Here is a 55414-nt window from a genome sequence, read left to right on the forward strand (position 1 = left end):
CGTCCAGGTCGCGGCCGTGCCCGGCGACGTGGGCGGCGAGGAAGTCGGCCTCCTCGCCGCTGTGCGTCCGCGCCCGGAAGTCGACGTCGTGGGTGTCGAGGGCGACGCGGGCGAACTTGGCGTAGGCGTAGGCGTCCTCCACCGTCAGCCGGCCGCCGGTCAGCACCCCGGCCCGGCCGCGCGCGGCCGCCAGTCCCCGGGCCGCGGTCTCCAGCGCCTCCGGCCAGCTCGCCGGCGTGAGGACGCCGTTCCCGTCCCGGACCAGCGGGGTGTCGAAGCGCTCCGGCCGCTGCGCGTAGCGGAAGGCGAAGCGGCCCTTGTCGCACACCCATTCCTCGTTGACCTCGGGGTCCTCCGCGGCCAGCCGGCGCATCACCTTGCCGCGCCGGTGGTCGGTGCGCATCGCGCAGCCGCCCGCGCAGTGCTCGCACACCGACGGGGAGGAGACCAGGTCGAAGGGGCGGGCGCGGAATCGGTACGCCGCCGAGGTGAGCGCGCCCACCGGGCAGATCTGGATGGTGTTGCCGGAGAAGTACGACTGGAAGGGGTCGCCCTCGCCGGTGCCGACCTGTTCCAGCGCGCCGCGCTCCAGCAGCTCGATCATCGGGTCGCCCGCGATCTCGTTGGAGAAGCGGGTGCAGCGCGCGCACAGCACACAGCGCTCGCGGTCCAGCAGGATCTGCGTGGAGATGGGCATCGGCTTCTCGTAGGTGCGCTTGCGCCCCTCGAAGCGGCTGTCCGCCTGGCCCGCCGACATGGCCTGGTTCTGGAGGGGGCACTCGCCGCCCTTGTCGCAGACGGGGCAGTCCAGCGGGTGGTTGATGAGCAGCAGCTCCATCACGCCGCGCTGTGCCTTCTCGGCGACGGGCGAGGTGAGCTGGGTCTTCACCACCATGCCGTCCGTGCAGGTGATGGTGCACGACGCCATGGGCTTGCGCTGGCCCTCGACCTCGACGATGCACTGTCTGCACGCGCCCACCGGATCCAGCAGCGGATGGTCGCAGAACCGCGGGATCTCGATGCCCAGCAGCTCGGCCGCCCGGATGACGAGGGTGCCCTTCGGCACGGAGAGCTGGATGCCGTCGATGGTGACGGACACCAGGTCCTCCGGCGGGACGGCCGCGTTCCCTCCTCCGGAGGGGGCGGACGTGGTCACTGTCATGCGTTCACCCCCAGGTGAGCGTGCTGGTTGGTGGCGGGGCCGTCGGCCCACACGGTCGACTTCGCCGGGTCGAAGGGGCATCCCTTGCCCTTGATGTGCTGCTCGTACTCCTCGCGGAAGTACTGGAGCGAGGAGAAGATCGGGCTGGCGGCGCCGTCGCCCAGCGCGCAGAAGGACTTGCCGTTGATGTTGTCGGCGATGTCGGCGAGCTTGTCGAGGTCGGCCATCCGCCCCTTGCCCGCCTCGATGTCGCGGAGCAACTGGACGAGCCAGTAGGTGCCTTCGCGGCAGGGCGTGCACTTGCCGCAGGACTCGTGGGCGTAGAACTCGGTCCAGCGGGTGACGGCCCGGACGACGCAGGTCGTCTCGTCGAAGCACTGGAGGGCCTTGGTGCCGAGCATCGACCCGGCCGCGCCCACGCCCTCGTAGTCCAGGGGGACATCGAGGTGGGCGTCGGTCAGCAGCGGGGTCGAGGAGCCGCCCGGCGTCCAGAACTTCAGCCGGTGGCCGGGGCGCATCCCGCCGCTCATGCCGAGCAGTTGGCCGAGGGTGATGCCCAACGGGGCCTCGTACTGGCCGGGGTTGGCGACATGGCCGCTGAGGGAGTACAGCGTGAAGCCGGGCGACTTCTCGCTGCCCATCGAACGGAACCATTCCTTGCCCCGGAGGAAAATCGCGGGAACCGAGGCGATGGATTCGACGTTGTTCACGACAGTGGGGCAGGCGTAGAGGCCGGCGACCGCGGGGAAGGGGGGCCGGAGCCGGGGCTGGCCGCGGCGGCCCTCCAGCGAGTCGAGCAGGGCGGTCTCCTCGCCGCAGATATAGGCGCCCGCCCCCGCGTGCACGGTGACGTCGAGGTCGAGTCCGCTGCCCAGGACGTTCCGGCCGAGATAGCCCGCCGCGTACGCCTCGCGCACGGCCTCGTGCAGCCGGCGGAGCACGGGGACGGTCTCGCCGCGCAGATAGATGAAGGCGCGGTCGGAGCGGATCGCCCAGCAGGCGATGACCATGCCCTCGATGAGGGCGTGGGGGTTGGCGAGGAGGAGGGGGATGTCCTTGCAGGTGCCGGGCTCGGACTCGTCCGCGTTGACGACGAGGTAGTGGGGCTTGCCGTCGCCCTGGGGGATGAACTGCCACTTCATCCCGGTGGGGAAGCCGGCGCCGCCGCGGCCGCGCAGCCCGGAGTCCTTCACATACGCGATGACATCGTCGGGGGTCATCGCGAGGGCCTTGCGCGCGCCCTCGTAGCCCTCGTGCCGGAGATAGGTCTCCAGCGTCCAGGACCGTGGTTCGTCCCAGAAGGCGCTGAGGACGGGTGCGAGCAGTTTCTCGGGGCTGGTCTCGAAGATCTCGGGCGCCATGGTCATCCCTCCCCCTCCTTGGTGACCGGTCCGCTGGGATGCTCGGGGTCCGAGGCGGACGTCTGCTGCGGCGCGTCATGGGAGCCGGGGTGCTCCGGCGGGCGCTCGTCCTGCGGCGGCTCGCCGCGCGGCGGCCCCACCCGGTGCGCGCCCTCGCCCCTGGCCAGCCGGAGCCCGGCCAGCGAGGCGGGCCCGGCCCCGCCGCCCGCCTCGACGGCGCCCGGCCGCCGGTCGGGGAAGCCGGCCAGGATGCGGGCCGTCTCCTTGTACGTGCACAGGGGCGCCCCGCGCGTGGGCTCGACGGGACGGCCGGCACGGAGGTCGTCGACGAGCGCCCTGGCGCTCTCGGGCGTCCGGTTGTCGAAGAACTCCCAGTTGACCATCATCACGGGCGCGTAGTCGCAGGCCGCGTTGCACTCGATGTGCTCCAGGGTGACCTTGCCGTCGGCGGTGGTCCCGCCGTTGTCCACGCCGAGGTGCCGCTTGAGCTCGTCGAAGATGGCGTCGCCGCCCAGCACCGCGCACAGGGTGTTGGTGCACACCCCGACCTGGTAGTCGCCCCCGGGCGCGCGCCGGTACATGGTGTAGAAGGTCGAGACCGCCGTGACCTCGGCCGTGGTGAGCCCCAGCCGCTCGGCGCAGAACCGGATGCCGGTACGGGTGACGTGCCCGTCCTCGGCCTGCACCAGGTGCAGCAGCGGCAGCAGGGCGCTGCGGCTGTCGGGGTAGCGGGCGATCACCTCGTCGGCGTCCGCGTCCAGCCGGGCGCGGACGTCGGCGGGATAGTCGGGGGCGGGGAGCGCGGGCATCCCCAGGCTGACATCACTCACCGGTCAACGCCTCCCATCACGGGATCGATCGAGGCCACCGCCACGATGACGTCGGCGACCATGCCGCCCTCGCACATCGCCGCCATGGCCTGGAGGTTGGTGAAGGAGGGGTCCCGGAAGTGGACCCGGTAGGGGCGGGTGCCGCCGTCGCTGACGACGTGCACGCCCAGCTCCCCCTTGGGGGACTCCACGGCGACGTACGTCTGCCCCGGCGGCACCCGGAAGCCCTCCGTCACCAGCTTGAAGTGGTGGATCAGGGCCTCCATCGAGGTGCCCATGATCTTCTTGATGTGGTCGAGGGAGTTGCCCAGCCCGTCCGGCCCGAGGGCCAGCTGCGCGGGCCAGGCGATCTTCTTGTCGGCGACCATGACCGGGCCGGGCTGGAGCCGGTCCAGGCACTGCTCGACGATCCGCAGCGACTGCCGCATCTCCTCCAGCCGGATCAGGAAGCGGCCGTAGGCGTCGCAGGTGTCGGTAGTCGCCACGTCGAAGTCGTAGTTCTCGTAGCCGCAGTAGGGCTGGGCCTTGCGCAGGTCGTGCGGGAGCCCGGCGGAGCGCAGGATGGGCCCGGTGGCGCCCAGCGCCATGCAGCCGGTGAGGTCGAGGTGGCCGATGCCCTCCATCCGGCCCTTGAAGATGGGGTTGCCGGTGGCGAGCTTGTCGTACTCGGGCAGGTTCCGGCGCATCTTCTTGACGAACTCGCGGACCTGGTCGACCGCGCCGGGCGGCAGGTCCTGGGCGAGGCCGCCGGGGCGGACGTACGCGTGGTTCATCCGCAGGCCGGTGATCAGCTCGAAGACGTCGAGGACCATCTCGCGGTCGCGGAAGCCGTAGATCATGATCGTGGTGGCACCGAGCTCCATTCCGCCGGTGGCGATGGCCACCAGGTGGGAGGAGATTCGGTTCAGCTCCATGAGCATCACCCGGATGACGGAGGCCCGGTCGGGGACCTGCTCCTCGATGCCGAGCAGCCGCTCCACGCCCAGGCAGTACGCCGTCTCGTTGAAGAACGGCGTGAGGTAGTCCATGCGCGTCACAAAGGTGGTGCCCTGGGTCCAGTTGCGGAACTCCAGGTTCTTCTCGATGCCGGTGTGGAGATAGCCGATGCCGCAGCGGGCCTCGGTGACCGTCTCGCCGTCGATCTCCAGGATCAGCCGGAGCACCCCATGGGTGGAGGGGTGCTGGGGACCCATGTTGACGACGATGCGCTCGTCGTCGGCCCGCTTGGCGGCCGCGGCGATCTCGTTCCAGTCGCCGCCGGTGACCGTGTAGACGGTCCCCTCGGTGGTCTCGCGCGCGCCGGCGGGGGCCTCGTGGGCGGCGCCGTTTTCAGGGGCCTCGTGGGCGGTGCCATTGGGGGTGGACATCACGAGTACGACCTCCGCTGATCGGGAGCGGGAATCCGGGCGCCCTTGTACTCGACGGGGATGCCGCCGAGGGGGTAGTCCTTGCGCTGCGGAAAGCCCTGCCAGTCGTCCGGCATCATGATCCGCGTGAGCGCCGGGTGGCCGTCGAAGACCAGGCCGAAGAAGTCGTACGTCTCGCGCTCGTGCCAGTCGTTGGTCGGATAGACGTCGACGATCGACGGGATGTGCGGATCGGCGTCGGGGACGCTCACCTCCAGCCGGATCAGCCGGTTGTGGGTGATCGAACGCAGGTGGTAGACGGCGTGCAGCTCACGCCCCTTGTCCCCGGGGAGGTGCACCCCGCTGACCCCGGTGCACAGCTCGAAGCGGAGCGCCGGGTCGTCGCGCAGCGTCCGGGCGACGCGCGGCAGGTGCTCACGGGCGATGTGGAAGGTGAGCTCGTCCCGGTCGACCACGGTCTTCTCGATCGCGTTCTCCGGCACCAGCCCCTGCTCCTCCAGGGCCCCTTCCAGCTCGTCCGCCACCTCGTCGAACCAGCCCCCGTACGGACGGGTGGCCTCGCCCGGCAGCCGTACGGTCCGGACGAGCCGGCCGTAGCCGGTGGTGTCACCGCCGTTGTTCGCGCCGAACATGCCGTGCCGGACGCCGATGACCTCGCCGTGGTCCAGGCGCTGGCCGGGCAGGTTCTGGGCGCCGAGGTCCTTGTCGGGATTGACGCCGTTGGGGGCCTTGGGGCCGGGAGCCCCGTCCTTCTTGTTATCGGCGTTCGGCTCGCTCATCGCAGCAGCCCCTTCATGTCGATAAGGGGCAGGGCCTTCAGGGCCGTCTTCTCCGCCTCGGCCTCCGCGTCCGCGCGCTGCGCGCCGAGCTTCTCGGCCTGGATCTTCTTGTGCAGCTTGAGGATCGAGTCCATGAGCATCTCGGGCCGGGGCGGGCAGCCGGGCAGATAGATGTCGACCGGCACGATGTGGTCGACGCCCTGCACGATCGCGTAGTTGTTGAACATGCCGCCGCTGGACGCGCAGACCCCCATGGAGATCACCCACTTGGGGTTGGGCATCTGGTCGTAGACCTGCCGCAGCACGGGCGCCATCTTCTGGCTCACCCGGCCCGCCACGATCATCAGATCGGCCTGTCGGGGCGAGCCCCGGAAGACCTCCATCCCGAAGCGGGCGAGGTCATAGCGCCCCGCTCCGGTCGTCATCATCTCGATGGCACAGCAGGCGAGGCCGAAGGTGGCCGGGAAGACGGACGCCTTGCGCACCCATCCCGCGGCCTGTTCGACGGATGTCAGCAGAAAGCCGCTCGGCAGCTTCTCCTCGAGTCCCATGCGACGAGCCCCCTAGTCCCATTCCAGGCCGCCGCGCCGCCATACATAGGCGTAGGCGACGAAGACGGTGAGCACGAAGAGGAGCATCTCCACGAGCCCGAACAGCCCCAGGGAGTCGAAGGTGACCGCCCAGGGGTAGAGGAAGACGACCTCGATGTCGAAGACGATGAAGAGCATCGCCGTCAGGTAGTACTTGATCGGGAAGCGGCCGCCGCCGGCCGGGTGCGGGGTCGGCTCGATGCCGCATTCGTACGCTTCGAGCTTGGCGCGGTTGTAGCGCTTGGGCCCCACGAGCGAGCCCACGACCACGGAGAAGATCGCGAAGCCCGCACCGAGGGCTCCCAGTACGAGGATGGGCGCATAGGCGTTCACCGCTCCTCGCTCCTTCCAGTCTGTCGACGCTGACTGCTGGCTTTGACCGGACCCGGCGGTGGAGTTCCGCGAAGATCGCCACCATGTGAGGCAGTTCACAAGCCCGGGTCGCCTGCATCCTATGCCCGCCGGTCTGTGATCTGCGACACGGCGTACACGACCGCGTTTGTGATCTCCACCACCTGACGAACGATCATTAAGTCGGATGAGCGGTGATCTTCATACGCGAAGCGGTTGAGTGATCACCAGAGGTGACATTCGGGGACTCCGGCGCTGGTCGGAGCGGGTGAGCCATTATCAAGCCATGGCGTGATCGGGCAAATTGGCATGAGGGCCGGTCAACTGATAAAGGCATGCATGCCGCCCACTGAGGGGGCGACGGCCGGCACCGCTCCTCGGCGGGCGACGCACCCGGGCACCCCCGGACGGTCGACGGACCGTCACCGAACCGGCGCCCGGACCGCCCTCGGGACCGCCGATTCGGCCCTCGATACGCGCACCCCTTCACGAGCCGCCCCGAGAGGCCGGACGGACGCGCGATACGTGAGTTGCACCACGCACCGGGGGGTTCGGCGGCCGGATTTTATGGGTAGCCTCGACGCCCGCTCCGTAAAGGTGATAAGACGCCCGGCGGTCGTCGCCAATGGCCAAATGCCATGCTGAGGCGCTTGATCACCCGTTCGGGGACCCATTGCGCCGTGACCTCTCTGTGATCAAAAGGCCCTATTTCTAGGCGCGTACACGCCAACTGTGGCGCAGGTCACTTATCTTGAACTCAACCTGTGCGGACTGATAGTCCGTTGTCCCATGTCCCCGAACGCGCATATAACCAGCCACCGAAAGCACCGTCGCCCGGCGACCCAGTCCTGGGTCGTCCGCACGGGTGTGGCAGGTGGCGTCCTCAGCACCCTGGCCGTGGCCGGCACCGCTTCCGCCGCCACCGCCGCCGCCGAGAAGCCGGCCGAGGCGACCCAGGAGATCCCCGCGTTCAACGCGGCCCTCTCCACCTCCATCGCGCAGAGCGCGGTCGCCACGCAGCAGGCGGCCATGGACACCCAGATCCGCGCCCAGGTGGACGAGGCCGTCGACGTCGCCAAGGCGCAGGCCAAGAAGGTCAAGGACGAGGCGGAGCGCAAGGCCGAGGCCGAGCGCAAGGCCGCCGAGGCCGAGGCCAAGCGCGCCGAGCAGGACCGTGCCTCCCGCGACAGCGACCGCTCGGACCTGGGCACGAAGTCGACCTCCGGCTCCAGCACCGGCTCCAGCTCCCACGCCAGCGGCAACTCCTCCTCCCTGGTCAGCTTCCTGGAGGCCCAGGTCGGCAAGGCGTACATCATGGGCGCCACCGGCTCCTCCGCGTACGACTGCTCCGGCCTGGTCATGGCCGCGTACAACCAGATCGGCATCGACCTGCCCCGCGTCTCGCAGGACCAGTCGACCGCCGGTACCCAGGTGGGTCTCGACAACCTCCAGGTCGGCGACATCCTCTACTGGGGCCCCGCGGGCAGCGCGTACCACGTCGCCGTCTACATCGGCGGTGGCAAGTTCATCGGCGCGCAGAACCCGAGCACGGGTGTCGTCGAGCGCAGCCTGAGCTACTCCCCGCCCACGGGCGCCGTCCGCGTCATGTGATTTCCGCGGATCCGCACGCACGGAAGGGCCGCCGCTCCCCCCGCTCGGGACGGCGGCCCTTCGGCGTATCCGGGAACCCGGTGCCCACCCCCGTTACCCTCGGGCACCCGGCCCCCGCGCCGATGCCTGGAGTCTGGGACGGTTGCGCCCTGCTCGGCAAACCCCTTCGGCGGGGGTCGAAACCGGACCGCCTCGCGGCTGGGCTCGGGGTGGGGAGTTCGCAGGTGGCGGCGCCTGCGGCGGTCAGGGGAGGGCTTCGAGATCGAGGAGGGCGCCGGCGGGGATGAGGTGGGCTTTGCTCCCCCCGTCGGTGAGCCGCTTGGCAACCAAGCCGATCAGCTCACCGGTGCCGACGTGGAACGCCGGAGCCCCCGTCAGGCCGACGGGCAACTCACCCTCGACACGGACCCAAGGACCCGAGCGGCCTTTGACCTCGAGCAGGCCGGAGTGCCGATACCTCCTGCCGGTTTCATCTCTTGCATGCGCATTGACCAACAACTGGCTCCCCGGCATCGTCGACTGCCCCAGAGCGATGGACGGCACCACGTTCGCCAGTGGCTCGGCCAACCGCATGACGGTCAGCACGAATGGCTCCGGCCCGTACTCGATGATCTCGGCTGTGGTCCCCTTCCCGTCGGAGGACGTGATCCGCCAGTCCACCTCGATCGTTCGAGACAACAGCTGGGGCACGACCACCGTCGTCGGGCCGACGAGGAGACCATTTACCCTCGTCCTCCGCTCCCTATTGCGGTACTGATACGCGACCTCGACGGTCACCGAGCCGACCGTCTCCTCGTCGATCCTCCAGGACGACGACGTGTTGACGAAGACGTCGCCGTGGATGATGGTCCCGGCGCTCATCGGACCGGGGATGTCAGCCGGACCCGGGCCGACGGCAACGAGATCGTCCGGCTCGGCGCCGCGCTGCCGTGTCTCCGCCTCTGCCAATTGCCGTTCGAGCCGCTCGCACCGCTCCTCCGCCTGGCGATGCGCCTCGCGTGTCTCCTCCAGCTCATCCTTCAACTGCTGTATCTCGGCGATCAGTCGTGTTCGATCGGCGTCCGGGTCGGGTCCGGTCCGAAACCCACCGATCTGCAACTGAAGCTCGCGGACGCGGTGTTCGCGATCGCGGAGGGTGTCCTCCAGCCACCGTTCCCGCTGGGCGGCCCGACGAGCGTCCTCGTCCGCCACGGCAAGCTGCTGCTGCAACAACTGCACCTTGTGCGTAGGGCTCTTACCCGACCTGAGCGCGGCGTGGTGCAGAGCGCGCAGCATCTCCGTCGTCTCCGCCGTCGGCACTGTGCCACGCATTTCCGCGATGTCGTTCAGCAGGTTGAGTGCGAATTCCCATGGCGGAAGGCGCTGTCCGCTGAGGTAGCGGGAGACCGTGGACGAGTCGTAACTGCGACGCGCCGCGTAGCGCCGCTCGGAGATCTCCAGCCCCGCGAACAGATCACGCAACGCCTGCGCCAGCGCGCGCATCTCCGGCGAGATCCCCTCCCCGAACGCCTGTAGTTCGCTCACTGCCACCTGCCTGTCAGCACCGCTGCGCCTGCCGCAGCACATCCGTCCCCATCGACCCTGAGTCGTACCACCACCGACCACGGGAAGGGGCCTCAATGGCCAACAACGGCAAGCGGATTCATGACCTCATCGCCTTCCTCGCCGTGCTGGCATCGGGAATCGTGCTGGTGCTGCTGGGCGTCTCACCCGGCGCACTGGCGACCGTCACCGCGTCCCTGTCCGGGCTCTACACGACCTGGCGCGGCGGCGGTCGCCACACGCCGTGATCACCGTTCCCGCAGCTCGAACCACACGCGCTTGCCGACGACGTGCAGCCCGTCCCAGACGAGGTTCACGCCGAAGGCGTGCGAAAGCTTGTTCATGAGGATGAGGCCCCGGCCGCGCTCGTCACCCGCCTTCGCGGTGAGCCGGCCGTACGGGCGCCTGACCGGGTCGCCGTCCCGCACGGCGACGACCACCCGGTAGGGCCTGACGGTGACTTCGACGGAGAGGGCGGCCACGCGGGCGTGCTGGACGACGTTCGCGACGGCGTCCGAGACGCAGACGCACGCGTCGTCGATGAGGGATGGGTGCCCGGTGGCTTGCAACGTTCCGCATACGAACTGGCGGGCGAGGCGGGCGGTTGTTGCTGTTGCCGGTGCGGCCAGCTCGTAGAACGTGCTGGGGTTGAAGTAGGGCTCGGTACGTGGGTCGTTGAGCACGGTGGAACTCATGGGCGCCTCCCTGTTCACGGTTGCCGATGTTCTTCACTTCCGCGCGCCGCCGTTGTCCGTGGCCTGGCCACCAGCTTTGGCCTCAACTTGCTTGCTGGTAGCTGCACTTCGGTCCTTCCTGCGACGGATGCGCGGTGCGGTTAGGACGGTAGGGCACATGCATGTGACCGCTCAAGCGCAGGCCAAAGCCTGCACGCCAGCAGGTAGACCCGCGAGACTGGAGCGCGCACACTTGACACGCGAGAGGAGAGGAACGTCTATGCCACCCCGGAGCAGCCCGACTGCCAGGCAGGCGCGCCTAGGTGCCGAACTCCGCAAACTCCGAGAAGCCTCCGGCCTCCCCGCCCGCGCCGTCGGCGAATTCCTCGGCGGAAATCAAGCGACGGTCAGCCATATCGAAGCCGGCCGCTGGGGCGTCAGCGCGGACCGGGTCCGACGGCTCGCGTCGTTCTACTCCGCCAGTGACCCGCAACTGGTGGACGCGCTCTGCGCGATGACCGAGGCACGCGGCAAGGGGTGGTGGGAGGAATACCGTGGCATTCTGCCCGCCAGCTTCCTCGACATCGCCGAGCTCGAGAACCACGCGTCCTTTCTGCGGTCCATCCGGATGCTGCATGTACCTGGCATCCTTCAGACAGCGGACTACTCCCGCGAGCTGATCGGCAGCGGGGTGCTGAGCCTGCCCAGCCGCGAGATGGCCGCACGGGTTGAGCACAGAATCCGTCGACGCGAGATCTTCAATCGGACCGACCCGCCGAAGTTCGATGCGTTCATCCATGAGGCAGCCCTGCGGATGCGCTATTGCAGCAGCGATGTCATGCGTTCTCAGCTTGAGCTGCTGGAGGAAACCGCTGACTGGCCGAGCGTCCGCGTTCGCGTCATCCCATTCGATACGCGGATCACAGGCTCGGTCCACTCGGTGCTCTATGCGGGTGGCCCGATCCCGAAGCTCGACACCGTCCAGCTCGACAATGCCTTTGACGGACACTTCCTCGACGCCGAGGCTCAACTGGTTGAGTATCGATCCCTGTTCGACACGATCGATGAGATCGCGCTCGATACGAACGAGTCCCTGAAGTACATCCACCGCATCGTGCAGGATTTGTGAGCTGACCGACATGAAAAGAACCCTCTGGCAGAAGTCCTCCTTCTCCGGCCCGGACAACAACCCGGACTGCTTAGAGCTGGCAGCGACCTCGGGAGCAATACTCATGCGCGAGAGCGACGCTCCGTCCGTCGTAATCGCGACGGCTCACACCCGAGTGCGCGCGCTGCTCGCGAGCGTCAAGGAAGGTGCGTTGCAGTGAGCCCAGAGCCCGCGTGGCAGCGCTCATCCGCCTGCGGCGGAGGTGGCAACAACTGCCTGGAGGTACGCGCGATGACCGGACTGATACAGGTGAGGGAGAGCGAGGCCCCCGGCACCGTCATCGCCGCCGCCCCACCCACCCTGGGAGCCCTCCTGCGCAGGGTCAAAGCAACCAGTCCGTGCCAGGCGGGGCGCGATCGACGCGCTCAAGGGCTATGGGGCCCTCTCAGCCGGCTACCTTGAAGGCGGAGTTGACCACGCCCATGACGTAGGGCCGCTCGGACGCGGTGCCGGTGGGGTTGAGGGAGTAGGCCACGCGCCGCTTCAGGTCGCGGGTGGCGAAGACGCCGTTGGTCCACCCGGGCAGGGAACCGGTCTTGCCCCAGACGGTGACGCCGTTGTCGAGAGTGACCCGCATCAGGCCGCCGGCGCTGAAGCAAGCCGTCCCGTTGATGCAGTTCTTGTTGGTCGGCGCGTTGTCCACATTGGGCACGGTGAACGCCAGCTCCTGCTGGGCGGGCGGGAGGAGGCGGCCGCGGAACAGGGCGGTTATGAAGCGGTCCAGATCAGCGGCGGTGGAGATCATTCCGCCCTCGGCCCATGCCCAGGGGCTCTGCTCGGTCACCTCGTCCGTACCGACGTACACGCGAGCGTGCGGTGCGGGTATGGACATGTCGTCCGGCGAGGGAAGGCTGGTGTTCCGGAGTCCCAGCGGACGGATGATGCGGCGGGTGAGTTCGTCCTTGAAGGTTCGGCCGGTCACCTTTTCGACCAGTAGGCCGACGACGAACGTGTTGACGCCGTTGTACTGCTGAACGCTCTTGGGCGGGGTCGGCTTCGCCCCTCGGCTCTCGGCGGCTGCGAACGCATTGCGCACCACATCCTGCGGCGACACGCTCTTCCGCCACCAACCGGGCCCGTCGGCGGGCCCGGGAACGCCGGCCGGGGCCGGCAGGCCGCTGGTGTGGTCCAGGAGCTCGCGGACGGTGACCGTTCCGTATGCGGCCGGGATGAGGTCGGGCAGGTAGGGCCGGACGGGCGCGTCGATGTCGATGCGGCGCTCGGCAACCAGCTGGAGCATGACCGTGCTGGTGAAGGCCTTCGTCACGCTGCCGATGCGGAAGTGAGCGTCGCGGGACACCTCCCCCGCGGTTCCGGTCCACGGCATCACCGGGCCGTCCCCCGCCACCCTGACCAGCGCACCGGCGACGACGGGATCGGGGAGACGGGCGAGCAGATCCCGCACCGGCGCAGGATCGAACGAGGCAGCGGCCGCGGACCGCTGCGGCACCGCGGCAGACGCCGTCGCGGCGGGAATGCCCGCACCTGCTGTGATCGCGGCGAGGGCCATGCCGGTCACGGCCAAGCGGCGGACAACGGAAGGGCGGTGGTGCATCGGGCTGCTCCCAAGGATGGTGGCCACAGAGCCAGGAAACGGTGGACCATCGGTAACTCTGCCTGGCCTGACACCAGATGCCATCAGTGATCACCCTGAGCAGCCCCCGAGGCACCCCTGAGAGCCCCCCGGCTCCGGCGAAGTACAAACACAGCGAGGCCGTTTGGCCCGCCTCCAGGCGGAAAGTCAGGACATCAGACGAACTCGCCCGGACGAGGAGCCGCCATGTCCACCGCCTACGTCGTCGTCACCGTCTTCGCCGCCATCATGACCGGCTTCTCCGCCGGCACGTTCATCTTCCGCGCCCCGTGGATCGTGCGGTCGCTCACCGCGTACGGCGTGCCCGAATCGTGGCTGCCATGGCTCGGCACGGCCAAAGCCGCCGGGGCCGTGGGCCTGTTGGCCGGGCTGGCCGTGCCTGTCATCGGCGTGCTGGCCGGGATCGGGCTGGTGCTGTACTTCGCCGGGGCCGTCGTCACCGTGGTCCGGGCACGCTCGTACGCCCACGTGCCGATGCCCCTGCTGTACGCGGCGCCGGTGGTCGCGTCCCTGGTGCTGAGGGGGAAGGCCTGACGGCCGGGGGGATTGTCAGTGGTGTCACTTACCGTGGGGGCATGACCACACGGGGGACCGTTCGACGCGCGGCACCGTGGTGAAGGGGAGGAAACCATGGGGACGCGCCTGAGAGAAACCGCCAGTGGCGTGGCCGTCTTGCTGTGGCGCGAGCACGTCGTGTACCGCGAGCGGGGCGGGGGCGTGGTCATCCGGGGCGAGCACGTGCAGCGGTGGATAAGCATGGCCCCGAGCGGCGGCCGGGACGAGATCCTGCTGCGCGCGGGTCGAATACTCGACGGCGGTACGACCGCGCCCGCGCGTTCGGAGGCCGTCGCGAGCCTCGGCGCAGGGACGCAGGAACTCGCCGCGATATGCCGACGCCTCCTCGCCGAGGCCGCTACCGAGGCCGCCCCGCCCAAGCGCTCCGCGCGGTCCGCGCGGCTCTCGTCACCCCGGCGGGCCGGGAAGCGGAACCGCCGGATCCGGATCCGGCGCGGTCGGCACACGGGCTTCGGCTCGTGGGTGGTCATCGTGTGCGTGATCGGCCTCGTCGCCCTGTACGCGTACAACGCGGCCGTGGCGCACCGATGAGCGTCACGGCCACGAGGCACGCGTTCACCACTTGATGGCGTCCTGGAGGTCCGACTGCCAGTAGGTGACGGCGGCCGAGTCGTCGATGTACGTGCCCTGGGGGAGGGTGAGGTGGGCGGGGGTGCCCGTGGAGCCGTCGCCCGAGCGGTTGGAGAAGTGGACCTCCAGGTTGCGGGCCGTGCGGCCGTGGTCGCCGCTGCCGTCGGCGGAGGAGATGCGGATGCCCGCGTAGGCGGACTGGCCCGGCTCCAGCATGACGACGGACTGCGGCACGCTGTCCTGCACGACCTGGGTGGCGGACTGGTCCTCGTCGAAGCGGAGGGCGGGGGCGCTGTACACGGCGCAGCGCTTGGAGCCGGTGTTGGTGACGGTGAGGGCGAGGTGGTTGATGGGGCGGCTGATGGTGTTGACCGTCACCTTGGAGTTGGCGGCCGAGCAGGCGACGAGGCGGTCGGCGGCCTTGCTCTTGGTCGCGGCCGGCGTGGCGGCCGGAGTGGTGGCCGGGGCAGCCGGGCGGGCCGCGGTACCGGAACCAGGGGTCGCGTCCGGGGAGGCGAGCGCCTTGGCGGCGGCGGCGGAGGTTGAGGGCGCGGGGCTGACCTGGTTCGCCGCGACGCTCTGGCCCTGGCAGGCGGCGATGGTGACGACAGCGGCGGCCGCGAGGGCGGCACCGGTGATACGGCCGGCGATGGGCATGGGTGTCTCCCGTACGCATGGGTCTGGTGTGGGTGTGGGTGTGTCGGTGGCGTGGATCCGGCGGCCGGTCGAAGGCCGGTCCGCTCGTCGCCCCCACAGCCTGCGTCGCTCGGCGAGTCCACCGCAACGGTGTTCGAGCCATCCGGGAAAATGGAATGGTCGAACGCGTTCTGACCTGGGGAAATGCCATTCCCCTGGAACGCGGTCCTGGGATGGGGAGGGGCACGGCCGATGGCCGAGGGGACCGAGGAATTCGCCGAATTACTCCGTGAGCTGAAGGATCGCTCCGGGCAGAGCTACGCGGGACTGGCCAAGCGGCTGCACATGAGTACGTCGACGGTTCACCGTTACTGCCACGGGGACGCCGTACCGGCGGAGTACGCCCCCGTGGAACGTTTCGCCAGGGTGTGCGGGGCGAAGCCCGAGGAACTTGTCGCGCTGCACCGCCACTGGATTCTCGCCGATGAGGCGCGGCGGCGGAAGGCCGCGGCCAGCCGGGCGGCGGCCGCCACCGAAGTGGCGGCCGAGGAGGCCGATGCCGCCCCGGCTCCGGATGCGCAAGGCGCCACCGCCACGTCCGTTTCGTCGGCGGCTGCGGGCCCGTCGTCGGGTGGTGCCCACCCGTCCCGCCCTGCGGGACGATTGCCCACCACTAGGTCCGTCCGGCTCGCGCTCATCGGCGCCGCCGTCGTGGGCATCGTCGCGACCTCGGCCGCCGTGGTGGGCTACGCGGCCTCACGGGACGGCGGCTCCCACGACGACGCCCGCCCCGGACAGGCGCAGTCCCCCAGCACGCTCTTCACCGTCCCCAAGCCGAGGACCATTCCGAAGCCGCTCACCTCGTCGCCCCCGTCGGCCTTGCCGCTCCCCTCCTCCCCCTCCGGTGGCAGCGCCACCCCCGCCCCCGACGGCCGCTCGCACGGCTCCCAGGCAGCGCCGGACGCCCCGGGCGAGCCCCCCGGCCCCGGCGCCGGGCCCGAAAAGCCGGGCGGCGGCAGCGGAGGGGGCGATTCTGCATCCGGCATTCCGCTGACCGTGGCGGTCCGGCCGTACATCTCGGAAGACCCGTGCAGCCAGCTATATCTGACGGACCGCCAACCGCTGTTCATGCCCGCACCCCCGGAGGTGAGGGAGAACCGCGGCTGGGCGGAGAATCTGCGGGCCGTGGCGGGCGGGCAGGCGAAGGTCGAGCTCTCCGTGCAGGGCAAGGGCACCGAGGCTGTCGTGCTGCACGCCGTCCGGGTCCGGGTCGTGAACCGGTCGGCGCCGCTGTCCTGGACGGCGTACGTGATGGGGTCCGGCTGTGGCGGCGGCCTCACGCCCTCCTTCCACGACATCGACCTCGACGCCGACCAGCCGGTGGCCCGCGCGGCGTCCGGCAAGCAGGGCGACATCAAGGTCCCCGCCACGGACTTCCCGTACCGGGTGACCTCGACCGATCCCCAGGTGCTGGAGGTGGTGGGCCGTACCGAGAGCCATGACGTCAGCTGGTACCTGGAGCTGGAGTGGAGCAGCGGGGACCGGCACGGCACCATCCGCGTCGACGACAACGGGCGCCCGTTCCGTACGAGCGCCATCAAGGACCGTCCGCAGTACTCCTACTGGATGGGGAAGAACGTCTGGGTGCCGGTGGAGGACGAGTACCGGTCCAAGTGAGCCCCGCCCACAGGCCCACGCAGGCCCACACAGGCCCCACAGACCCGCCCGCCACACGGGGGCGGGTCCGGTGCGGCGGGCGGAGTCGGCAGACAGCGAAACCCTTCGTCTCAGGGGCAGTTCAGGGGCTGATTTCCGCTGTCCACGGCACACACGTCCGTACCGCCGCCACCGTCCACCTCGCCCTGGTTGACGTGGACGTGGAGGACGTCGTCCCCGTCGTCGCCGTGCACCCTGCCCGTGGGGGCCACGGTGCCGTTGATGTCGATGAAGTCGTTCCCGTCGAAGCCTTCCACGAGGCCCCGGATGGTGACGGCGCCGTCGGCGAGGATGACGTCCGCGCCCCGCGCGCCGCGGATGAGGCCGGCGTCGCCGGTCGTGGCGGTCTTGAAGAGGAGGATCAGGTCGTCGTCCTGGCCGCCGCGGACCGCGCCGAGGACCGCGCCCCTGAGGTCGATCTCGTCCCGTCCGGCCTGGCCGTCGATGACGCCCTTCTCGGTCAGCCGGGCGCCCTCCGCGAGGACGATGTGGTCCGCGCCGTCGCCGCCGAGAACGGTGCCGGACGCTTCCCCGTTCAGAGTGATCGTGTCGGCGCCGCCCTTGGCGTCGACGGTGGCGCCCGCGTCCAGGCCGGTGCAGACGATGACGTCGTCGCCGTCGGTGCCGGTGATCTCCGGGCCCGGCGCGGGCGTGCCGTTGACGGTGCAGGAGGTCGCGGCCCGGGCGGGCGTCGCGAGGAAGGCGGCGGGCAGGAGGAGGGCCGCCGCCGTGACGGCGGCGACCCGAACTGCCTGGACGGCTCGGACGACTCGGCGAAGGCGGTTCGTACGCGTCATGGCGAGCACATCCCCCTCACAACGGGATTCCGGCTCTCCCCCATTACCTTCCGTTAAGCCGACGCGCCGAAACGGCGCGAAAGCCCCACGAAAGGATGAACCACTGCGGTCGGTTATGACCTCGGCGCGACCTTGCTCAGGCCGTTGATGATGCGGTCCATCGCGTCGCCGCCCGTCGGGTCGGTCAGGTTCGCCAGCATCTTCAGCGTGAACTTCATCAGCAGCGGATGCGTCAGACCGCGCTCCGTCGCCATCTTCATGACCTTCGGGTTGCCGATGAGCTTCACGAAGGCGCGGCCGAGCGTGTAGTAGCCGCCGTAGGTGTCCTTGAGGACCTTCGGGTAGCGCTGGAGGGCCAGTTCCCGCTGCGCGTACGAGGAACGGGCGTGCGCCTGGACGATGACGTCGGCGACGATCTGGCCCGACTCCATGGCGTAGGCGATGCCCTCGCCGTTGAAGGGGTTGACCAGGCCGCCCGCGTCGCCGACGAGCAGCAGGCCGCGGGTGTAGTGGGGCTGGCGGTTGAAGGCCATGGGGAGGGCGGCGCCGCGGATGGGGCCGGTCATGTTCTCGGGGGTGTAGCCCCAGTCCTCGGGCATCGAGGCGCACCACGCCTTGAGCACCTCGCGCCAGTCCAGCTCTTTGAAGGAGTCGGAGGTGTTGAGGACGCCGAGGCCGACGTTGCTCGTGCCGTCGCCCATGCCGAAGATCCAGCCGTAGCCGGGCAGCAGCCGGTCCGGGCCGGGGCCGCGGCGGTCCCAGAGCTCCAGCCAGGACTCCAGATAGTCGTCGTCGTGGCGCGGGGAGGTGAAGTACGTGCGGACGGCGACGCCCATCGGGCGGTCCTCGCGGCGGTGGAGGCCCATGGCCAGCGAGAGGCGGGAGGAGTTGCCGTCGGCTGCGACGACCAGCGGGGCGTGGAAGGTGACCGGGGTCTTCTCCTCCCCCAGCTTCGCCTCGACGCCGGTGATGTGGCCCGTGCGGTCGTCGATGACGGGCGCGCCGACGTTGCAGCGCTCGTAGAGCCGGGCGCCGGCCTTGACGGCCTGCCGGGCGAGCTGCTCGTCGAAGTCGTCGCGCTTGCGGACCAGTCCGTAGTCCGGGAAGGACGCCAGCTCCGGCCAGTCGAGTTCGAGGCGGACGCCGCCGCCGATGATGCGGAGGCCCTTGTTGCGCAGCCAGCCCGCTTCCTCGGAGACGTCGATGCCCATCGCCACGAGCTGCTTGGTGGCGCGCGGGGTGAGGCCGTCGCCGCACACCTTCTCGCGCGGGAAGGCCGTCTTCTCCAGGAGGAGGACGTCGAGGCCGGCCTTGGCCAGGTAGTACGCGGTCGTGGAGCCGGCCGGGCCGGCCCCGACGACGATCACATCAGCGCTGTGTTCGGTAGGGGTCACGGTCACGGTGGCTCTCCCGTTCGGCAAAGGGGATTCGGCAAGGGCTGGGGCCATTGCCGGGTCGAGTCTATGAGCCGGGCGGGTGCGGGCGGTGGCGAGGTCCGCCGTTGCCCACCGTTGCCCGCCCGGCTCTACGGAATCGGTATGACAGATCAGCTCGCGTTGTACGGGCCGACCCACCAGAAGCGCAGCGCTGTGTCGAAGATCTGCCGCGCCTCGGGGTAGAAGCGCTCGCGCTCCGAGAACATGACGGCGTATTCGGTGCCGGACTCGTCCACGTACGCCTGGTTCATCGCCCGCATGACCTCGCCGCTCTTCTCCTTCCAGGTCCACTCCCAGAGGGCGCCGGGGCGGCCGAGGAAGGTGTTGCGGGTCATCGTGACCCGCGTGTAGCCGTCCTGCCGGGAGACGGTCTTCTCCAGCTCCTGGAAGTGGTCGTACGAGGACTTCCCCTCGCTCGGCACGACGCCGATCCGCAGCTGGGCCGCGCCGGTGGGGCCGTGGTAGTCGATCTGGTCGCCGCCCTGGGTGTAGCGGCGCCAGTACTCGGGGACGGCGAGGGAGAAGCCCTCGGGGGAGGTCATCCGGATGTAGCCCTTGGGGGGCTCGCCCGTGGGGGGCTTGGGCTTGGCGCCGGGGTCCGGTGTCGCGGAGGCGGAGGGCCCGGTCGCGGGGGCGGTGGGCTCGCCCGATGCGGACGCCACGGCCGATGGCTGGGCCTTGTTGTCGGCGTTGTCAGTCTTTCCGCTGCCGCTGTCGTTGCCCACCAGCATCACGCCCGCCGTCACGGCACCGCCGACCAGGAAGGCCGCCAGGCCGAGGGCCGCCCACACGAACGGGCTGCGCGCGGGGCCCGCGCGAGGGGGGACGGGGGCGGGTGCGGTGTACGCCAGGGGCACGGGAGCCGTCGGGGGCTCCGGGGGCACGGTGGGCTGCGCGACGGGCGCCGCAGTCGGAACGGGCGGGGCCGTAGGCGGCTGAGCCGGTACGGGCGGCCGGTCCGGCACGGGCGGCTGCGCGGGCACCGGGGGCCGGTCCGGCACGGGCGGCATGGACGGCACCACGGTCATACCCGACGCCGCAGCCACGCCCACCACATTTGTACCGCTCATACCCTGGCGCCCCAGCACGCCCGCCAGCAGCACCGCGCCCGCCGTCCACAGCAGGCCGAACAGCAGCAGCTCCCCGGCGTTCGTGCCGACCGAGGCCTCCATGCCCGGCAGGCGCCCCGAGAAGGGAGAAGAGGAACCGGAGGTCATCCGCATGTCGCCGCCGGAGACGAACGACAGCAGCCACACCGCCGCCAGGAAGAACACCCCGGACAGCACCTGCTCCACCCGGTCCGCCGAGCGCCGCGCCGCCAGGACGGCAAGGATCACCGCGCACACCACGCCCAGCGCCACGGCGCCGGCCTGGGCCCAGCCGCCCGCCAGTTCACCGATCTCGGAGAGGCCGAGGGTGCCGCCCACATGGCGGCTGTGCTCGGTGGACGAACCCTCGACGCCCGCGCCCCAGGAGACGCCGAGCGCCATCAGACCGAGGTTGACCAGCACCGGGAGCGAGCCGACGACGGTCCAGCCGCCCACCTCGTCCTGGTGCGCGGCGAGGACGACGAACACGACCAGCGCGCAGAGCGCGACCGACAGCCCGAGGGCGCGCAGGGCGGTGCCCCACGCTCGTATGACCACCTGTACGCCGGCGCCCAGGCGCTCGACGAACCGGTCGCGGCACAGCATCGCGCCGCTCACCGCACCCGCCAGCGCGCACGAGAACAGCGCGGCGAGACCGGGCGAGGTGGAGACCGACAGCTGCTCGACGCCCGGCTGCCCGCACAGGGCGAGCACCAGCACCGCGGCCCCGCACAGCAGCGCGACGCGCACGGCGGCCTCGGCGCCACCGGCCGTCCCGCCGGGACCGGTCGTACGCCCGGTCGTACGCCGCAGCCGGGCCGTGCCCAGAGCCACCGCTCCGGCCCACAGAATCGTGACCGTCAGCGGCCATACGGAGAGATAACCGCTGCCGCGCAGGAACATCGACAGCAGGCTGTCGCCACCCCGCAGCTCCACGTCCAGGGTGCCGCCGAGGCCCTGGATCAGCAGGGCGAGGACGACCTGGAAGCGGTCGGACCAGTCGCCGAGGCTCATGCGGTCGAAGTCGTCCGAGGACGGCAGCGAGATCGCGACCGCGAGGACGAGGAGCAGGGCGGAGGGCCACAGCGCCGCCCTCGCCGCCCCCGCCCAGTCCCCGGCGACCGTACGGCGCAGGAACAGCGCACCGCGCGAGGGCGGGGCGCTCAGGGGTGGCGGGGGGTACGACGGCGGGGGTGGCGCGGTCGGCACGGTGCCTCCGGGACTCGGCGACGATCAGACGATCGAGCGATCGGACGATCATGGGCAGGGGCCAAGATCGTATCGATCCTGAGCGCCCTGCCCATGACAATCGCCGGGAGGCGGCACACGCGGAGAACGCGCGTCAGTCCAGCGGCTTGAACCCGCGGTGCAGCGCGACGACGCCGCCCGTCAGATCGCGCCACGCCACCTTCGACCAGCCGGCCTTCTGGAGCCGCGCGGCGAGCGCGGGCTGGTCGGGCCACTCGCGGATCGACTCGGCGAGGTAGACGTACGCGTCGGGGTTGCTGCACACCGTCCGGGCGATCGGCGGCAGGGCGCGCATCAGGTACTCGCTGTAGACCGTGCGGAACGGCGCCCAGGTGGGCTGGCTGAACTCGCAGATCACCACGCGCCCGCCCGGCTTGGTCACACGCAGCAGCTCGCGCATCGCGGTGTCGGTCTCCTGGACGTTGCGCAGCCCGAAGGAGATGGTCACGGCGTCGAAGACGTTGTCCGCGAAGGGCAGCTTCGTGGCGTCGCCCGCGGTCAGCGGCAGCCAGGGGTTGCGCTTCTTGCCCTCGCGCAGCATGCCGAGCGAGAAGTCGCACGGGACGACGTAGGCGCCGTCCATGGCGAACGGAAGCGATGACGTACCCGTACCGGCGGCGAGGTCGAGGACCTTCTGCCCCGGGCGGGCGTCGACGGCACGCGCCACGGCCTTGCGCCAGATCCGGGCCTGACCGAGCGAGATGACGTCGTTGGTCAGGTCGTACTTCGCCGCCACGTCGTCGAACATCGCGGCGACTTCGTGCGGCTGCTTGTCCAGGGATGCTCGGGTCACGGACCCATTCTTCACCACGGCCCCGGAGGACCTTGGACGGGGACGGCCGCCCCGGGAAGGACCGGCCGTCTCGCGGTGCCGATTGCGCTCGCTCCTGTGGGCCCGCCCCGAGAACCACCGGTCCCCCCACCCGCGGCCCCCTCGGCAACGGGTTTCCTACCGGTCATGCGCGTTCTCGCGGCCTGTCCGACGACCGGGCCCGCCACACCTTCGCACCGCGGGACGACCGAAGCGGCCGTCCCCGCGATCACCATCCTGCCGGGTGAAAGCGGTACGAACGGCTCCTCTTGATGCCGCCCTGACGTGCGGGGACGTGCTCCTTACGGATCACTGACGGGGGCGGCGCGCCGCGCTCGGAACCGCCCTCAGCGGCGCCGGTGCACCAAACGTCCCGCGAGCACCGTGGCGACGCACGTGCCCGCGCCGCGTTCGAGCAGCGCCGCCTCGTCCGGTACGTCGAAGACGGCGAGGTCGGCGCGACCGCCGACGGTCAGCGGGGACGCGACGGCGTCCGCCAGGGCCGCGACCCCGCGCAGCGGGTCGAGGTCCGGTTCGCCCGGCGTGGCGACGGGCAGCACCCGCAGGCCCGAGCGGGCGACCGCCGTGGAGAGCAACAGGCTGTCGAACGCCCCCGCCACCGCCGTCGTGCCGTGGCGCAGCATCTGCTGGAGACCGCGGCGGACGCTGCCGGACCACCGTGTGTCGTCCATTTCGAGCGCGGCCAGCCGGTCGCCGGTCAGGGGGCGCTCGCCCAGTTCGGCGTGCTCGCGCGGGTCCGGGTGGTAGGCGCGGGTCAGCAGGGCGGCCGCCCGCCGCTGCACGAGCCCCGGCGTGAGCACCCCCGGCCACCGCCGCACCCGCGCCCGCGGGTACGCCGCCGTGAGCTCCTCGTACGGGCCGAGCGCCGCGACCGTGTCGCCGTCGACGACCACCGCCCCGCCCGGCACGGGGGCCGTGCCGGGGACGGCGATCAGCAGGTCGGCCGCGTGGAGCGTCTGCAAGGCGTCAGCTCGCCTCGACGATCTTCAGCTCGGGGTGGGCCGTGCCGCCCTCGATCGCGGTCGAGGACAGGTGGGAGACGACGCGGTCGTCGACCGGGTCGTTCGCCGGGTCGTCGTGGACGAGCAGGTGCTCGTACGTCGTGGCGCGCTGCGCCGGGACGCGGCCCGCCTTGCGGATGAGATCGATGATCTCCATCCGGTTGGAGCGGTGCTTGGCGCCGGCCGAGGAGACCACGTTCTCCTCCAGCATGATCGAGCCGAGGTCGTCCGCGCCGTAGTGCAGCGACAGCTGGCCGACCTCCTTGCCCGTGGTCAGCCACGAGCCCTGGATGTGGGCGACGTTGTCGAGGAAGAGCCGCGCGATGGCGATCATGCGCAGGTACTCGAAGAGGGTCGCCTGCGTCCGGCCCTTCAGGTGGTTGTTCTCGGGCTGGTAGGTGTACGGGATGAAGGCGCGGAAGCCGCCCGTGCGGTCCTGGACGTCACGGATCATGCGCAGGTGCTCGATCCGCTCGGCGTTGGTCTCGCCGGTGCCCATCAGCATGGTGGAGGTCGACTCGACGCCCATGTTGTGGGCGATCTCCATGATCTCCAGCCAGCGCTCGCCCGACTCCTTCAGCGGCGCGATGGCCTTGCGCGGCCGCTCCGGCAGCAGCTCGGCGCCGGCACCCGCGAAGGAGTCCAGGCCGGCGGCGTGGATGCGGCGGATGGCCTCCTCGACGCTCACACCGGAGATCCGCGACATGTGATCCACCTCGGACGCGCCGAGGGAGTGGATGACGAGCTGCGGGAACTCCTTCTTGATCGCCGCGAAGTGCTCCTCGTAGTACTCCACGCCGTAGTCCGGGTGGTGGCCGCCCTGGAACATGATCTGGGTGCCGCCCAGCGCGACCGTCTCCGCGCACCGGCGCAGGATGTCGTCCATCGGGCGCGTCCAGACCTTCTCGCTCTTGGGCGGGGCGTAGAAGGCGCAGAACTTGCACGCGGTGACGCAGGCGTTGGTGTAGTTGATGTTGCGCTCGATGATGTACGTCGCGATGTGCTCGGTACCCGCGTAGCGCTTGCGGCGCACGGCGTCGGCTGCCGCGCCGAGGGCGTGCAGCGGAGCGGAGCGGTAGAGCTCGAGCGCCTCCTCCGGGGTGATCCGGCCGCCGGCTGCGGCGCGGTCGAGGACGGACTGAAGGTCGGCGTTCTCGGTCACCGGGCGTCCCTTCGGAGGGGGTATGCGAACTCGGGCCAGATTACGCGAGAGGGGCCGACGGGCCCCCGGCGGCCCGTCGTCAGCCGCCGCTGCGCTTCAACGTCGCCCTGACGTTGCCGCCCTTCGCGTCGTCGGAGGCGAAGGCGATGGTGCCGTCCGGGGCGAGGGTGTACGTCACGGCCGCGGTCTGGCCCGTGCAGCCGGGCCCGGGTGAGCCGTCGGTGCTCTCCTCCAGGGTGATCTTCCCGGTCGTGGCCGAGGTCAGTCGCGCCTTGCTGTGGCACTGGATGACGCCGAGGACGTCGTAGGTCGTACGGACCGCGTAGGCGGCCTTGGCGTTGTCGGTGATGACGCTGGTCATGGTGCCGTTGGGGGTGCCGTCGGACTGGACGACCTGGCCGGTCCATGTGCCGGCGAAGTCCGTGAGGACGGTGGCCGGTGCGGCGGGGCTTGCGCCGGCGGCGGGGGGCGCGGGCTTGCCCGCCGCGTCGCGGCCTCCCCCGCCCGTGCCGGGCAGCACGCCGAAGGCGAACAGGGCCGCGGTGGTGGCGACGGCCAGGGCGCCGACGACCGTCAGGGCGAGGGTGCAGCCTCTTCCCTTGCGGGTGCCGATGGATACGGCGGCGGACTTGGCGGTGACCGTGGGGGCGTGGGGGGAAGGAGCTCTTTCGGGGGCTCCGCCCCCGGGCCCCCGCTCCTCAAACGCCGGAGGGGCTGAGGCATCCAGGTCCAGCAGCTCCACCGCCTGCCTGCTCACCCGCTCCACCAGCGGGCCCGGTAGCCAGCCCGGGCGGATGAGGGCGGAGGCGCCGGGCGGGCCGGCGAGGTGGCGGGCGAGGTCGGCGGGGGTCGGGCGGGACGACGGGGGCTTGGCCAGGCAGGCCCGTACCAGCTCCCGTAGCTCGCCAGTCAGGGCCGGGCCCAGCACCGGTTCCTCGTGGACGACCTTGTAGAGGAGGGCGGCCGAGCTGTCGCCGGTGAAGGGTGGTTCGCCTGTGGCCGCGTAGGTGAGGACCGCGCCCAGGGAGAAGACGTCGGCGGCGCCCGTGACGTCCTTGCCCACGATCTGTTCGGGGGCCATATAGCCGGGCGAGCCGATGGAGACGCCGGTCGCGGTCAGGGACGCGGTGCCGTCCGTGGCGCGGGCGATGCCGAAGTCGATCAGGCGGGGGCCGTCGAGGGCGAGCAGCACGTTGGAGGGCTTGACGTCCCGGTGGACCAGGCCCAGCCCATGCACCGCCGCCAGCGCCTCCGCCAGGCCCGCACCGATCGCCCGGACCGCCGGCTCCGGCAGCGGGCCCACCTCGGCGACGGCCTCGGTCAGCGAGGGCCCGGCGACATAGCCGGTGGCCACCCATGGGACGGCGGCTTCCGGATCGGCGTCGAGCACGGGCGCCGTCCACGCGCCCCCGACTTTCCGGGCGGATTCCACTTCTCGCCGGAAACGCGCCCGGAATTGCGTGTCCTGGGCGAAATGCGGGTGCACGGCCTTGACGGCGACGGTACGGCCGCCGGCGCTCCGCCCCAGATACACCCGGCCCATACCGCCCGCCCCGAGGCGCCCCAGCAGCCGATATGCGCCTATGACCTGCGGGTCTTCCTCAGACAGCTGTTGCATCGGGACCTTTGCCTCCCCCTTGGGCGGGCCCTGCGGCCCCGATTTTCAGCCTATGACTCAATTCACGGGACGTCCGAGGAACCCCGGACCCTGGTTTGCCCATCAACTAGGACGGAACAAACCGTCATGTCCTTCGGGGCAGCAGCAGCATCCGGAGCGACGCGATGGCTCACTCACCCAACGGGGGCTACCGGCCCAACGGGGGATACCAACAGCAGGGCGGCGGCTACCCCCAGCAGGGTGGCGGCGGCTACGGCCAGCAGGGCGGCTACCCCCAGCAGGGTGGTGGCTACGGCCAGGACCGCGGCTACCAGCAGCAGGGTGGCGGCTACCGTCAGCAGGGCGGCCAGGGCAACTACCCGCCGGCCGACGGCTACGGCCCCTACAACGGCCAGGACGGCCGGGACGACCAGTACGGCGGTCAGTACGACGACCAGTACGACGGTTCGTACCAGTCGCAGGGCCGGCAGCGTGCCTCCCGCGCCAAGTTCTGGACGATCGTCGTGGCGTCCATAGCCATAGTCGGCCTGATCACCGGTGGCGTGCTGAAGTACATGGAGATCGGCCCGTTCTCCAAGAAGGGCGAGCCCGTCAGCTTCGGCGCGGGCGCCGACAAGAACGGCGGCCAGGCCGGCGGCGCCAGCGGTGATTCCGGTGACTCCAAGACGCTGATGCCGACGGGCCCGGAGGCGAAGTTCAAGAACGCGAACTCGCTGAGCGACGGCACCGAGATCGGCGTCGTGACCATCACGGGCAAGAAGTCCGGCTTCACGGGCAAGGTCTGGGTCTGGGCGCCCAAGCAGTACAAGGACCCCAAGTACGCCAAGAGCGGCTTCCCGGTCCTGATCGCGCTGCCCGGTGGCCCCGGCTACCCGAACAACTACTGGATGGGCACCGACCTCGGTCTGGAGTCCAACATCGCCAAGTGGGCGGACGAGGGCAAGAGCAAGCCGTTCCTGCTGGCCATGCCCGTCCTCAACCCGGACGAGAAGTACTACTACGACGGTAGTGACATCCCCGGCCAGGCCAAGATGGGCACCTGGCTCACCGAGGACGTCCCGGAGCTCATGAAGGAGAACTTCCGCACGCTGAAGTCGCGTGACGGCTGGGCGTTCATGGGCTCCTCCTCCGGTGGCTTCGCCGGCTTCAAGGCCGTCATGAAGCACCCGGACAAGTTCAAGGCCGTCATCGCCTCCGGCCCGGACATCGTCCCGGACTCCCCGCTGTGGAAGGGCCACGACGCCGAGAAGCGGGAGAACAACCCCGAGGTCCTCTCCCAGCGGCTGATCGACACCAAGTCCAAGAACGACGTCTACATCGCGTTCCAGTACGGAACGCTGGAGGCCGCCATCACACGGCAGGGCGTCGACAAATACATCGCCGCCTATGGCAACAAGGGCCCCATCCACACCCATCTCGAGGTCATCCAAGGCGGCAAGCACGACGCCAAGACCTACGTGAAGGGCATGGGCAACAGCAGCATCCAGTGGATCAGTGAACAGATGGAGGGGCCGACGCCCTCCTCCTGAGCCGCCCCTGCCGGGCCCCGGTGGTTCCACGGGGCCCGGTGAGCAGTGATGTGAAGCCCTGATTCCTCTCCGGAGGGGTCAGGGCTTCAGCAGTTCCACCAGGACGTCGGCCGGGAAGCCGGTCGTCGGGCCGGTGCGGCGGGCGAACTCCGACACACCCGCCAGCTGGTCCGGGCCGAAGCGGAAGTCCAGCGTGGTGAAGTAGCGCTCCAGCAGCTCGGCGTCGAAGGACTCCCAGCGGGCGGCCTGCTCGGCGACCTTGCCGACCTCCTCCAGCGAGACATCACGGGAGGCCAGGAAGGCCTGGTGCACCTGGGCGACGAGCTCCGGCTCCCGGGCCAGGTAGTCCTTGCGGGCGGCCCAGACGGCGAAGACGAACGGCAGGCCCGTCCACTCCTTCCACATCGTCCCCAGGTCGTGGACCTCCAGCCCCAGCTTCGGCGCGTCGTGCAGCGAGGCCCGCAGGGCGGCGTCGCCGATCAGGACGGCCGCGTCGGCCTCCTGCATCATCGCGCCGAGGTCCGGCGGGCAGGTGTAGTACTCCGGCGCCACGCCGTAGCGCTCGGCGAGCAGCAGCTGGGCGAGGCGGACCGAGGTGCGCGAGGTGGAGCCGAGGGCGACCCGGGCCCCGTCCAGCCGGTCCAGGGGCAGCTGGGAGACGATGACGCAGGACATGACGGGGCCGTCGCAGCCGACCGCGATGTCGGACAGCGCGACCAGGTCGTCGGCGTTTCTCAGGAACTCGACGAGCGTGACCGGAGCGATGTCCAGCTCCCCGGCGATCAGCTGCTGGCTGAGCTTGTCGGGGGTGTCCTTGGTCAGGTCCAGGTCCAGCAGCGTGCCGGTGCGGGCGAGCCCCCAGTAGAGGGGCAGACAGTTGAGGAACTGGATGTGGCCGACACGCGGACGGCTGCGCGGCCGCTCCGGCGCGTCGACGGCGGTCGCTACATCTGAGGCTGAATTGTCCACATCCGGAGGCTAGCCCCGCCTCCCCCGGGCCGCCGGGCCGGGGTGCCGCTACAGGTGCCCGACAGGCGATCTTTTCCGCCCGCAAGGGCCGGAAAACCCGCCGTAGGCGTGATCTTCAACTCCTTCCCCGAGAGAACGTCTGCGTGCTAGGCTCGCCGCAAGTTGCAGTTTGGTTTCCCTTGCAGTACAGAGCCTGCGGAGCATGTGACCCCGCAGGCTTTTGTAGTTTTCAGACTTCTCGCAGGTTCTGGAGCAGGGCAACCCTTTGGCCCAAGGAGGGCTTATGGCTACCGGAACCGTGAAGTGGTTCAACGCTGAAAAGGGCTTTGGCTTCATCGCCCAGGACGGCGGGGGCCCCGACGTCTTTGTCCACTACTCCGCGATCAACGCCGCTGGCTTCCGCTCCCTCGAGGAGAACCAGCAGGTCACCTTCGACGTCACGCAGGGCCCCAAGGGTCCGCAGGCGGAGAACGTCACCCCGGCGTGATTCTCCGATCCCCGGTTCTCCGGGGATCACCTAAGGAGCCCTGCCTTCCGCTTCGGCGGAGGGCGGGGCTCCTGCCTTTTCAGGCCAAGGGGTGGATCGATGGCCCGTTCACAAGGTTTTTATACGGGCACCTCGGAGGGGCGCATCGGAGCGGACTTCCGCCGCCAATACCTTCACTCACTCGCGTCACTTATTTCACTTTCGAACTTGCCTTCGTACTCACCTTCGTACAGCGCCTCGATTTCCCCGGCATAGCGCTCCGTGACCGCCGTCCGGCGGAGTTTCAAGGTCGGCGTCAGGGTGCCGCTCTCCACACCGAAGTCCCCGGCCAGGATCGTGAACGCCCGTATCCGGGCGGGACGCGACACCCGCTCGTTGGCCACCGCCACCGCCTCCTCGCACAGCCGCCGCACCGCCGGGTGCCGGGCAGGCCCTCCGGCATCGAAAACCACCCCCTCGCGAGCTGCCCAGGCCGTGATCTCCGCTGTGTCGAGGGTGAGCAGCGCCACCGGGTACGGCCGGCGGTCGCCGATCATCACCGCGCGGGAGATCCAGCGGGACTGCTGGGCGGCGAACTCCCACAGCGAGGGCGTCAGGTTCTTGCCACTGGACGTGATGATCAGGTCCTTCTTGCGGCCGGTGATCCGGAGGTAGCCCTCCGCGTCCAGGGTGCCGATGTCACCGGTGCGCAGCCAGCCGTCCGCGCCGACGGTCCCGGCGGTGGCGGCCGGGTTGCCGTGGTAGCCGGCGAAGACGCCCGGGCCCCGGGCCAGCACCTCCCCGTCCTCCGCGATCCGCACCTCGCAGCCGGCGATGGCCTGCCCGACCGTGCCGGGGCGCACGGCCCCCGGGTGGTTGACGGTGATCACGCCGGAGGCCTCGGTCATGCCGTAGCCCTCGTAGACGGCGATGCCGCAGGCGCGCAGGAAGTCCAGCGTCTGCGGAGCGATGGGCGCGGCCCCCGTGAGGGCCCAGCGCAGCCTGCCGCCGAAGACCGCCCGCGTGGGGGCGAAGACGCGTCTGTCGGCCGTCTCCCAGGCGGTGCGCAGCGCCTCCGTCGGTTCCTCGCCCCGCTCGCGGAGCCCAGCCATCTCCAGACCGACGCGGACGGCCGCCTCCAGGCGGGCCCGGCCCTCGGGGCCGTGCGCCTCGGCCTGGGAGACGGCAGCGGCGTGCACCTTCTCGAACAGCCGGGGCACGGAGGGCAGGTGGGTGGGCCGGACCTCGGCGAGTTCGGCGACGACGTTCTCGACCCGGCCGCCGAAGTAGCAGAGCGCGCCGCCCCGGCGGAGGGCGGTCAGCTGGATGAGCTGGCCGAGGATGTGGGCGAGCGGCAGATAGAGATAGGTGGTGTCGCCGGGGCCGGCGCCGGTGAGGTCGGCGGTGGCGTCCTGGTTGGTGACGAGATTGGTGTGGGTGAGGCGACAGCCCTTGGGGAGGCCGGTGGTGCCGGAGGTGTAGACGATGGTGCACAGGTCGTCGCCCTTGCGCGCGGCGGCGCGCGAGAGCAGCTCGGTCAGGGGCGTGTCGGCGGGCAGCGCGGCGAGGAGGTGGGTGCCGGCGGGGCGGCCGGTGGGGTCGCCGTCCATCAGCACCAGGTGGCGCAGCTCGGGCAGTTTGTCGCGGACGGCCGTCACGCGGGCCGCCTGGGCGGCGTTCTCACAGATGACGACGGAGGCGCCGGAGTCGCCCAGCACCCAGGCCAGTTCCTCCTGCCCGGCCGTGGGATAGACGGGCACGACGACCGCTCCCGCGGCCAGCGCGGCGAACTGGGCGTGGGTCCACTCCGGGCGGGTCTCCGCCAGGATCGCCACCCGGTCGTCGGGGCGCACCCCGAGCCCGATCAGGCCCCGGCCGAGGGTGCGTACGGTCTCGCGCAGCTCCTCGTGGCTCGTCTCCGCCCAGCCGTCGCCGCGGCGGAAGCGCAGTGCGGGCAGGCCTCCGTACCGCTCCGCCGTCCATTCGGTGAACTCGGCGAAAGTATCGGGACGTTGCTGCGGCATGGGGCCTCCCGGACCGGCGAACGAACAGAACGATCAGAACGAACAGATGGACGCATAGGGAACGTGCGAACAGAACCCTGCGTACCGATGTACCCAGTCGGCATGGTCCACCCCACCCGCCCCCGCCGGGATGACCGGAATCGTCGGCCCCACTGACCCTGGCGTTCAAGGGAGTTACCGTGCGGTGCATGAGCAGCCGGACGATCACCGTGCACCAGGTGCGGGCCGCGCTCGGCGGGGCGCGGCGGCTGGGTCTCGACAGCGTGCCGCTGCTCCAGCGGGCCGGGATTCCGCCGCTGACGCTGGGCGACGAGCGGGCGCGGGTGACCGCCGAACAGTTCGCGCTGCTGGTCCGCGCGGTGCAGCGGGCCACGGGGGACGAGTTCATGGGGCTGGGCACGGTGCCCAGCAGACCCGGGACCTTCGCCATGATGTGCTACGCCAGCATCGGCTGCCGGGACCTGGGCACGGCCCTGGAGCGGGCCGTGCGGTTCTACGGGCTCTTCCCCGGCGGCCCGCACCTCGCGCTCGAACGCTGCGGGGAGGAGGCGGAGTTCGCCGTTCTCAACGATCTGCGCGACCACGCCGAGGGGCGGTTCCTGGCCGAATGCGTGCTGGTCATCTGGCACCGGCTGGCGAGCTGGCTGATCGGGCGGCGGATCCCCTTGCGCCGGGTCCGCTTCGACTGCCCGCCGCCGCCCCACGCGGGCGAGTACGGGACGGTCTTCGGCTGCCCGGTGGGGTTCGGCCCGGGGCGGACGTTCCGGGCGGGCGCCCGGTTCGACGCCCGGTGGCTGGCGGCGGCGCCGGTGCGGGACGAGGCGGCGCTGGAGGAGCTGCTGCGCGGGGCGCCCGCCGCGCTCATCGGCCGCCACGAGTACGGCACGACGGTGGCCGAGCAGGTGCGGCGGACGTTCACGCGCGCCCTGCGCGAGGGCCGCCCGGCCCGGCTGCCGGAGCTCGACCGGCTGGCGGCCCGGCTGGCGGTGAGCCCGGCGACGCTGCGGCGCCGGCTGCGGGAGGAGGGCACCTCGTACCGGCGGCTGAAGGACCAGGTGCGGCGGGAGGCGGCGCTGGCCGGGCTGGCGGGGAGCCGGGAGTCGATCGTGGAGCTGGCGGCCCGGCTGGGGTTCTCGGAGGACGCCGCCTTCCACCGGGCGTTCCGCCGCTGGACGGGGACGACGCCGGGGGCGTACCGGCGCGGCCAGGAAAGCTGAGCGTTCCGGTCAGCGCCGCCCTACCGGCGGGTCACTACGGTCACCACCCGGCAGCTGTCTCACGACAGTCGCCTCACGACAGCTGATCACGACAGTGGGGAGAGCCGCATGCACCTGCGCAGAACGGCCCTCGCGGCGGTCGCCGCGCTGGCCGTCACATTCGGCCTGTCGGGCGGCGCCTCGGCGGCCGGCGGGACGGACACGGGGTCCCCCGGCGACATCGTCGGCGCCGCCCCGACCTCCTTCCATCCGCTCCCGGGCCAGCCCACGAACACCCGGGCGTGGCACGTCACTTACCGCTCCACCACGGCCAGAGGCACCCCGAACGTCGTCTCCGGCACCGTGATCGTCCCCCAGGACGGCCGCACCGGCCCCCGCCCGCTGATCACCTACGCCGTGGGCACCGTGGGGATCGCCGACCAGTGCGCCCCCTCGGCGGGCTTCCCGCGCGGCACCACGCTGGAGGCCAACCTCATCCAGCTGCTCACCGCCCGCGGCTGGGCCGTCGCCGTCACCGACTACGAGGGCCTGGGCACCCCCGGCGACCACACCTACACCGTCGGGCGCGCCGAGGGCCACGCCGTCCTCGACGCCGCGCGCGCCGCGCTGCGGCTGCCGCAGGCGGGGCTGGGCCCGGACACGCCCGTCGGCATCATGGGCTACTCCCAGGGCGGCCAGGCCGGCAGCTGGGCGGCGGAGCTCCACGACTCGTACGCGCCCGAACTCGACGTCCGCGGCACGGCGACGGGCGGCGTGCCCGCCGATCTGCTGAAGACGGCCGACTTCAACAACGGCGGCGTCGGGGCCGGCCTCGTCCTGATGGCCGCGGTCGGCCAGAACGCGGCGTTCCCGGAGCTGAGGCTCGACTCCTACCTCAACGACAAGGGGCGCGCGTACGTCGACTTCCTGAAGTCGCACTGCGTGGTGATCGACGTCGCGGCGGGGCTCTTCAAGCGGATCGGGGACGTGACGGTGCGGAATCCGCTGTACGAGGCGGACTGGCAACGGGTGCTGCGGGCGTCGGCGCTGGGCACGCACGCGCCCGATCACCCCGTGTACCTCTATCACGGGGTGATCGACGAGTTGATCCCGTACGAGGTGGGGCAGCGACTGCGGGCGGACTGGTGCGCCAAGGGCGCGACGGTGCAGTGGAAGTCGCTGCCGTTGGCTGAGCACGTCGCCGGGGTCATCGCGGAGTCGATACCCGCTGCGAACTGGTTGGCGGAGCGGTTCGCCGGACGGCCGGTGCGGGGCAACTGCTAGGGGGTTGTGCCCGGACGGGCTGACTTTGTCAGCCCGTCCGGCGCCGGGGCACCCTCACCGCTCGTACAGCGCCGCGATCTCCGCCGCGAAGTCCCGTGCGATCACTTCCCGCTTGAGTTTCAGCGACGGCGTCAGATACCCCGCCTCCACCGAGAACTCCACCGGCAGCACCGCGAACCGGCGGATCGACTCCGCCCGCGATACATACCCGTTCGCCTCCTCCACCGCCTCCCCCAGCTCCGCCCGGAGCGCCTCGTCGTGGACGAGCTCGTGCACCGGCACGTCGTCCAGTCCCCGCATCCGGGCCCAGTGGTCGAGGCCGTCGTGGTCGAGGGTGATCAGTGCCGTGACGTAGGGGCGGTTGTCGCCGATGACGATGCACTGGTCGACCAGGGGGTGGGCGCGGACGCGGTCCTCCAGGGGCGCCGGGGCGACGTTCTTGCCCCCGGACGTGACGATGAGTTCCTTCTTCCGGCCGGTGATCGTGAGGTAGCCCTCGGGGTCCAGCGCGCCGAGGTCGCCGGTGGCGAACCACTCGTCCGCTCCGGACGCCGGGACCGCCTCCGCCTTCTCCGCGTCCCAGTAGCCGGCGAAGACGTGGGCCCCGCGCAGCAGGATCTCGCCGTCGGCGGCGATGCGGACGCCGCCGCCGGGCAGGGGCCAGCCGACGGTGCCGGGGCGGGGGCGCAGGGGTGGGGTGAGGGTGGCGGCGGCGGTGGTCTCGGTGAGGCCGTAGCCCTCGAAGATCCCGATGCCGGCGCCGGAGTAGAAGGCGGTGAGCCGGGTGCCCAGGGGTGAGCCGCCGCTGATGACGTAGCGGACGCGGCCGCCGAGTGCGGCCCGGATCCGGCGGTAGACGAGCGGGTCGTAGAGGGCGTGGGCGGCGCGCAGGCGCGGCGTCGGGCCGGGGCCGGTGCGGGAGCGCGCGGCGGCGGTGGCCTCGGCGTGGTCGCGGGCCACGGCGGCCGCGCGGTCGAAGGTGTCGGCGCGGCCGAGCCGTTCCGCCGTCGCCCGGCCGGTGTTGTAGATCTTCTCCAGGACGTAGGGGATGGCGAGGAGGAACGTCGGCCGGAATCCGGCCAGGTCGGAGCGGAGTTCGTCGCCGCGGAAGGAGTCGGTGTGGCCCAGGCGCACCCGGGCGCGGAGGCAGCCGACGGCGACCATGCGGCCGAGGACGTGGGAGAGCGGCAGGAAGAGGAGCGTGGAGGGGGCCTCCTTAGTGACGGAGGCGAAGACGGGGTGGAGCAGCGCGATCGCGTTGTCGACCTCGGCGAAGAAGTTGGCGTGGGTGAGGACGCAGCCTTTGGGGCGGCCGGTGGTGCCGGAGGTGTAGATGAGGGTGGCGATGTCCTCGGGGGTGCGGGTGGCCCGGCGTTCGGTGACGACCTGGTCGGGCAGGGCCCGTCCGGCGGCGATGAAGCGGGCCACGGCTCCGGTGTCGAGCTGCCAGACGTGGGCGAGGGCGGGTAAGTCCGGGCGGGCGGCGGCGACCAGCTTCAGCTGTTCGGGGGTCTCGACGACGCACGCGGTGGCGCCGGAGTCCGCCAGGATCCAGCGGACCTGGTGGCCGGAGGAGGTGGGGTAGACGGGGACGGTGACCAGTCCGGCGGCCCAGGCGGCGAAGTCCAGGAGCGTCCACTCGTAGCGGGTGCGGGCCATGATGGCGAGCCGGTCGCCGGGCCGCAGCCCGTGGGCGACGAGGCCCTTGGCGACGCCGCGCACCTCGGCGGCGAAGCGGGCGGCGGTGATGTCGCGCCAGAGGGCGCGGCCGGGGCCGGGTTCCCTGCGGCTGACGGCGACGGCCTGGGGATCCTCGGCCGCGTTGTCGAAGGGCAGGTCGCCGAGCGTGCCGTGGTGGACGCGCGGGGCGAGGGCGGGGACGGCCGCCTCGCGGACGGTCCCGGCGACGGCGGTCGTACGGGGCGGGACGAGCGGCGGGGGCGCGGCGGCGCCGGGCGTTACGGGCACGTGCGGCTCCTGTTCGGGACGGCAGGCGAACGACAGGCGAAACCGGCAGGCGAGCAGGCGACATTACTCGGCAGTAGATGCCTGGCCGTAAAGGTACGCCTGCGGGCCCCCGCCGACCACCCCCTCTCCGGTCCTTACGGCCGGGTGGCGTGCGTCCAGCGCCGTCCGGCCCTGAGGTTCTCCAGCCCCACCCAGGCGACGTTCATCAGCGTCGCCGCGGTCTCCTTCGCCGAGGGGACGGCGCCCGTACGGGTGTTGGCCCACCCCGCGAGCGACTCGGCGGCGCCCACCAGCGCGTGCGCCAGCCCGGAGGCCTCGTGTCCGGCGAGGGCGGCGCGACCGTCCCCGTCCGCGCCCTCGGCGGCGGTGGCGGCGATGAGCCGGGTGACGAGGTCGACCATCTCCTGGCGCAGCTCTCCCACCACGGGCGCGAACGGCTCCCCGTTCGTCCGGGCCTGGCAGCTGAGCACCGACCAGCCGTCGGGGTGCTCGGCGGTGTGGGCGAAGAAGGCGCGCAGCCCGTTCCACAACCGGTCGTCGGCGGAGGCGCCGGGCTCGATCGCGGCCCGCACCGAGGCCATCAGGGCGGCGGCCTCACGGCGGACGCAGGCGCCGAAGAGGGATTCCTTCGAGTTCAGATACAGATAGACCAGCGGCTTGGAGGCCCCGGCCAGTTCGGCGATCTCGTCCATGGACGCGGCGCGGTAGCCGCGCCGGGCGAAGACCTCCACGGCGGCGTCGAGCATCTGCCGTTCGCGCACCTCCCGCGGCATCCGCCGGATCTTCCCGGTGCCGCGCTTGCGCCCGGGGGCCGGCTCCGGTGGCGGCGCCCCGCCCCCCGATCCGGCGGCGCCGTCCCGTGTGGTGCTCTCCGCGGTCCTTGCGACCTGTGCGTTACTCACGACCGTCACGACAAAAAATCCCTCCCCCCCGTCACACTACCGGCAGGTAATATCACGGGGAGGAGGGACGTCAAGGGCCGGGAACGAGCCTCCGGGGGCCGGATGGCCCTTTCTTACCGGTCCGTCAGGCCGCGACGGGCGCGGTGCGCACCTCGGCGACGGGCTCGTCCTCCAGGTGGGAGCCGTCGGCCGTGTCGTAGGCGGCGCGGTCCAGGATCTTCTCCCGGGAGGCGACGATGATCGGGATTACCGATTGGCCGGCGACGTTCGTCGCGGTGCGCATCATGTCCACGATCGGGTCGATGGCCAGCAGCAGGCCCACGCCCGCCATCGGCAGGCCCAGCGTCGAGAGCGTCAGCGTGAGCATCACGGTGGCGCCGGTGAGGCCGGCGGTCGCGGCCGAGCCGATGACGGAGACGAAGGCGATCAGGATGTAGTCCTTGACCTCCAGCGGCACGTCGAAGACCTGGGCGACGAAGATCGCGGCGATGGCCGGGTAGATCGAGGCGCAGCCGTCCATCTTGGTCGTCGAGCCGAAGGGCACCGCGAAGGACGCGTACTCCTTGGGCACGCCGAGACGTTCGGTGACCTTCTGGGTCAGCGGCATGGTGCCGACGGAGGAGCGGGAGACGAAGGCCAGCTGGATCGCGGGCCAGGCGCCCTTGAAGAAGCGCAGCGGGTTGACCTTGGCGACGCCCGCGAGGAGCAGCGGGTAGACGCCGAACAGCACGATGGCGCAGCCGACATAGATGTCGACGGTGAACGTCGCGTACTTGCTGAGCAGGCCCCAGCCGTACGTCGAGATGGCGGTGCCGACCAGGCCGACCGTGCCCAGCGGGGCGAGCTTGATGACCCACCACAGGGCCTTCTGGAGCAGTTCCAGCACGGAGTGGCTGAAGGTGAGGACGGGCTGGGCCTTCTCACCGGTCTTCAGGATCGCGATGCCGACGACCACGGCCATGAAGACGATCTGGAGGACCTTGAGCTGGGTGAAGGGCGTGACGATGTCGGTGGGGATGATGCCGGTGAGGAAGTCGAGCCAGGAGCCGTGCTTCTTGGGCTCGGCGCCGTCGGCGGCGGTGAGGCCGGTGCCGGCGCCCGGGTCCGTGAGCAGGCCGATCGCCAGGCCGATGACGACCGCGATCAGCGACGTGATCATGAACCACATCAGGGTGCGGGTGGCCAGCCGGGCGGCGTTGGAGACGTTTCGCAGATTGGTGATCGAGACCAGGATCGCGAAGAACACCAGCGGCGCGATGACCAGCATCAGCAGCTGGACGAAGATGTCGCCGACCTTGCCCAGCGTGGTGCCGAGCCAGCCGATGTCACCGCTCTTGGCGGCCCAGCCGAGCAGGGCGCCCAGCACGAGGCCGAGGAGGATCTGGGCCCAGAAGGGCACGTTGAGGATGCGGGATATGCGCCCGCGCGGGGCGGCCGCCGTGGGGGACGGTGACGTCGACATGCCGAGCACCCTAACACTCATGCTTTGAGCAACCCAAAGAACTTCTTTGAGGCGCGCATGGACACACATGGGCGCACGCAGCGCAAAACGCGCCTGCGCCCTGCGCTGGAGCGGGAGTTCCAGGGCAGGGCGCAGGCGCGCGTATGTCGTATATGTGAGGAGTGTTACTGAGCCGCGTCCTCCTGGCCCGCGTTCTCGGCCATCCTGGCCTTCGCGCGGTCCACACGGTCCACGATCTGCACGGACATGGCGTCCCGCTGCTTACGCAGCAGGACCCAGCTCAGCGGCGCGGAGAGAATCAGGGCGAGCAGGATCATCCAGACCAGGTTGGAGTCGCCGACCCCGAGCGGGATGACGTGCGCGTAGCACAGCCCCCAGACCACGGCGAAGCAGGCGACCAGCAGGCCGAGCCGCAGGGCGGTGTAGCGGAGCGACGCGAACTTCTGGCTACTCACGGACGGGACCTTCTTCTCGACGACAACCGAAGTGGCAGGTTCCAGTACAGCACGCCCAGAAGTGGATCTCAGAGCCGCATCGGCTGCGGCGACTCCCGCAGCGAGGCGTCCGGGCCCGGGTACTCGCGGATGGTCTCGTAACGGGTGTTGCGCTCCACCGGGCGGAAGCCGGCGTCGCGGATCAGCTCCAGCAGATCGTCACGGGTGAGCTTGTTCGGCGTGCCGTAGTTGTCGGCGTCGTGAGTGATCTTGTACTCGACGACCGAGCCGTCCATGTCGTCCGCGCCGTGCTGGAGCGCGAGCTGGGCGGTCTGCACACCGTGCATCACCCAGAAGACCTTGACGTGCGGGACGTTGTCGAACAGCAGCCGGGAGACGGCGAAGGTCTTCAGCGCCTCGGCGCCCGTCGCCATCGAGGTCCGCGCCTGGAGCCGGTTGCGGATCTTGCCGTCCTTCATGTCCACGAAGTCATGCTGGTAGCGCAGCGGGATGAAGACGTGGAAGCCACCGGTCTCGTCCTGGAGCTCACGCAGGCGCAGCACGTGGTCCACGCGGTGGCGCGGCTCCTCGATGTGCCCGTAGAGCATCGTCGCCGGGCCCTTGAGGCCCTTGGAGTGGGCGAGGCGGTGAATGCGCGACCAGTCCTCCCAGTGGGTGTCGTGGTCGACGATGTGCTGCCGCACCTCCCAGTCGAAGATCTCCGCGCCACCGCCGGTCAGCGACTCCAGACCGGCGTCGATCAGCTCGTCGAGGATCTCGTCGGCGGGCAGCCCGGAGATCTTCTCAAAGTGCTGGATCTCGGTGGCGGTGAAGGCCTTCAGGGAGACGTTCGGCAGCGCCTCCTTGAGCGCGCGCAGCGAGCGCGGGTAGTAGCGCCAGGGCAGCGTGGGGTGGAGGCCGTTGACGATGTGCAGCTCGGTGAGGTTCTCGCTCTCCATGGCCTTGGCCAGGCGGACGGCCTCCTCGATGCGCATCGTGTACGCGTCCTTCTCGCCCGGCTTGCGCTGGAACGAGCAGTACGCGCACGACGCCGTGCACACGTTGGTCATATTGAGGTGGCGGTTGACGTTGAAGTGGACGACGTCGCCGTTCTTCTGCGTCCGGACGTGGTGGGCGAGCCCGCCCAGCCAGGCCAGGTCGTCGGACTCGTAGAGGGCGATGCCGTCCTCGCGGGTGAGCCGCTCGCCCGCGTAGACCTTCTCCTCGAGCTCACGCTTGAGTCCGGTGTCCATGCGTACGCCCTCTCCGATACTTCCGATTTCGCAACCCCGTCGAGACTACTCCCCCGGCCTCACACGTCCTCGGGCAGCTCACCCACGCGGTTCTCCCACTTGGTGGAGAGCACGATCGTGGTGCGGGTGCGGCTGACGCCCTTGGTGCCGGAGAGCCGGCGGATGGTGCGCTCCAGCCCGTCCACGTCGCCGACCCGGACCTTGAGCATGTAGGAGTCGTCGCCGGCGATGAACCAGCAGTCCTCGATCTCCTCCAGGTCCCGCAGCCGGCGCGCCACGTCCTCGTGGTCGGCGGCGTCGGAGAGCTGGATGCCGATCAGGGCGGTGACGCCCAGGCCCAACGAGGCCGCGTTCACGGTCGCGCGGTAGCCCGTGATGACACCCGCCGCCTCCAGACGGTTGATCCGGTCCGTGACGCTCGGTCCGGACAGGCCGACGAGCCTGCCCAGCTCCGCGTACGAGGCACGGCCGTTCTCCCGCAACGCCTGGATGAGCTGCCTGTCCACCGCGTCCATAGCCTGGCACCTTTCAATAATCAGCGAACTCGCCGGTTTCAGTGTAGAATCTAAGGCGTACGGGGTTCCAGACCCCGACAATCTTTCACCAGATCAGCGAATCAACGACGATCCTTCGATCTTCAGGAGTGAAGAGCCCGTGTACTCGATCGAGATGGCCTACGCCCGCATGCGCGAGCTCCAGGACCTGGCCAACCGCTCGCGTGCCCACCAGTCCGCCCCGGCTCCGCGCCCCGCGGGGAAGATCCGCTTCCCGCGCGCCAAGAAGCGCTAGCCCTCCCCACGAGCGCTCGCTCCACCGAGCTCTCCTTCCCAGCGGCGGTACAGCCGGTGCGGCACTTCCGCCGCGTCCAGCACCCGCCCGGCGACGAAGTCCACCAGATCCTGGATGTGCGTCGCCCCCGCGTAGAACGCCGGCGAAGCGGGCAGCACCACGGCTCCCGCGTCGTCGAGCGCCACGAGTTGCCGGAGCGTCTGCCCGCTGAGCGGTGTCTCGCGCACCGCGACGATCAACGGCCGACGCTCCTTCAGCGTCACGCTCGCCACGCGCTGAAGCAGATCCTTCGAGAGCCCCAGCGCCACTCCCGCCACACAGGCGGTGCTCGCCGGGACGATCAGCATCCCCTTGACGGGATACGAGCCGGAGGACGGCCCGGCGGCGAGATCCCCGGCCGCCCAGTGACGGACATCGGCCAGGGCCGCCTCGTCGACGGCGAAGTGCTCCTTGCCGTCCGCGCCCAGCGCGAGCCAGCTCGCGAGGTCCCGCTCCCAGTGCCCGTCCCGGAAGCGAATCCCGGTCTCGTCCAGCAGCGTCAGCCGGGCGGCCCGGCTGACCACCAGGTCCACCGCCTCGCCCGCCGCCAGCAGACCGCGCACCACGGCTGCCGCGTAGGGCGTCCCGGACGCGCCGGAGACCCCGACCACCCAGGGCCGGCGTCGCTTCGTGTGTTCGTACGGCTCCACGGGATCGAGCCTATCCGGACACCGCGGGCACTCCCGCCGGTGTCCCGGACGGGGGTGGCCGGCCGCGCGTCTTGACGGCGTCTTGGCGGAATAGTCCTTTGACATGCCTATTCGTCCTGGACTTAAGTGACCTTCGTATAAATGGAACGTCCAAACGGTCCAAGGGGAACGTCATTCACACCACGCGCAAGGGTCTGGCCGCCGCCGGCTGCGTCGCTCTCGTCGCCGCCGCCTCCGTCGCCTGCGACCCCACCGAGAAGCTGAGCCCCGAGGCGAAGGTCGAGCGGGCCTTCGACAAGCTGAGCGGCCAGAAGGCCGTCTCCGCCGACTTCGGCTTCGACGCCGGCGCCGACAAGCTCTACGAGGCGCTGAAGGGCGAGGACGACTTCCAGCGCTCCGACGCCGAGACGCTGGCGGGCCTGAAGTTCTCCTTCGCGATCAGCAACGACAAGCCGCTCAAGGACGTCAAGACCGGCGACAAGACCGGTGCCGTGACGTTCAAGCTGGCCAAGAAGGACGGCGACAAGCCGCTCATCGAGTTCCGTGGCGTGTCGCAGAAGCTCTATCTGCGCGGCGACCTCAAGGCCCTCGCCGAGTTCGGCGAGAAGAGCGAGAAGCGCAAGGGGTCCAAGAGCAAGCAGACCCTGGACGAGTTCCTGAAGAAGGCCGATCAGCTCCCGCCGTCCCTGGACGCCGTCAAGGGCGCTGTGAAGGGCGACTGGGTGTCCCTGGACCCCAAGTCCTTCGAGGAGTTCGGCAAGTCCTTCGGCAAGGACAAGGGCACCTCGGGGAAGGGCTCGCTGAACGACTCGCTCGACCCGGCGACCCAGAAGCAGGCCCTGGAGTCCATACGCAAGGCCCTGATGGACAACGCCAAGTTCGCGGACGCGGGCTCCAAGGGCGGCGCCGACCACGTCAAGGTCACCGCCAACGCGAAGACCGTCGGCAAGCAGATCGTCGAGGGCCTCAAGCCGCTGAAGGACAAGCTCGGCAGCAAGCGCTTCGACAAGTTCTCCAAGTGGGAGGACGCCCCGGACAAGGACGTCACCGTCGACGTGGCCGTCAAGGACGGGATGCTCTCCGCCCTGTCCTTCGACGCCGCCAAGCTCGACAAGGACGCCAAGGGCGAGCTTCCGGTGACCATCGGCTTCAAGGGCGGCTCGGAGAAGATCGAGGCCCCCGCCGGCGCCAAGGAGCTCAAGCCGCAGGACCTGATGGGCGCGGCCATGTTCGCCTTCATGGGCGGCGGCGGCAAGGACGGCGGCGCGAAGAGCCCGTTCGGCAGCGACGCCAACAGCCCCTTCGGCGGCGGCCCCCTCGGCGGCGGCGCGCAGGACCCGTTCAGCAAGTCCGTCTGACGGCCCGTACACACGGCCCGTACACACGCGAAAGGGCGGCCCACCGATTCGGTGGGCCGCCCTTTCGGGGTCAGCAGGAACGCGGTCAGACCGTCAGGCCGCGCACCAGCAGGTCCAGCAGGGCGCACACGAAGAGCGCGATGCCGATGAAGCCGTTCACGGTGAAGAACGCCCGGTTCAGCCGGGACAGGTCGTGCGGCTTGACGATCGTGTGCTCGTACAGGAACGCACCGGCGACCACGACCAGGCCCGCCCAGAAGAACACGCCCGCGTGCGACGCCAGCGCGTACCAGACCAGCAGCGCCGTGGTGACGGCATGGCTGACCCGGGCGCCGTACAGGGCGGCCGGGATGCCGAAGCGGGCCGGGGTGGACTTCACGCCGTGGGCGCGGTCGGCGGCCACGTCCTGGCAGGCGAAGATCAGGTCGAAGCCGCCGATCCACACGCCGACCGCCAGCCCCAGGATCACCGCGTCCCAGGACCACTCCCCCGTGACCGCCAGCCACGCGCCCACCGGGCCCATGGCCTGGGCGAGCCCCAGGATCGCGTGCGGGAAGTCGGTGAAGCGCTTGCCGTACGGATAGACCACCATCGGGATCACGGCGATCGGCGCGAGCGCCAGGCACAGAGGATTCAGCAGCGCGGCGGCGCCGAGGAAGAAGACCACGGCCACCCCCGCCCCGGTCCACGCCGAGCGCACCGACACCGCGCCCGTGACCAGCTCCCGGCCGGCCGTGCGCGGATTACGGGCGTCGATCTCACGGTCGATGATGCGGTTGCAGGCCATCGCGAACGTGCGCAGCCCCACCATGGCGACGGTGATCAGCAGCAGCCGCACCCAGTGGATGTTCCGGTCGAGCTGGAACATCGCCGTCAGGGCGGCGATATAGGCGAAGGGCAGCGCGAAGACCGAGTGCTCGATCATGACGAGGCGCAGGAAGGCCCTCGTCCGGCCCGGCTGGGCGACTGCGGCCGTGGTCACAGCCCGTACTCCTTCCACCGGCGGTCGACTGTCGCCGCCGTCTCGGGGTCCGACTCGACCATGTTCGGCCAGCCCCCGTCGCGTGTGTAGCCCTCCTCGGGCCACTTCGCGGTCGCGTCGATGCCCGCCTTGCCGCCCCAGAACTGCTGGTAGGAGGCGTGGTCGAGATGGTCCACGGGGCCCTCGACGACGGTCAGGTCACGGGCGTAGTCCGTGTTGCCCAGCGCGCGCCAGGCCACCTCGTGGAGGTCGTGGACGTCGCAGTCGGAGTCCACCACGATGATCAGCTTGGTCAGCGACATCATGTGCGCGCCCCAGACGGCGTGCATCACCTTCTGGGCGTGCTTGGGGTACTTCTTGTCGATCGAGACGATCGCGCAGTTGTGGAAGCCGCCGGCCTCCGGCAGGTGGTAGTCCACGATGTCCGGGACGATCACCTTCAGCAGCGGCAGGAAGAACCGCTCCGTGGCGCGGCCCAGCGGGCCGTCCTCGGTCGGCGGGCGGCCGACGACGATCGACTGGAGCAGCGGGCGCCGCCGCATCGTGACGCAGTCGATGGTGAGCGCCGGGAAGTCCTCCTGCGGCGTGTAGAAGCCCGTGTGGTCGCCGAACGGGCCTTCCGGCAGCATCTTCCCCGGTTCCAGCCAGCCCTCGATGACGACTTCCGCGTGCGCGGGGACCTGGAGCGGGACGGTCTTGCAGTCGACCATCTCGATCCGCTTGCCCTGGATGAACCCCGCGAAGAGGTACTCGTCGATGTCGCCGGGCAGCGGCGCGGTGGACGCGTACGTCACGGCCGGCGGGCATCCGAAGGCGATGGCGACCGGCAGCCGCTCGCCGCGCTTGGCGGCCACCTGGTAGTGGTTGCGGCTGTCCTTGTGGATCTGCCAGTGCATGCCGATGGTGCGCTTGTCGTGGCGCTGGAGGCGGTAGAGGCCGAGGTTGCGGACGCCGGTCTCGGGGTGCTTGGTGTGGGTGAGACCCAGGTTGAAGAAGGAGCCGCCGTCCTCGGGCCAGGTGAAGAGCGCCGGGAGCTGGTCGAGGTCCACGTCGTCGCCGGTGAGGACGACCTCCTGGACGGGCGCCTCCTTGACCTTCCGCGGCGGCACGTGCGCCATCGCGCCGAGCTTGCCGAAGGCCTCGCGCATGCCGACGAAGCCCTGCGGGAGCTCCGGCTTGAGCAGCCCGCCGATCTTCTCGCTGATCTCGTCGTAGGACTTCAGGCCGAGCGCCTTGAGGAGCCGGCGGTCGGTGCCGAAGACGTTCATGGCGAGCGGCATGGCCGCGCCCTTGACGTTCTCGAAGAGCAACGCGGGCCCACCCGCTTTGTTCACTCTGTCGACGATCTCCCCGATCTCCAGGTACGGGTCGACTTCGGCCTTGATGCGCTTGAGATCGCCATCGCGCTCCAGAGCCCGGAGGAACGAGCGAAGATCGTCGTAAGCCATACGTTCCAGTATCGAGCACGCACTACCCTGGAGCCGTCACGGGGGCCGCGAAGCGGCCCGAAGCACCACACTCCGGGGGCCGCCGCCATGCTCAGGTATCTGCCGATCCTGCTGGTCCTGGCGTTGTGGATCTACGCCTTCATCGACTGCCTCAACACTCCCGAGAACGAGGTGCGGGGCCTGCCGAAGCTGGCGTGGGTGTTCGTCATCCTGCTCTTCGGCGAGGTCCTGGTGGGCCCGGTGGCCTGGCTGGTCGCGGGACGCCCCAAGGCGCGTACCCGCCCGGAGCGGCAGCGCTGGGTGGCCCCGGACGACAATCCGGAGTTCCTGCGCTCGCTGCGGCCCGACGAGGACGGGCCCAAGGGCTAACCCGGGCCTTCCCGGTAGCGGTCGCGCAGCTCGCGCCAGCGGTCCAGGGTCCACCCCGACCAGTCCGCGGGGGTGCCGCCGAGCGCCTGGAGCAGGTACTCGAAGTGGTGGTGCCATCCGGCCAGGCAGTCCAGCCGGCGGTCCTCCGGCCCGGTCATCTCATTGGTGAAGTGCAGCAGCGTCCCGCCGACGCCCAGCGGGCCGGGCTCCAGCTCGAAGCGGATGCGCCCGTGGACGTCCACGGTGTACTCGGCGAGCCTCTTGGGCTCCCAGGCCGTCACCCGCCCGGGCGCGACCGTGGCCCGGCCCTCGGGGTCGGTGTTCAGCCAGCGCAGCGTGATCGCGCCGCCCTCGCGCGGCTCGAAGGGCTCGGCGGCCGCCAGCCAGGTGGGCAGGCCCTCGGGTGTGGCGACGGCGGCCCAGACCTCGTCGACGGGGTAGGGGATGGAGAGCTCGTAGCGCAGGGTGTGGCTGTCGCCCGTGCTCTCGGACGCGCCGTAGGGGGAGGGGATCTCCATGTCTCCAGCTCTAGCACGACGGCCCGCCTCCCGCGCGCTGGAAGCGGCGGGGGGCGGGCCGTGGTGACGGGCGGGAGCGGCGGTCAGACGCCCGCGTACGAGTGCTTGCCGCTCAGCAGGATGTTCACGCCGTAGTAGTTGAAGAGGTAGCAGGCGAAGGCCAGCAGGGCCAGGTAGGCGGCCTTGCGGCCCTTCCAGCCGGCGGTGGCGCGGGCGTGGAGGTAGCAGGCGTAGGCGACCCAGGTGATGAAGGACCAGACCTCCTTGGGGTCCCAGCCCCAGTAGCGGCCCCAGGCGGCCTCGGCCCAGATCGCGCCCGCGATGATCGTGAACGTCCACAGCGGGAAGATCGTCGCGTTGATGCGGTAGGCGAACTTGTCGAGCGTGGCGGCCGAGGGCAGGCGGGAGAGGACGTTGCCCCAGGCGCCGCCCGCTTCCTGACCCGCCGCGAGCTTGGCCTCGTAGCTGTCGCGGAAGAGGTAGAAGAGCGTGGAGACCGCGGCGACGTACATCGCGGCGCCGCAGAAGATCGCGCAGGAGACGTGGATCCACAGCCAGTACGAGTGCAGCGCGGGCACCAGCTGGTCGCTGGCGGTGTAGAGCACCGAGACGGCGAGGCCCAGGTCGAGCAGGACCGTGGTGACCAGCGGCAGGCCCAGCCAGCCGATGTTCTTCTTCGCGACGAGCAGGCCCAGATAGACGCCGACGGCCACCATCGCGAAGGTCGTGGAGAACTCGTACATGTTGCCCCACGGCGCCCGCTGCACGGACAGCGCGCGGGTGAGCACGCAGCCCACGTGGAGGACCCACGCGAGGACGGTCAGCGAGACGGCGATCCGGCCGTACAGGTCGCCCTTCTCGCTGCCGCCGGCCGCGCCGGGGCCGTCGGGCACGTCACGGCTGCCGGGGGCGGCGCGCGTGACGACCTCGGGGCGCTCCAGGACGGCCGTGCCGCCGCCCTGCGCCTTCTTGACGGCGACGGTCACCGGGGCGCCGGCCGCCTGCGTGGTGATCGCGGCGGCGGTGCGGCCGACGGCGCTGCGGCTGCCGAAGACCCACTCGGTGATGTGCGCGAGGAAGGCCAGGGTGTAGACGGCCATGGCCGAATACACCAGCACATTGCTGATGTTGGCCAGGTTCTCGTTGGTTGCGGCGGCGAGATTCACGCGCGCGCTCCTTCGGACGATTCGGCGGGGTCGTGGGCGGCTTCGTCCGCTTCGGCGGCTTCGGCCGCGGCGGGCGGGGCGGCGGGCTGGAGGGCGGCGGCGAGGGAGGCGAGCTCCTCGGGCAGCCGGGCGGACTCGCTGCGGCCGAGTCCGGCCAGCTCCACGACCGTACGGCCGTCGGCGCCGGCCGTGGCCCGCACCCAGACCCGGCGGCGCTGGATGAACAGCGAGCCGGCCAGGCCCAGCAGCGCGGCGACGGCACCGGTCAGGGCGAGCTCGGTGCCGGGCTTCTGGGAGACCTGGAAGGTCGCCCACTCCTTGATGGTGTCGAAGTGCAGCGAGCCGCCGTCGGGGAGCGTCATCGTGTCGCCGACCTTGAGCAGCTTGGCGAAGGGCGAGCCGTCCTTCTCCTTGAACTGCTTCATCTTGGTCACGTCGAGCTGGTAGACGTTCTGCGGCATGCCAGAGTCGGTGCCCAGGCTGCCGGAGTAGGCGGTGAGCACCAGGGCGGGGTTGTCCAGCGCGGGGAACTGGGAGGCCATCATCCCGGTCTTCAGGTCCAGCGTCGGCACGAAGTTGCCCTTGAAGCCGATCTGGGTCTTGTTGCCGTCCTTGTCCCGGTAGTCGCCGACCTTGGCGACGCTGGTCTCGGTGACATTGCTGTCCAGCGGCAGCGAGGGCATGGGGCCCCGGAAGGCGATGTTCCCCCGGCCGTCCTTGACGGTCACCATCGGAGCGTAGCCGTGGCCGATGAGGTAGACCTTCGAGCCGCCCGTCTCCAGCGGCTCGTTCACCTTGATGGTGGCCTTGCGGGCCGGGCCGTCGGCGCCCTCGTAGTAGGTGATGTGGGCGGCGTAGTCGCGCGGGGTGCCCTTCTGGGGGCCGGTGCGCTCGTAGCTCCCGGAGAAGCTGTCCAGGTAGAAGCTGAACTTGTCGAGGTCGTCCGGGCGGAAGAGGGTGCCGGACTTGAAGTCGTCGTACTGGGTGAGGGTGTTCGAGAAGCCGTCGCCCTCGACGACGAGCTTGCCGCCCTCGGACTTCCACAGCTGACCGGAGGCGAAGGCCACCAGCATCACGATCAGGGAGATGTGGAAGAGGAGGTTGCCGGCCTCGCGCAGATAGCCCTTCTCGGCGCCGACGGAGCCCGCGCTCCGCTCGACGCGGAAGCGGCGCCGCTTGAGGAGCTTCTCGGCCGCCTCGACCACCTGCTCGGGCCGCGCGTCCGTGTGCCAGGTGGCGTGGGCGGGCATCCGGGTGAGGTTGCGGGGGGCGGCCGGCGGGCGGCCGCGCAGCTGGCCGACGAACTGCCAGGTGCGCGGGACGATGCAGCCGATCAGCGAGATGAACAGCAGGATGTAGATCGCGGAGAACCACACCGAGCTGTAGACGTGGAAGAGCCCGAGCTTGTCGTAGAGCGACGCCAGGGTCTGGTGGTCGTCCTTCCACTGCTGGGCCTTGAGCGCGTCGACGCTGGTCTGCGGGACGAGCGAGCCGGGGATCGTGGCCAGGGACAGCAGGAAGAGCAGGATCAGCGCGACCCGCATCGAGGTCAGCTGCCGCCAGACCCAGCGCACCCAGCCGGTGGTCTCACGGGCGCCCCAGGCGAGCGCGCCCAGGAAGCCGGGCTTGCGTACGCCGCCGAACGAGCCGGGGACGGCCTTGCCGTCGTCACCGGCGCCGTCCTCGGCGGGGGCCGTGGACAGGGCCGATACCGCCGCCTCGTCCAGCAGAGAGGTATCGGTATCGGAGGAGGTATCGGTGGAGTCGTTGGTCTTGGCCATTGATCAGATCCCGGGGGTGTAGCGCGACGACCACGTCTGAAGGTCCTGGACCATGCTGTCCCACAATCCTGTGACCAGGAGCAGGCCGACCACGACGAGCATGCCGCCGCCGAGGCGCATGACCCACGCGTAGTGCTTCTTGACCCAGCCGAAGGCGCCGAGCGCGCGCCGGAAGGCGATCGCGGCGAGGACGAAGGGCAGGCCCAGGCCGGCGCAGTAGGCGACGGTGAGCAGCGCGCCACGGCCGGCGCTGGCCTGGTTGGAGGACAGCGAGAGCACGGCGGCGAGCGTCGGGCCGATGCAGGGGGCCCAGCCCAGACCGAAGAGCATCCCGAGCAGGGGCGCGCCGGCCAGGCCCATCGCGGGCCGGGTGTGGAAGCGGAACTCGCGCTGCCCGAAGAGGTTGAACACCCCCATGAAGCCCAGGCCGAGCACGATCGTCAGCCCGCCGAGGACGAGGTTGATCGGCTCCTTGTAGCTCTGGAGCGTCGTGCCCGCGTAGCCGAACAGCGCGCCGCCGGAGACGAAGACGGCCGAGAAGCCCAGCACGAACAGCGAGGACCCGGCGACCATCCGGCCCCGCCGGGCCTCGGCGAGGTCCGCGCCGCCGACCCCCGTGACATAGGAGAGGTAGCCGGGCACGAGCGGCAGCACGCACGGCGAGAAGAAGGAGACGAGACCGCCGAGCAGCGCCACCGGCAGGGCCATCAGCAGCGCTCCGGAGAGCACCGTCTGGTTCACGTCGCCGGCGGCGGCGAGCGTGGTGAGCACAGGGGTCGCGGGGGTCACGGGGTCACTTCTCCGCGACCAGCGGGTCGAGCGTCCGGCGCAGGTCTTCCTCGCTCAGCGCCTTGAGCGCGCGGGCCGCGATCTTCCCGTCCCGGTCGATGAAGACCGTGGAGGGGATGGCCTGCGGGTTGAGGCTGCCCTTGGGGAAGCGGAGCAGGAGCTTTCCGGCGGAGTCGTAGAGGCTCGGGTAGGGAACCTCGAACTCCTTCTCGAAGGCGATCGCCGGGGCCGGGTCGGGGTCGCGGGTGTCGAGGCCGACGAACTCCACGCCCTTGTCCTTGTAGGCGTTGGCGACGGTCACCAGGTTCTTGGCCTCGGCCCGGCAGGGCGAGCACCACGATCCCCAGACGTTAAGGACGACGATCTTTCCCTTGTACGCCTTGGCGACGTCGAGTTCCTTGCCGTCGACGGTCTTGCCGGACAGCTCCGGCGCCGACTGCCGGCCGGCGCGGTCCTTGACGACGTCCACGCCGCCCTGGCCCTGGACGAACTGGGTCTGACCCCCGCCGCCCGAGCTGCCCCCCGAGCCACAGGCGCTGAGCGTCAGCGCCGCCGTGATGGCGACGACAGCGGCCGGCACGGTGGAACGACGGCGGGAAAGTGGGCGTCGAAAGGCGCGGCGGGCACTCATGTGAAAAGTTTCGCATGGGCAGTTTAGGGATCTTCCGCACCCCCCTCGGAGTCGTCGCGCCCTTTGTTGGCCGCGGGAGCCGTGGGCACGTCACCGCCCTTGGGCCCCACGGGCACCTCTCCGGCCTTCGGCCCGACGGGCGCCTCGCCGCGCGGCGCGGGGGTGTCGCCCCGGTTCCACGGCCGGTTGCCGCTCCCGCCGCCGCCCGCCCGGGGGTGCCACTTCTCGCCCACGTCGAGCTGGCGCAGCTGCGCGAGGACCGCCGGGCTCTGCACGTCGAGCCAGTCCACGAACTGCCGGAAGGACACGATCCGGACGTCCTTGCGCTTGTCGTCCGCCATGTACTTGAACGCCTCCTCCACGGCGTCCATATAGATCCCCCCGTTCCATTCCTCGAAGTGGTTGCCCACGAAGAAGGGCGCCCGATTCGTCTCGTACGCCCGGTCGAAGCCGGCGATGTACGACTCGACGGCCTGCCGGCGCCAGCCCGCGTAGTGGGCGGGCACGCCCCGCGTCGTGTTCTTCGACTGGTTGGCGAGGATGTTGTAGTCCATGGACAGGACCTCGAAGGAGTGCCCGGGAAAGGGCATCTGCTGGAGCGGAAGGTCCCACAGGCCCTGCTTCTTGCGGGGCCACACCTGCTCCCCGCCCGAGGAGCTCGCGTCGTAGCGCCAGCCCAGCCGCCGGGCGGTCGGCAGCAGGCCTTCCTGGTTCAGCAGACAGGGGGTGCGGCCGCCGATGAGCTCCTTGCGGTAGTCGAAGGGCAGCGGTTCCAGGTCGGTGAAGCCGGTGTGGGTGCGCCAGCGGGTGACGAAGGAGACGGCCTGGTCGATCTCCGACTCCCAGTCCTCGGGCGTCCAGTGCGCCACCGAGCCGTGCCCCGAGCAGAAGTGCCCGTTGAAGTGCGTGCCGACCTCATGGCCCTCCAGCCACGCCGCGCGCAGGTTCTTCAGCGTCGCCCGGATGTGCTCGTCGGAGAGATAGCCGATGTCGGAGGCGCCGGGAGAGTTGTTCGGCGGCTCGTACATCCGCTGCTTGGACTCCGGCAGGAGATAGATGCCGGAGAGGAAGAACGTCATACGGGCACCGTGGTCCCGGGCGAGCTTGCGGAAGCGGGGGAAGAGACCGTTGCCGACCTCCCCCGCCCCGTCCCACGAGAAGATCACGAACTGGGGCGGCCGCTCCCCCGGCTCCAGCGGCACCGGCTTCGGCGGCTGGTTGGGCTGCGGCCCGGTGTCGGCCGTGGAACCGTCGCCGATCAGCTTCATCCGGGCCTTCGCCTCCGCGCTCGCCCGCGCCTTGGGGCGGACGCCCGTGCCGGAGGTGCCGGACGGCCCGTCCGAACAGCCGGCCATCGCGCCCAGGGCGGTGGCCGTGCCCAGGCCCACGCCCATTCCGAGCAGGCTGCGTCGGCTCAACTCGCGCATGTCGGCTCCGTCCGTGCTCGCGGCCCCATACCATACGACGTCCATATAAATGGACATCAGGGGTGACGGCACGGTGGATTACGGCGCTTGCGCTGTTTTCCCCGTCTTAACGGGTGCATTCGGACAGACGACGGCGCGGATACGCCGGGGCTCACACCACCGGCGCACCCGCGCCGCCATCACACTCCGGGTCAGGTCCCTCAGGCCCCGAACGCCTTGGACCCGCCCTTGACCGGCTTCGCACCCGCCAGCAGATGCTTGGGCACCAGATCCCGCGCCGGCTCGCTGTACCCCACCGAAACGATCTTGTCGCCCCGGTAGGTGAACGTCGTCAGGCTCGCCAGCGTGCACTGCCGCTTCCGCGGGTCGTGCCACAGTCGGCGCTTCTCCACGAAGCTCCGCACGATCCAGATCGGCAGCTGATGGCTGACCAGCACGGCCTCATGACCGCGCGCCGCGTCCTTCGCCGCGTCCAGCGCGCCCATCATCCGCACCACCTGCTCGACGTACGGCTCGCCCCACGACGGACGGAAGGGGTTCGTCAGGTGCTTCCAGTTCGCCGGCTTGCGCAGCGCGCCGTCGCCCACGCCGAAGGTCTTGCCCTCGAAGACGTTCGCCGCCTCGATCAGCCGCTCGTCCGTCGCCAGGTCCAGACCGTGCGCCTTGGCGATCGGCGTCGCCGTCTCCTGCGCCCGCTCCAGCGGAGACGCGACCACATACGTCACGTCCCGGTCCGCCAGGTGCTCCGCCACCCGGTCCGCCATCCGGTGCCCCAGCTCCGACAGGTGGTACCCCCCACGGCGCCCGTAGAGCACGCCCTCCGGGTTGTGCACCTCGCCGTGGCGCATCAGATGGACGACCGTGATGTCACCCGTGCCGCTCACTTGCCCTCCTCCGTCGCCTCGGCCGCCGCGCGCGCAGCGGCCGGCAGCGCCGCCGCGACCCGCTCGATCGCCGCCGCGTCATGCGTCGTCGAGACGAACCACGACTCGAACGCCGACGGCGGCAGATACACGCCCTGCGCCAGCATCGAGTGGAAGAAGGCGTTGAAACGGAACGCCTCCTGAGCCTTCGCCTCGGCGTAGTTCGTCACCTCGTTCTCGGTGAAGAACACCGAGAACATATTGCTCGCCGTCTGGAGCCGGTGCGCCACCCCCGCCTTCGTCAGCGCCTCCGTCACCAGAGAGCCGATCTCCGCCGCGACCGCGTCCACCCGCTCGTACGCCGCGTCGTCCAGCAGCCGCAGCTGCGCCAGACCCGCGGCCGTGGCCACCGGGTTACCGGAGAGGGTGCCCGCCTGGTACACCGGGCCCGCCGGCGCCAGGTACGCCATCACATCGGCGCGACCGCCGAAGGCCGCGGCCGGGAAGCCGCCGCCCATCACCTTGCCGAAGGTCATCAGGTCCGGCTCGACGCCGTCGACCCCGAACCAGCCGGCCCGGCTCGTCCGGAAGCCCGTCATGACCTCGTCGGAGATGAACAGCGCGCCGTTCTCGGCACAGGCCGCCTTCAGGCCCGCGTTGAAGCCCGGCAGCGGCGGGACGACGCCCATGTTGCCCGGCGACGCCTCCGTGATCACACAGGCGATCTCGCCCGGGTGCGCCCGGAAGGCCTCGCGCACGGCCTCCAGGTCGTTGTACGGCAGCACGATCGTCTCGCCGGCCTGCGCGCCGGTCACGCCCGGGGTGTCCGGCAGCCCGAAGGTCGCCACACCCGAGCCCGCCGCCGCCAGCAGCGCGTCCACGTGACCGTGGTAGCAGCCGGCGAACTTGATCACCTTGGCGCGGCCCGTGAAACCGCGCGCCAGCCGGATGGCCGACATCGTGGCCTCGGTGCCCGAGGACACCAGGCGCACCTGCTCGACCGGCGCGATCCGCGCGACGATCTCCTCCGCCAGCGCGACCTCGCCCTCACCGGGCGTGCCGAAGGACGTTCCCCGCGCCACGGCCTCCTGGACCTTGGCGATCACCTCGGGGTGGGAGTGGCCGAGAATCATAGGCCCCCACGAACACACGAGGTCCACATATTCCCGGCCATCCGCGTCGGTCAGATACGGACCGGTGCCGGACACCATGAACCGGGGCGTACCGCCCACGGCGCGGAACGCGCGCACCGGAGAGTTCACGCCACCGGGCGTCACGACCGACGCACGGTCGAAAAGCGTCTGCGAGACTGGGGCCGTGTATGGGTAGCTCATGCTAGCCATGGTCTCAGAGCCCCCGGCGAGTCGTGCCCGGGCGTTTCGCACGCCTTCTACGGGGGAGGTCTCTGAGACGATGATCGGGTTGCGCGGCGGGGGCTGTGCTGCCTCAATGTGCGGTCGGGCAATGTGCGGTCGGGTGGAGATATGCATCGCGGTGGCGGACTGGGCGAAGGCACGGACGACCTGGGCCCCGAGCGAGCCGAGCGCGCCAACAAGGGGCGGCACCGGCGCCGGGAAGAACGACGCGACGAACGGCGCGAAGAGCGACACGAAGAGAACGGTGCGAGCAGGAGTGGCCGGGTGGGGGTGACCTACAAGTACTTCGGGGCACCGAACGGTGCGACCGCCGCCCGCGTCCCCATCTCCATGCGTCCCGAGGAGCTCGGTGGCGACGAGCTGGGCATGGGCGGGATGTTCACCAGGATCAAACCGGAGACCGTGGCCGCCATGGTCCTCACCGGCATCGAGGGCATACCCCTGCACAAGGTTCCCCCGCTCGAACTGGTGGTTCTCCACCCCGACTACGCGGTCGTCAAACTCCCCATGACCGTCGTCGACCCGCTGCGCGGAATTGGCGAGGAATCGGTGGGCGCGGCGGCCTTCATCTGGTCCACGGTCCCCGACCGGGGCGGCCCGCGCGACGCCTTCGAGGTCTACCAACTGCTCCACGAATGGCAGGACTTCTCCCACCGGCTGCACGAGGCCGGCCACCAGCCCTACTGCCTGGTCTGGCCTTAGCACCCAGAGCTTCCGCAGACGTGCATACCCTGACATCCATGCTCAATCTCCGCTCCATCGCCCTGTTCGTCCTCGCCGCCCTCCTGGAGATCGGCGGCGCCTGGCTGGTCTGGCAAGGCGCCCGCGAGCACAGGGGGTGGGCCTGGATCGGCGCCGGGATCGTCGCCCTGGGCGCGTACGGCTTCGTCGCCACGCTCCAGCCGGACGCCCACTTCGGCCGGATCCTCGCCGCGTACGGCGGCGTCTTCGTCGCCGGCTCGCTGGCCTGGGGCATGGTCGCCGACGGTTACCGCCCCGACCGCTACGACGTCATCGGCGCGCTGGTCTGCCTCGCCGGAGTCGCCGTGATCATGTACGCGCCCCGCGGCCGCTGACCGGCCGGGCCCGGGCCCCTATGCTGCGGATAGACCCCAGCCGCCCCAGGAGGCCCACCATGAGCACCCGCACCGCAGTCATCACCGGCGCGAGCAGCGGCATCGGCGCCGCCACCGCGCGGCGGCTGGCCGCCGACGGGTTCCGCGTCGTGCTCACCGCCCGCCGCGAGGACCGTCTGACCGCCCTCGCCGAGGAGCTGACCGCCGCGGGCCACGACGCGCTCGTCCACGTCCTCGACGTCACCGACCGCGCCGCGGTCGACGCCTTCGCCCGCACCCTGGACCGGGTCGACGTCCTGGTCAACAACGCCGGCGGCGCCATCGGCACCGAGACCGTCGCCACCGCCGACCCCGCCGACTGGCGCACGATGTACGAGACCAACGTCCTGGGCACCCTCAACGCCACCCAGGCCCTCCTCCCCCGCCTCGTCGAGGCCGAGGGCACGATCATCGTCCTCTCCTCCACGGCGGGCCTGGCCACCTACGAGGGCGGCGGTGGCTACGTCGCCGCCAAGCACGGCGCCCACGTCATCGCCGAGACCCTCCGCCTGGAGCTGTGCGGCCAGCCGGTACGCGTCATCGAGATCGCCCCCGGCATGGTCAGGACCGACGAGTTCGCCCTCACCCGCTTCCGCGGCGACCAGGACCGCGCCGACGCCGTCTACACGGGCGTCGCCGAGCCCCTGACCGCCGACGACGTCGCCGACACCATCGGCTGGACCGTCTCCCGCCCCGCCCACGTCAACATCGACCTCCTCGTCGTCCGCCCCCGCGCCCAGGCGTCCAACTACAAGGTCCACCGCGAGGTCTGACCCCGACCGGGACCACGGTCCCGGTCCCCGCGACCGATGCGGAACCCCTCACGACGCACTAGCTTCGTACGCACAGCCGCCCGCCCCCGGGCGGCCCGTACGGAGCAGAGGGACCCCATGCGCGTCACGGCCTTCGACCACCTC

General features: G+C 70.6%; 56 protein-coding genes (2 of these 56 cut by a window edge). 19 read left to right on the forward strand and 37 right to left on the reverse strand.

Annotated elements, in window-relative coordinates:
- The 7 genes in view from RM609_RS07780 to RM609_RS07810 are tightly spaced (at most 17 nt apart) and all read right to left on the reverse strand, a layout consistent with a single transcriptional unit that may run on beyond the window.
- On the reverse strand, positions 1–1162 hold the beginning of the coding sequence (locus tag RM609_RS07780; RefSeq protein ID WP_311609022.1) for an NADH-quinone oxidoreductase subunit G. 1349 nt of this gene lie to the left of the window's left edge; 1162 of the gene's 2511 nt are visible here — the first part of the coding sequence; the start codon lies at positions 1160–1162; its stop codon lies beyond the left edge, outside the window.
- The gene (gene nuoF, locus RM609_RS07785; RefSeq protein ID WP_311609024.1) at positions 1159–2529 is read right to left on the reverse strand and encodes an NADH-quinone oxidoreductase subunit NuoF; all 1371 of its coding nucleotides are present in this window, start codon (positions 2527–2529) and stop codon (positions 1159–1161) included. The genes RM609_RS07780 and nuoF overlap by 4 nt, the downstream gene beginning before the upstream one ends.
- Positions 2526–3332, reverse strand: a complete 807-nt coding sequence (gene nuoE / locus RM609_RS07790) for an NADH-quinone oxidoreductase subunit NuoE (RefSeq protein ID WP_311609158.1) — start codon at positions 3330–3332, stop codon at positions 2526–2528. The genes nuoF and nuoE overlap by 4 nt, the downstream gene beginning before the upstream one ends.
- 17 nt (positions 3333–3349) lie before the next feature.
- A complete protein-coding gene (locus RM609_RS07795) occupies positions 3350–4720 on the reverse strand; it encodes an NADH-quinone oxidoreductase subunit D (protein ID WP_311609026.1) in 1371 nt (456 codons plus the stop codon).
- Positions 4720–5499, reverse strand: a complete 780-nt coding sequence (locus RM609_RS07800; protein WP_311609028.1) for an NADH-quinone oxidoreductase subunit C — start codon at positions 5497–5499, stop codon at positions 4720–4722. Before RM609_RS07800 ends, RM609_RS07795 begins: the two co-directional genes overlap by 1 nt.
- Positions 5496–6050 carry a NuoB/complex I 20 kDa subunit family protein gene (locus tag RM609_RS07805; RefSeq protein WP_311609029.1) on the reverse strand — a complete coding sequence of 185 codons (555 nt, stop codon included), beginning with the start codon at positions 6048–6050 and terminating at the stop codon, positions 5496–5498. The genes RM609_RS07800 and RM609_RS07805 overlap by 4 nt, the downstream gene beginning before the upstream one ends.
- A gap of 12 nt (positions 6051–6062) precedes the next feature.
- Positions 6063–6422, reverse strand: coding sequence for an NADH-quinone oxidoreductase subunit A (locus RM609_RS07810; protein WP_126914770.1), 360 nt, complete (start codon positions 6420–6422; stop codon positions 6063–6065).
- Between the two features lie 807 nt (positions 6423–7229).
- Here RM609_RS07810 and RM609_RS07815 point away from each other — a divergent pair.
- A complete protein-coding gene (locus RM609_RS07815) occupies positions 7230–8051 on the forward strand; it encodes a C40 family peptidase (RefSeq protein WP_311609031.1) in 822 nt (273 codons plus the stop codon).
- A gap of 243 nt (positions 8052–8294) precedes the next feature.
- Here the strand turns inward: RM609_RS07815 and RM609_RS07820 are convergent, their stop codons facing one another.
- The gene (locus RM609_RS07820; protein ID WP_311609033.1) at positions 8295–9575 is read right to left on the reverse strand and encodes an AAA family ATPase; all 1281 of its coding nucleotides are present in this window, start codon (positions 9573–9575) and stop codon (positions 8295–8297) included.
- Positions 9576–9670: 95 nt separating this feature from the next.
- On the opposite strand from RM609_RS07820, the gene RM609_RS07825 reads away from it, so the two are divergent.
- Entirely contained in the window at positions 9671–9841 is a 171-nt protein-coding gene (locus RM609_RS07825) for a hypothetical protein (RefSeq protein WP_311609035.1), read from the forward strand.
- Here RM609_RS07825 and RM609_RS07830 read toward each other — a convergent pair whose 3' ends face one another.
- Positions 9842–10288: an ATP-binding protein gene (locus RM609_RS07830; protein ID WP_311609037.1), complete on the reverse strand. Its 447-nt coding sequence runs from the start codon at positions 10286–10288 to the stop codon at positions 9842–9844.
- Between the two features lie 259 nt (positions 10289–10547).
- Here RM609_RS07830 and RM609_RS07835 point away from each other — a divergent pair, with 259 nt between their 5' ends.
- Genes RM609_RS07835 through RM609_RS07845 form a run of 3 tightly spaced genes read left to right on the forward strand, consistent with a single transcriptional unit; the run spans position 10548 to position 11837 of the window.
- Positions 10548–11396 (forward strand): helix-turn-helix domain-containing protein, encoded by an 849-nt coding sequence (locus RM609_RS07835; RefSeq protein WP_311609039.1) that lies wholly within the window; start codon positions 10548–10550, stop codon positions 11394–11396.
- A gap of 10 nt (positions 11397–11406) precedes the next feature.
- On the forward strand, positions 11407–11595 hold the full coding sequence (locus RM609_RS07840) for a DUF397 domain-containing protein (protein WP_311609040.1): 189 nt from the start codon (positions 11407–11409) through the stop codon (positions 11593–11595).
- The gene (locus RM609_RS07845) at positions 11592–11837 is read left to right on the forward strand and encodes a DUF397 domain-containing protein (RefSeq protein WP_311609042.1); all 246 of its coding nucleotides are present in this window, start codon (positions 11592–11594) and stop codon (positions 11835–11837) included. The genes RM609_RS07840 and RM609_RS07845 overlap by 4 nt, the downstream gene beginning before the upstream one ends.
- Here RM609_RS07845 and RM609_RS07850 read toward each other — a convergent pair.
- Positions 11821–12954 (reverse strand): serine hydrolase domain-containing protein, encoded by a 1134-nt coding sequence (locus RM609_RS07850; RefSeq protein WP_311609159.1) that lies wholly within the window; start codon positions 12952–12954, stop codon positions 11821–11823. The genes RM609_RS07845 and RM609_RS07850 overlap by 17 nt on opposite strands.
- Positions 12955–13215: 261 nt before the next feature.
- Here RM609_RS07850 and RM609_RS07855 point away from each other — a divergent pair, with 261 nt between their 5' ends.
- Together RM609_RS07855 and RM609_RS07860 are read left to right on the forward strand one after the other, a co-directional pair.
- Positions 13216–13563 (forward strand): DoxX family protein, encoded by a 348-nt coding sequence (locus RM609_RS07855; protein ID WP_311609044.1) that lies wholly within the window; start codon positions 13216–13218, stop codon positions 13561–13563.
- 96 nt (positions 13564–13659) lie between these two features.
- Positions 13660–14136 carry a hypothetical protein gene (locus RM609_RS07860; protein WP_438828395.1) on the forward strand — a complete coding sequence of 159 codons (477 nt, stop codon included), beginning with the start codon at positions 13660–13662 and terminating at the stop codon, positions 14134–14136.
- A gap of 24 nt (positions 14137–14160) precedes the next feature.
- Here RM609_RS07860 and RM609_RS07865 read toward each other — a convergent pair whose 3' ends face one another.
- Complete coding sequence (locus RM609_RS07865) at positions 14161–14832, reverse strand: DUF4232 domain-containing protein (protein ID WP_311609045.1); 672 nt, start codon at positions 14830–14832, stop codon at positions 14161–14163.
- A 231-nt stretch (positions 14833–15063) separates the two neighbouring features.
- On the opposite strand from RM609_RS07865, the gene RM609_RS07870 reads away from it, so the two are divergent.
- Positions 15064–16488, forward strand: coding sequence for a helix-turn-helix domain-containing protein (locus tag RM609_RS07870; protein WP_311609046.1), 1425 nt, complete (start codon positions 15064–15066; stop codon positions 16486–16488).
- Between the two features lie 110 nt (positions 16489–16598).
- On the opposite strand, the gene RM609_RS07875 is transcribed toward RM609_RS07870, so the two are convergent.
- The 7 genes from RM609_RS07875 to RM609_RS07905 form a co-directional block, all read right to left on the reverse strand.
- A complete protein-coding gene (locus RM609_RS07875; protein WP_311609048.1) occupies positions 16599–17324 on the reverse strand; it encodes a hypothetical protein in 726 nt (241 codons plus the stop codon).
- Positions 17325–17437: 113 nt separating this feature from the next.
- Positions 17438–18724 carry a geranylgeranyl reductase family protein gene (locus RM609_RS07880; RefSeq protein ID WP_311609049.1) on the reverse strand — a complete coding sequence of 429 codons (1287 nt, stop codon included), beginning with the start codon at positions 18722–18724 and terminating at the stop codon, positions 17438–17440.
- A gap of 146 nt (positions 18725–18870) precedes the next feature.
- A complete protein-coding gene (locus RM609_RS07885; protein WP_311609051.1) occupies positions 18871–21057 on the reverse strand; it encodes a serine/threonine kinase C-terminal domain-containing protein in 2187 nt (728 codons plus the stop codon).
- 133 nt (positions 21058–21190) lie between these two features.
- Entirely contained in the window at positions 21191–21889 is a 699-nt protein-coding gene (locus RM609_RS07890) for a demethylmenaquinone methyltransferase (protein ID WP_311609053.1), read from the reverse strand.
- Between the two features lie 365 nt (positions 21890–22254).
- Complete coding sequence (locus RM609_RS07895; RefSeq protein ID WP_311609054.1) at positions 22255–22890, reverse strand: amidohydrolase family protein; 636 nt, start codon at positions 22888–22890, stop codon at positions 22255–22257.
- A gap of 4 nt (positions 22891–22894) precedes the next feature.
- Positions 22895–24091, reverse strand: a complete 1197-nt coding sequence (mqnC, locus tag RM609_RS07900) for a cyclic dehypoxanthinyl futalosine synthase (RefSeq protein ID WP_311609056.1) — start codon at positions 24089–24091, stop codon at positions 22895–22897.
- A gap of 79 nt (positions 24092–24170) precedes the next feature.
- Entirely contained in the window at positions 24171–25709 is a 1539-nt protein-coding gene (locus RM609_RS07905; RefSeq protein WP_311609059.1) for a serine/threonine-protein kinase, read from the reverse strand.
- Positions 25710–25873: 164 nt separating this feature from the next.
- Here RM609_RS07905 and RM609_RS07910 point away from each other — a divergent pair, with 164 nt between their 5' ends.
- Positions 25874–27238, forward strand: coding sequence for an alpha/beta hydrolase (locus tag RM609_RS07910; RefSeq protein WP_311609060.1), 1365 nt, complete (start codon positions 25874–25876; stop codon positions 27236–27238).
- A gap of 78 nt (positions 27239–27316) precedes the next feature.
- Here the strand turns inward: RM609_RS07910 and RM609_RS07915 are convergent, their stop codons facing one another.
- Positions 27317–28207 carry a menaquinone biosynthetic enzyme MqnA/MqnD family protein gene (locus tag RM609_RS07915; protein WP_311609062.1) on the reverse strand — a complete coding sequence of 297 codons (891 nt, stop codon included), beginning with the start codon at positions 28205–28207 and terminating at the stop codon, positions 27317–27319.
- Between the two features lie 283 nt (positions 28208–28490).
- On the opposite strand from RM609_RS07915, the gene RM609_RS07920 reads away from it, so the two are divergent.
- On the forward strand, positions 28491–28694 hold the full coding sequence (locus tag RM609_RS07920; RefSeq protein WP_030067036.1) for a cold-shock protein: 204 nt from the start codon (positions 28491–28493) through the stop codon (positions 28692–28694).
- Between the two features lie 173 nt (positions 28695–28867).
- On the opposite strand, the gene RM609_RS07925 is transcribed toward RM609_RS07920, so the two are convergent.
- Positions 28868–30697, reverse strand: coding sequence for an AMP-dependent synthetase/ligase (locus RM609_RS07925; RefSeq protein WP_311609065.1), 1830 nt, complete (start codon positions 30695–30697; stop codon positions 28868–28870).
- 188 nt (positions 30698–30885) lie between these two features.
- On the opposite strand from RM609_RS07925, the gene RM609_RS07930 reads away from it, so the two are divergent.
- Positions 30886–31914: an AraC family transcriptional regulator gene (locus tag RM609_RS07930; protein ID WP_311609066.1), complete on the forward strand. Its 1029-nt coding sequence runs from the start codon at positions 30886–30888 to the stop codon at positions 31912–31914.
- 108 nt (positions 31915–32022) lie between these two features.
- On the forward strand, positions 32023–33177 hold the full coding sequence (locus RM609_RS07935) for a lipase family protein (protein WP_311609067.1): 1155 nt from the start codon (positions 32023–32025) through the stop codon (positions 33175–33177).
- A gap of 54 nt (positions 33178–33231) precedes the next feature.
- Here RM609_RS07935 and RM609_RS07940 read toward each other — a convergent pair whose 3' ends face one another.
- The 6 genes from RM609_RS07940 to RM609_RS07965 form a co-directional block, all read right to left on the reverse strand.
- On the reverse strand, positions 33232–35145 hold the full coding sequence (locus RM609_RS07940; RefSeq protein ID WP_311609069.1) for an AMP-dependent synthetase/ligase: 1914 nt from the start codon (positions 35143–35145) through the stop codon (positions 33232–33234).
- Between the two features lie 134 nt (positions 35146–35279).
- Positions 35280–35918, reverse strand: a complete 639-nt coding sequence (locus RM609_RS07945) for a TetR/AcrR family transcriptional regulator (protein WP_311609161.1) — start codon at positions 35916–35918, stop codon at positions 35280–35282.
- Between the two features lie 253 nt (positions 35919–36171).
- Positions 36172–37509 carry a dicarboxylate/amino acid:cation symporter gene (locus tag RM609_RS07950; RefSeq protein ID WP_311609070.1) on the reverse strand — a complete coding sequence of 446 codons (1338 nt, stop codon included), beginning with the start codon at positions 37507–37509 and terminating at the stop codon, positions 36172–36174.
- Positions 37510–37673: 164 nt separating this feature from the next.
- Positions 37674–37964: a DUF4229 domain-containing protein gene (locus tag RM609_RS07955; protein ID WP_311609071.1), complete on the reverse strand. Its 291-nt coding sequence runs from the start codon at positions 37962–37964 to the stop codon at positions 37674–37676.
- Positions 37965–38032: 68 nt separating this feature from the next.
- Complete coding sequence (gene mqnE / locus RM609_RS07960) at positions 38033–39196, reverse strand: aminofutalosine synthase MqnE (protein WP_311609073.1); 1164 nt, start codon at positions 39194–39196, stop codon at positions 38033–38035.
- 59 nt (positions 39197–39255) lie between these two features.
- Positions 39256–39711, reverse strand: a complete 456-nt coding sequence (locus tag RM609_RS07965) for an Lrp/AsnC family transcriptional regulator (RefSeq protein WP_126914801.1) — start codon at positions 39709–39711, stop codon at positions 39256–39258.
- Between the two features lie 139 nt (positions 39712–39850).
- Here RM609_RS07965 and RM609_RS07970 point away from each other — a divergent pair, with 139 nt between their 5' ends.
- A complete protein-coding gene (locus RM609_RS07970; protein WP_311609166.1) occupies positions 39851–39985 on the forward strand; it encodes a hypothetical protein in 135 nt (44 codons plus the stop codon).
- Here the strand turns inward: RM609_RS07970 and RM609_RS07975 are convergent.
- On the reverse strand, positions 39982–40674 hold the full coding sequence (locus RM609_RS07975) for a UbiX family flavin prenyltransferase (protein ID WP_311609075.1): 693 nt from the start codon (positions 40672–40674) through the stop codon (positions 39982–39984). The genes RM609_RS07970 and RM609_RS07975 overlap by 4 nt on opposite strands.
- A 98-nt stretch (positions 40675–40772) precedes the next feature.
- On the opposite strand from RM609_RS07975, the gene RM609_RS07980 reads away from it, so the two are divergent.
- Complete coding sequence (locus RM609_RS07980; protein WP_311609077.1) at positions 40773–42032, forward strand: hypothetical protein; 1260 nt, start codon at positions 40773–40775, stop codon at positions 42030–42032.
- Between the two features lie 85 nt (positions 42033–42117).
- On the opposite strand, the gene mqnP is transcribed toward RM609_RS07980, so the two are convergent.
- Positions 42118–43014 (reverse strand): menaquinone biosynthesis prenyltransferase MqnP, encoded by an 897-nt coding sequence (gene mqnP, locus RM609_RS07985; RefSeq protein WP_311609078.1) that lies wholly within the window; start codon positions 43012–43014, stop codon positions 42118–42120.
- The gene (locus RM609_RS07990) at positions 43011–44462 is read right to left on the reverse strand and encodes a menaquinone biosynthesis decarboxylase (RefSeq protein ID WP_311609079.1); all 1452 of its coding nucleotides are present in this window, start codon (positions 44460–44462) and stop codon (positions 43011–43013) included. Before RM609_RS07990 ends, mqnP begins: the two co-directional genes overlap by 4 nt.
- An 87-nt stretch (positions 44463–44549) precedes the next feature.
- Here RM609_RS07990 and RM609_RS07995 point away from each other — a divergent pair, with 87 nt between their 5' ends.
- Complete coding sequence (locus tag RM609_RS07995; RefSeq protein ID WP_311609080.1) at positions 44550–44831, forward strand: PLD nuclease N-terminal domain-containing protein; 282 nt, start codon at positions 44550–44552, stop codon at positions 44829–44831.
- Here RM609_RS07995 and RM609_RS08000 read toward each other — a convergent pair.
- From RM609_RS08000 to hemL, 8 genes are all read right to left on the reverse strand, one after another.
- A complete protein-coding gene (locus tag RM609_RS08000) occupies positions 44828–45349 on the reverse strand; it encodes an SRPBCC domain-containing protein (protein WP_311609082.1) in 522 nt (173 codons plus the stop codon). The two genes, RM609_RS07995 and RM609_RS08000, sit on opposite strands and share 4 nt — an antisense overlap.
- An 83-nt stretch (positions 45350–45432) precedes the next feature.
- Positions 45433–46515 (reverse strand): c-type cytochrome biogenesis protein CcsB, encoded by a 1083-nt coding sequence (ccsB, locus tag RM609_RS08005; protein ID WP_311609083.1) that lies wholly within the window; start codon positions 46513–46515, stop codon positions 45433–45435.
- Positions 46512–48296, reverse strand: coding sequence for a cytochrome c biogenesis protein ResB (resB, locus tag RM609_RS08010; protein WP_311609084.1), 1785 nt, complete (start codon positions 48294–48296; stop codon positions 46512–46514). Before resB ends, ccsB begins: the two co-directional genes overlap by 4 nt.
- Positions 48297–48299: 3 nt before the next feature.
- Complete coding sequence (locus RM609_RS08015) at positions 48300–49004, reverse strand: cytochrome c biogenesis CcdA family protein (RefSeq protein ID WP_311609164.1); 705 nt, start codon at positions 49002–49004, stop codon at positions 48300–48302.
- A gap of 85 nt (positions 49005–49089) precedes the next feature.
- The gene (locus RM609_RS08020; protein ID WP_311609085.1) at positions 49090–49716 is read right to left on the reverse strand and encodes a TlpA family protein disulfide reductase; all 627 of its coding nucleotides are present in this window, start codon (positions 49714–49716) and stop codon (positions 49090–49092) included.
- 23 nt (positions 49717–49739) lie between these two features.
- The gene (locus RM609_RS08025; RefSeq protein WP_311609087.1) at positions 49740–51143 is read right to left on the reverse strand and encodes a polysaccharide deacetylase family protein; all 1404 of its coding nucleotides are present in this window, start codon (positions 51141–51143) and stop codon (positions 49740–49742) included.
- A 200-nt stretch (positions 51144–51343) separates the two neighbouring features.
- The gene (locus tag RM609_RS08030) at positions 51344–51991 is read right to left on the reverse strand and encodes a histidine phosphatase family protein (protein WP_311609165.1); all 648 of its coding nucleotides are present in this window, start codon (positions 51989–51991) and stop codon (positions 51344–51346) included.
- A gap of 32 nt (positions 51992–52023) precedes the next feature.
- On the reverse strand, positions 52024–53349 hold the full coding sequence (hemL, locus tag RM609_RS08035) for a glutamate-1-semialdehyde 2,1-aminomutase (protein WP_311609088.1): 1326 nt from the start codon (positions 53347–53349) through the stop codon (positions 52024–52026).
- Between the two features lie 141 nt (positions 53350–53490).
- On the opposite strand from hemL, the gene RM609_RS08040 reads away from it, so the two are divergent.
- The 4 genes from RM609_RS08040 to RM609_RS08055 form a co-directional block, all read left to right on the forward strand.
- Complete coding sequence (locus tag RM609_RS08040; RefSeq protein ID WP_126914812.1) at positions 53491–54084, forward strand: hypothetical protein; 594 nt, start codon at positions 53491–53493, stop codon at positions 54082–54084.
- 38 nt (positions 54085–54122) lie between these two features.
- Entirely contained in the window at positions 54123–54458 is a 336-nt protein-coding gene (locus RM609_RS08045; RefSeq protein WP_311609089.1) for a YnfA family protein, read from the forward strand.
- Positions 54459–54517: 59 nt separating this feature from the next.
- Entirely contained in the window at positions 54518–55270 is a 753-nt protein-coding gene (locus RM609_RS08050) for an SDR family NAD(P)-dependent oxidoreductase (RefSeq protein ID WP_311609090.1), read from the forward strand.
- A 117-nt stretch (positions 55271–55387) separates the two neighbouring features.
- Positions 55388–55414 carry the 5' end (the start) of a VOC family protein gene (locus tag RM609_RS08055; protein ID WP_311609092.1) on the forward strand. Its footprint extends 378 nt past the window's final position, so 27 of the gene's 405 nt are visible here — the first part of the coding sequence; it begins with the start codon at positions 55388–55390; its stop codon lies beyond the right edge, outside the window.

This window comes from Streptomyces hesseae (assembly GCF_031845785.1).
Classification (GTDB): domain Bacteria; phylum Actinomycetota; class Actinomycetes; order Streptomycetales; family Streptomycetaceae; genus Streptomyces; species Streptomyces hesseae.

What these genes read in the sequence shown, in the direction of transcription:
- RM609_RS07800 (WP_311609028.1), bottom strand. Translation starts at nt 5,499, where the DNA reads ATGAGCGAGCCGAACGCCGATAACAAGAAGGACGGGGCTCCCGGCCCC.
- RM609_RS07920 (WP_030067036.1), top strand. Translation starts at nt 28,491, where the DNA reads ATGGCTACCGGAACCGTGAAGTGGTTCAACGCTGAAAAGGGCTTTGGC.
- RM609_RS08025 (WP_311609087.1), bottom strand. Translation starts at nt 51,143, where the DNA reads ATGCGCGAGTTGAGCCGACGCAGCCTGCTCGGAATGGGCGTGGGCCTG.
- RM609_RS07905 (WP_311609059.1), bottom strand. Translation starts at nt 25,709, where the DNA reads ATGCAACAGCTGTCTGAGGAAGACCCGCAGGTCATAGGCGCATATCGG.
- RM609_RS08000 (WP_311609082.1), bottom strand. Translation starts at nt 45,349, where the DNA reads ATGGAGATCCCCTCCCCCTACGGCGCGTCCGAGAGCACGGGCGACAGC.
- RM609_RS07990 (WP_311609079.1), bottom strand. Translation starts at nt 44,462, where the DNA reads ATGGCTTACGACGATCTTCGCTCGTTCCTCCGGGCTCTGGAGCGCGAT.
- RM609_RS08015 (WP_311609164.1), bottom strand. Translation starts at nt 49,004, where the DNA reads ATGGCCCTGCCGGTGGCGCTGCTCGGCGGTCTCGTCTCCTTCTTCTCG.
- nuoE (WP_311609158.1), bottom strand. Translation starts at nt 3,332, where the DNA reads ATGCCCGCGCTCCCCGCCCCCGACTATCCCGCCGACGTCCGCGCCCGG.
- nuoF (WP_311609024.1), bottom strand. Translation starts at nt 2,529, where the DNA reads ATGACCATGGCGCCCGAGATCTTCGAGACCAGCCCCGAGAAACTGCTC.
- RM609_RS07910 (WP_311609060.1), top strand. Translation starts at nt 25,874, where the DNA reads ATGGCTCACTCACCCAACGGGGGCTACCGGCCCAACGGGGGATACCAA.
- RM609_RS07860 (WP_438828395.1), top strand. Translation starts at nt 13,660, where the DNA reads ATGGGGACGCGCCTGAGAGAAACCGCCAGTGGCGTGGCCGTCTTGCTG.
- RM609_RS08040 (WP_126914812.1), top strand. Translation starts at nt 53,491, where the DNA reads ATGCATCGCGGTGGCGGACTGGGCGAAGGCACGGACGACCTGGGCCCC.
- RM609_RS07875 (WP_311609048.1), bottom strand. Translation starts at nt 17,324, where the DNA reads ATGACGCGTACGAACCGCCTTCGCCGAGTCGTCCGAGCCGTCCAGGCA.
- RM609_RS07855 (WP_311609044.1), top strand. Translation starts at nt 13,216, where the DNA reads ATGTCCACCGCCTACGTCGTCGTCACCGTCTTCGCCGCCATCATGACC.
- RM609_RS07945 (WP_311609161.1), bottom strand. Translation starts at nt 35,918, where the DNA reads ATGCCGCGGGAGGTGCGCGAACGGCAGATGCTCGACGCCGCCGTGGAG.
- hemL (WP_311609088.1), bottom strand. Translation starts at nt 53,349, where the DNA reads ATGGCTAGCATGAGCTACCCATACACGGCCCCAGTCTCGCAGACGCTT.
- mqnE (WP_311609073.1), bottom strand. Translation starts at nt 39,196, where the DNA reads ATGGACACCGGACTCAAGCGTGAGCTCGAGGAGAAGGTCTACGCGGGC.
- RM609_RS07815 (WP_311609031.1), top strand. Translation starts at nt 7,230, where the DNA reads ATGTCCCCGAACGCGCATATAACCAGCCACCGAAAGCACCGTCGCCCG.
- RM609_RS07935 (WP_311609067.1), top strand. Translation starts at nt 32,023, where the DNA reads ATGCACCTGCGCAGAACGGCCCTCGCGGCGGTCGCCGCGCTGGCCGTC.
- RM609_RS07925 (WP_311609065.1), bottom strand. Translation starts at nt 30,697, where the DNA reads ATGCCGCAGCAACGTCCCGATACTTTCGCCGAGTTCACCGAATGGACG.
- RM609_RS07865 (WP_311609045.1), bottom strand. Translation starts at nt 14,832, where the DNA reads ATGCCCATCGCCGGCCGTATCACCGGTGCCGCCCTCGCGGCCGCCGCT.
- RM609_RS07795 (WP_311609026.1), bottom strand. Translation starts at nt 4,720, where the DNA reads ATGTCCACCCCCAATGGCACCGCCCACGAGGCCCCTGAAAACGGCGCC.
- RM609_RS07835 (WP_311609039.1), top strand. Translation starts at nt 10,548, where the DNA reads ATGCCACCCCGGAGCAGCCCGACTGCCAGGCAGGCGCGCCTAGGTGCC.
- RM609_RS08045 (WP_311609089.1), top strand. Translation starts at nt 54,123, where the DNA reads ATGCTCAATCTCCGCTCCATCGCCCTGTTCGTCCTCGCCGCCCTCCTG.
- RM609_RS08020 (WP_311609085.1), bottom strand. Translation starts at nt 49,716, where the DNA reads ATGAGTGCCCGCCGCGCCTTTCGACGCCCACTTTCCCGCCGTCGTTCC.
- resB (WP_311609084.1), bottom strand. Translation starts at nt 48,296, where the DNA reads ATGGCCAAGACCAACGACTCCACCGATACCTCCTCCGATACCGATACC.
- RM609_RS07870 (WP_311609046.1), top strand. Translation starts at nt 15,064, where the DNA reads ATGGCCGAGGGGACCGAGGAATTCGCCGAATTACTCCGTGAGCTGAAG.
- RM609_RS07950 (WP_311609070.1), bottom strand. Translation starts at nt 37,509, where the DNA reads ATGTCGACGTCACCGTCCCCCACGGCGGCCGCCCCGCGCGGGCGCATA.
- RM609_RS07805 (WP_311609029.1), bottom strand. Translation starts at nt 6,050, where the DNA reads ATGGGACTCGAGGAGAAGCTGCCGAGCGGCTTTCTGCTGACATCCGTC.
- RM609_RS07840 (WP_311609040.1), top strand. Translation starts at nt 11,407, where the DNA reads ATGAAAAGAACCCTCTGGCAGAAGTCCTCCTTCTCCGGCCCGGACAAC.
- RM609_RS08050 (WP_311609090.1), top strand. Translation starts at nt 54,518, where the DNA reads ATGAGCACCCGCACCGCAGTCATCACCGGCGCGAGCAGCGGCATCGGC.
- RM609_RS07930 (WP_311609066.1), top strand. Translation starts at nt 30,886, where the DNA reads ATGAGCAGCCGGACGATCACCGTGCACCAGGTGCGGGCCGCGCTCGGC.
- RM609_RS07825 (WP_311609035.1), top strand. Translation starts at nt 9,671, where the DNA reads ATGGCCAACAACGGCAAGCGGATTCATGACCTCATCGCCTTCCTCGCC.
- RM609_RS08030 (WP_311609165.1), bottom strand. Translation starts at nt 51,991, where the DNA reads ATGCGCCACGGCGAGGTGCACAACCCGGAGGGCGTGCTCTACGGGCGC.
- RM609_RS07965 (WP_126914801.1), bottom strand. Translation starts at nt 39,711, where the DNA reads ATGGACGCGGTGGACAGGCAGCTCATCCAGGCGTTGCGGGAGAACGGC.
- RM609_RS07830 (WP_311609037.1), bottom strand. Translation starts at nt 10,288, where the DNA reads ATGAGTTCCACCGTGCTCAACGACCCACGTACCGAGCCCTACTTCAAC.
- RM609_RS07995 (WP_311609080.1), top strand. Translation starts at nt 44,550, where the DNA reads ATGCTCAGGTATCTGCCGATCCTGCTGGTCCTGGCGTTGTGGATCTAC.